The 57,671-nt window shown below is 60.5% G+C and carries 46 protein-coding genes (1 of these 46 running past the window's edge); 28 read left to right on the top strand and 18 right to left on the bottom strand.

From position 1 onward, the window contains the following. Nucleotides 1-416, bottom strand: the start of a protein-coding gene (locus VGG64_12050; GenBank protein HEY1600330.1) for a tetratricopeptide repeat protein. Its footprint begins 430 nt before the window's first position; only the first 416 of its 846 coding nucleotides appear in the window; it begins with the start codon at nt 414-416; the stop codon falls past the left edge of the window. 278 nt (nt 417-694) lie between these two features. On the opposite strand from VGG64_12050, the gene VGG64_12045 reads away from it, so the two are divergent. After that, complete coding sequence (locus VGG64_12045; GenBank protein ID HEY1600329.1) at nt 695-1,708, top strand: Gfo/Idh/MocA family oxidoreductase; 1,014 nt, start codon at nt 695-697, stop codon at nt 1,706-1,708. Between the two features lie 53 nt (nt 1,709-1,761). Here VGG64_12045 and VGG64_12040 read toward each other — a convergent pair whose 3' ends face one another. Beyond that, on the bottom strand, nt 1,762-2,187 hold the full coding sequence (locus VGG64_12040) for an NUDIX hydrolase (protein HEY1600328.1): 426 nt from the start codon (nt 2,185-2,187) through the stop codon (nt 1,762-1,764). A gap of 424 nt (nt 2,188-2,611) precedes the next feature. On the opposite strand from VGG64_12040, the gene VGG64_12035 reads away from it, so the two are divergent. Then, on the top strand, nt 2,612-2,851 hold the full coding sequence (locus VGG64_12035) for a carbon storage regulator (GenBank protein ID HEY1600327.1): 240 nt from the start codon (nt 2,612-2,614) through the stop codon (nt 2,849-2,851). Nucleotides 2,852-2,882: 31 nt separating this feature from the next. Here the strand turns inward: VGG64_12035 and surE are convergent, their stop codons facing one another. The 3 genes from surE to VGG64_12020 form a co-directional block, all read right to left on the bottom strand. Then, complete coding sequence (gene surE / locus VGG64_12030; protein ID HEY1600326.1) at nt 2,883-3,581, bottom strand: 5'/3'-nucleotidase SurE; 699 nt, start codon at nt 3,579-3,581, stop codon at nt 2,883-2,885. A gap of 38 nt (nt 3,582-3,619) precedes the next feature. Continuing rightward, nucleotides 3,620-4,168 carry a GNAT family protein gene (locus VGG64_12025; protein HEY1600325.1) on the bottom strand — a complete coding sequence of 183 codons (549 nt, stop codon included), beginning with the start codon at nt 4,166-4,168 and terminating at the stop codon, nt 3,620-3,622. A 109-nt stretch (nt 4,169-4,277) separates the two neighbouring features. Then, nucleotides 4,278-4,484 (bottom strand): hypothetical protein, encoded by a 207-nt coding sequence (locus tag VGG64_12020; GenBank protein ID HEY1600324.1) that lies wholly within the window; start codon nt 4,482-4,484, stop codon nt 4,278-4,280. Between the two features lie 633 nt (nt 4,485-5,117). Here VGG64_12020 and proC point away from each other — a divergent pair. From proC to VGG64_11970, 10 genes are all read left to right on the top strand, one after another. Next, nucleotides 5,118-5,948 (top strand): pyrroline-5-carboxylate reductase, encoded by an 831-nt coding sequence (gene proC / locus VGG64_12015; GenBank protein HEY1600323.1) that lies wholly within the window; start codon nt 5,118-5,120, stop codon nt 5,946-5,948. Between the two features lie 120 nt (nt 5,949-6,068). Continuing rightward, the gene (locus VGG64_12010) at nt 6,069-6,302 is read left to right on the top strand and encodes a hypothetical protein (GenBank protein ID HEY1600322.1); all 234 of its coding nucleotides are present in this window, start codon (nt 6,069-6,071) and stop codon (nt 6,300-6,302) included. A gap of 113 nt (nt 6,303-6,415) precedes the next feature. Further along, the gene (locus VGG64_12005) at nt 6,416-6,898 is read left to right on the top strand and encodes a hypothetical protein (protein ID HEY1600321.1); all 483 of its coding nucleotides are present in this window, start codon (nt 6,416-6,418) and stop codon (nt 6,896-6,898) included. 183 nt (nt 6,899-7,081) lie between these two features. Beyond that, nucleotides 7,082-7,930: a hydrogen peroxide-dependent heme synthase gene (hemQ, locus tag VGG64_12000; protein ID HEY1600320.1), complete on the top strand. Its 849-nt coding sequence runs from the start codon at nt 7,082-7,084 to the stop codon at nt 7,928-7,930. 149 nt (nt 7,931-8,079) lie between these two features. Then, on the top strand, nt 8,080-9,378 hold the full coding sequence (locus tag VGG64_11995; protein ID HEY1600319.1) for a Gfo/Idh/MocA family oxidoreductase: 1,299 nt from the start codon (nt 8,080-8,082) through the stop codon (nt 9,376-9,378). A gap of 254 nt (nt 9,379-9,632) precedes the next feature. Further along, nucleotides 9,633-10,499: a hypothetical protein gene (locus VGG64_11990; protein ID HEY1600318.1), complete on the top strand. Its 867-nt coding sequence runs from the start codon at nt 9,633-9,635 to the stop codon at nt 10,497-10,499. 168 nt (nt 10,500-10,667) lie between these two features. Then, entirely contained in the window at nt 10,668-13,721 is a 3,054-nt protein-coding gene (locus VGG64_11985; protein HEY1600317.1) for a PVC-type heme-binding CxxCH protein, read from the top strand. Between the two features lie 53 nt (nt 13,722-13,774). Further along, nucleotides 13,775-14,908, top strand: coding sequence for an isochorismatase family protein (locus tag VGG64_11980; protein ID HEY1600316.1), 1,134 nt, complete (start codon nt 13,775-13,777; stop codon nt 14,906-14,908). Between the two features lie 69 nt (nt 14,909-14,977). Continuing rightward, nucleotides 14,978-16,051: a polysaccharide deacetylase family protein gene (locus tag VGG64_11975; GenBank protein ID HEY1600315.1), complete on the top strand. Its 1,074-nt coding sequence runs from the start codon at nt 14,978-14,980 to the stop codon at nt 16,049-16,051. Nucleotides 16,052-16,123: 72 nt separating this feature from the next. After that, nucleotides 16,124-17,563, top strand: a complete 1,440-nt coding sequence (locus VGG64_11970; protein ID HEY1600314.1) for a selenium-binding family protein — start codon at nt 16,124-16,126, stop codon at nt 17,561-17,563. Between the two features lie 195 nt (nt 17,564-17,758). On the opposite strand, the gene VGG64_11965 is transcribed toward VGG64_11970, so the two are convergent. From VGG64_11965 to VGG64_11955, 3 genes are all read right to left on the bottom strand, one after another. After that, nucleotides 17,759-18,991 (bottom strand): amidohydrolase family protein, encoded by a 1,233-nt coding sequence (locus tag VGG64_11965; protein HEY1600313.1) that lies wholly within the window; start codon nt 18,989-18,991, stop codon nt 17,759-17,761. 231 nt (nt 18,992-19,222) lie between these two features. Then, a complete protein-coding gene (locus VGG64_11960; protein ID HEY1600312.1) occupies nt 19,223-20,491 on the bottom strand; it encodes a DUF1559 domain-containing protein in 1,269 nt (422 codons plus the stop codon). A gap of 368 nt (nt 20,492-20,859) precedes the next feature. Further along, entirely contained in the window at nt 20,860-23,169 is a 2,310-nt protein-coding gene (locus tag VGG64_11955; protein HEY1600311.1) for a thioredoxin-like domain-containing protein, read from the bottom strand. A gap of 581 nt (nt 23,170-23,750) precedes the next feature. Between VGG64_11955 and VGG64_11950 the strand changes: the two genes are divergently transcribed. Further along, nucleotides 23,751-24,791 (top strand): DUF1573 domain-containing protein, encoded by a 1,041-nt coding sequence (locus VGG64_11950; protein ID HEY1600310.1) that lies wholly within the window; start codon nt 23,751-23,753, stop codon nt 24,789-24,791. 119 nt (nt 24,792-24,910) lie between these two features. On the opposite strand, the gene VGG64_11945 is transcribed toward VGG64_11950, so the two are convergent. The 5 genes from VGG64_11945 to VGG64_11925 all read right to left on the bottom strand — a co-directional run bounded on the left by VGG64_11945 (nt 24,911) and on the right by VGG64_11925 (nt 30,347). Then, a complete protein-coding gene (locus tag VGG64_11945; protein HEY1600309.1) occupies nt 24,911-25,123 on the bottom strand; it encodes a FeoB-associated Cys-rich membrane protein in 213 nt (70 codons plus the stop codon). Nucleotides 25,124-25,160: 37 nt separating this feature from the next. Then, complete coding sequence (gene feoB, locus VGG64_11940; protein HEY1600308.1) at nt 25,161-27,413, bottom strand: ferrous iron transport protein B; 2,253 nt, start codon at nt 27,411-27,413, stop codon at nt 25,161-25,163. 119 nt (nt 27,414-27,532) lie between these two features. Beyond that, nucleotides 27,533-27,760: a ferrous iron transport protein A gene (locus VGG64_11935; GenBank protein ID HEY1600307.1), complete on the bottom strand. Its 228-nt coding sequence runs from the start codon at nt 27,758-27,760 to the stop codon at nt 27,533-27,535. Further along, nucleotides 27,757-27,993, bottom strand: a complete 237-nt coding sequence (locus VGG64_11930; GenBank protein ID HEY1600306.1) for a FeoA domain-containing protein — start codon at nt 27,991-27,993, stop codon at nt 27,757-27,759. The genes VGG64_11935 and VGG64_11930 overlap by 4 nt, the downstream gene beginning before the upstream one ends. Nucleotides 27,994-28,346: 353 nt before the next feature. Continuing rightward, nucleotides 28,347-30,347 carry an ABC transporter permease gene (locus tag VGG64_11925; GenBank protein ID HEY1600305.1) on the bottom strand — a complete coding sequence of 667 codons (2,001 nt, stop codon included), beginning with the start codon at nt 30,345-30,347 and terminating at the stop codon, nt 28,347-28,349. A 295-nt stretch (nt 30,348-30,642) separates the two neighbouring features. Here VGG64_11925 and VGG64_11920 point away from each other — a divergent pair, with 295 nt between their 5' ends. From VGG64_11920 to VGG64_11895, 6 genes are all read left to right on the top strand, one after another. Then, nucleotides 30,643-31,920, top strand: a complete 1,278-nt coding sequence (locus VGG64_11920) for a DUF2130 domain-containing protein (GenBank protein ID HEY1600304.1) — start codon at nt 30,643-30,645, stop codon at nt 31,918-31,920. A 44-nt stretch (nt 31,921-31,964) separates the two neighbouring features. After that, nucleotides 31,965-34,010, top strand: a complete 2,046-nt coding sequence (locus tag VGG64_11915; protein HEY1600303.1) for a VCBS repeat-containing protein — start codon at nt 31,965-31,967, stop codon at nt 34,008-34,010. A gap of 169 nt (nt 34,011-34,179) precedes the next feature. Beyond that, complete coding sequence (locus tag VGG64_11910) at nt 34,180-34,530, top strand: cupin domain-containing protein (GenBank protein HEY1600302.1); 351 nt, start codon at nt 34,180-34,182, stop codon at nt 34,528-34,530. A gap of 384 nt (nt 34,531-34,914) precedes the next feature. Beyond that, nucleotides 34,915-35,124: a hypothetical protein gene (locus VGG64_11905; GenBank protein HEY1600301.1), complete on the top strand. Its 210-nt coding sequence runs from the start codon at nt 34,915-34,917 to the stop codon at nt 35,122-35,124. Between the two features lie 370 nt (nt 35,125-35,494). Continuing rightward, nucleotides 35,495-36,943: a hypothetical protein gene (locus VGG64_11900; protein ID HEY1600300.1), complete on the top strand. Its 1,449-nt coding sequence runs from the start codon at nt 35,495-35,497 to the stop codon at nt 36,941-36,943. A gap of 110 nt (nt 36,944-37,053) precedes the next feature. After that, nucleotides 37,054-38,202: a glycoside hydrolase family 88 protein gene (locus VGG64_11895; protein HEY1600299.1), complete on the top strand. Its 1,149-nt coding sequence runs from the start codon at nt 37,054-37,056 to the stop codon at nt 38,200-38,202. Nucleotides 38,203-38,271: 69 nt separating this feature from the next. On the opposite strand, the gene VGG64_11890 is transcribed toward VGG64_11895, so the two are convergent. After that, complete coding sequence (locus VGG64_11890; protein HEY1600298.1) at nt 38,272-39,732, bottom strand: NADH:flavin oxidoreductase; 1,461 nt, start codon at nt 39,730-39,732, stop codon at nt 38,272-38,274. Nucleotides 39,733-40,158: 426 nt separating this feature from the next. Between VGG64_11890 and VGG64_11885 the strand changes: the two genes are divergently transcribed. Together VGG64_11885 and VGG64_11880 are read left to right on the top strand one after the other, a co-directional pair. Further along, nucleotides 40,159-41,559 carry an aspartyl protease family protein gene (locus tag VGG64_11885; protein ID HEY1600297.1) on the top strand — a complete coding sequence of 467 codons (1,401 nt, stop codon included), beginning with the start codon at nt 40,159-40,161 and terminating at the stop codon, nt 41,557-41,559. Nucleotides 41,560-41,721: 162 nt separating this feature from the next. Further along, entirely contained in the window at nt 41,722-42,906 is a 1,185-nt protein-coding gene (locus tag VGG64_11880) for a diguanylate cyclase (protein HEY1600296.1), read from the top strand. 51 nt (nt 42,907-42,957) lie between these two features. Here the strand turns inward: VGG64_11880 and VGG64_11875 are convergent, their stop codons facing one another. Beyond that, nucleotides 42,958-44,559 carry an arylsulfatase gene (locus VGG64_11875; GenBank protein HEY1600295.1) on the bottom strand — a complete coding sequence of 534 codons (1,602 nt, stop codon included), beginning with the start codon at nt 44,557-44,559 and terminating at the stop codon, nt 42,958-42,960. A 107-nt stretch (nt 44,560-44,666) separates the two neighbouring features. Between VGG64_11875 and VGG64_11870 the strand changes: the two genes are divergently transcribed. Together VGG64_11870 and VGG64_11865 are read left to right on the top strand one after the other, a co-directional pair. Beyond that, nucleotides 44,667-45,941 carry a tyrosine-type recombinase/integrase gene (locus tag VGG64_11870; protein HEY1600294.1) on the top strand — a complete coding sequence of 425 codons (1,275 nt, stop codon included), beginning with the start codon at nt 44,667-44,669 and terminating at the stop codon, nt 45,939-45,941. 52 nt (nt 45,942-45,993) lie between these two features. Then, on the top strand, nt 45,994-47,202 hold the full coding sequence (locus VGG64_11865) for a tyrosine-type recombinase/integrase (protein HEY1600293.1): 1,209 nt from the start codon (nt 45,994-45,996) through the stop codon (nt 47,200-47,202). Nucleotides 47,203-47,308: 106 nt separating this feature from the next. Here the strand turns inward: VGG64_11865 and VGG64_11860 are convergent, their stop codons facing one another. The 3 genes from VGG64_11860 to VGG64_11850 all read right to left on the bottom strand — a co-directional run bounded on the left by VGG64_11860 (nt 47,309) and on the right by VGG64_11850 (nt 50,243). Then, on the bottom strand, nt 47,309-47,614 hold the full coding sequence (locus VGG64_11860) for a DNA-binding protein (protein HEY1600292.1): 306 nt from the start codon (nt 47,612-47,614) through the stop codon (nt 47,309-47,311). Between the two features lie 652 nt (nt 47,615-48,266). Next, nucleotides 48,267-48,500 (bottom strand): hypothetical protein, encoded by a 234-nt coding sequence (locus VGG64_11855; protein HEY1600291.1) that lies wholly within the window; start codon nt 48,498-48,500, stop codon nt 48,267-48,269. Between the two features lie 273 nt (nt 48,501-48,773). Beyond that, entirely contained in the window at nt 48,774-50,243 is a 1,470-nt protein-coding gene (locus VGG64_11850; protein HEY1600290.1) for a hypothetical protein, read from the bottom strand. 202 nt (nt 50,244-50,445) lie between these two features. On the opposite strand from VGG64_11850, the gene VGG64_11845 reads away from it, so the two are divergent. The 5 genes from VGG64_11845 (at nt 50,446) to VGG64_11825 (ending at nt 57,411) form a co-directional block, all read left to right on the top strand. Beyond that, nucleotides 50,446-50,661, top strand: a complete 216-nt coding sequence (locus tag VGG64_11845) for a hypothetical protein (protein HEY1600289.1) — start codon at nt 50,446-50,448, stop codon at nt 50,659-50,661. A gap of 67 nt (nt 50,662-50,728) precedes the next feature. Continuing rightward, entirely contained in the window at nt 50,729-53,074 is a 2,346-nt protein-coding gene (locus VGG64_11840; GenBank protein ID HEY1600288.1) for a recombinase family protein, read from the top strand. 501 nt (nt 53,075-53,575) lie between these two features. Then, nucleotides 53,576-54,079, top strand: coding sequence for a hypothetical protein (locus VGG64_11835; protein HEY1600287.1), 504 nt, complete (start codon nt 53,576-53,578; stop codon nt 54,077-54,079). An 80-nt stretch (nt 54,080-54,159) separates the two neighbouring features. Next, nucleotides 54,160-54,375: a hypothetical protein gene (locus tag VGG64_11830; GenBank protein ID HEY1600286.1), complete on the top strand. Its 216-nt coding sequence runs from the start codon at nt 54,160-54,162 to the stop codon at nt 54,373-54,375. Nucleotides 54,376-56,859: 2,484 nt separating this feature from the next. Next, complete coding sequence (locus VGG64_11825; protein HEY1600285.1) at nt 56,860-57,411, top strand: hypothetical protein; 552 nt, start codon at nt 56,860-56,862, stop codon at nt 57,409-57,411. Nucleotides 57,412-57,671: the final 260 nt, after the last annotated feature.

Genomic DNA, 57,671 nt, shown 5'->3' with positions numbered 1-57,671 from the left:
TAGTACAGCGATATACCGCGCTTCCAGTGAAACGGCGCTTGATCGGGCCGCTGGGCAATAAAGCGGTCGAAGTCCGCAATCGATTCGTCGATCCGCGCCAGCTTGAACTGCTCGCTGCCGCGACGGTCGAAAAGCTCGGCCTGTTGCGGGGCTCGTTCGATCGCCTGACCGTAGTCGGCCACGGCCTCGGTATGCCGCCCCAGCGCCGCTTGCATGTCACCGCGCAACACGTAGCCGCGCGCGTCATCGGGCGCCGCTTCGATTGCCTGCCCAGCAAGCTCAATCGCCTTTTCCGGATCGCGCGCTTGGAAGGCGGCACGGGACTTCTTGAGCAACTCGTCGGTCGAATCATTCGCCGCGGCGTGCGGCCCCAAAACAACCCAGGGTATAACTGCAAGCAGGTAATGCCACGACATCAACGAACCCCTCGAAAAGTTGCCATAGCCGCAGAAACGTCCGACCAGGGTCAAATGGGCCGCCGCGAGCAACTCTAGCCCAGGCGACTAGCGGGTAAAAGGCGCCAATACACCAAACGACGTCGCGGGTCGGCGGCGCTCCAGCTGAATCGCCGTGGAAGTCATCCCGGCAACGTCTGACAACTGGTGTCACTCCGTCCCTCGGCACCATAGAATAGCCGGCAACTCGTCGTGGTCGACTTTCCGCTCCCCTAGGTTCGCCGCCGGAGACCTACTCTGTGATCAACTTTCGCTTTGCTTACATTCTACTCGCCACAGGAGCAATGACCGCGATGGTTCACCGCGTCGCCAAAGCTGACGAACCGGTCAAGCAGATCAAAGTGGGAATCATTGGGCTGGATACGTCGCACGTGGTTGCCTTTACGCAAGCGATGAACGACAAGAACGCCACCGGCGATCTGGCCGCGGTCAAGATTGTTGCCGCCTTTCCGGGCGGAAGCCCCGACATTCCTTCGAGCCGCGATCGCCTCGAAGGTTACACCAAGCAATTGCGCAACATGGGGGTCGTCATTGTCGGTTCGATCGACGAGTTGCTGCCAAAGGTGGACGCCGTTTTGCTAGAGAGCGTCGATGGCCGTCCGCATTTGCAACAGGCCACGCCCGTTATCAAGGCGGGCAAGCCGCTGTTTGTCGACAAGCCGGTCGCCGGCACGCTGGCCGACGCCGTGGCGATTTATAAATTAGCCAACGAGCATCACGTCCCCTGCTTTTCCAGCTCCTCGCTCCGCTTCAGCCCGGCTATTCTTGGCATGCGAAACGACGAGCGTGTGGGAGACGTGTTAGGTTGCGACGCTTACGGCCCCTGCGCGCTCGAAGAGCATCATCCGGACCTGTTCTGGTATGGCATTCACGGCGTCGAGATCCTGTTCACGATCATGGGCCCCGGCTGTGAGTCGGTGTCGCGCACGCAAACTGCCGATGGAGAATTGGTCGTGGGCGTTTGGAAAGGGGGCCGCATCGGCACCTTTCGTGGCATCCGGGCCGGCAAGTCGGACTACGGAGCCATGGTGTTCGGGTCCAAGGCGATCGTGCCCAGTGGATCGTACGCGGGCTATCAGCCGCTAGTCGCCGAGATCGCCAAATTCTTTAAGTCGGGTAAGCCTCCCGTCAGCGCGGCGGAAACGCTGGAAATCTATGCCTTCATGGAAGCGGCAGACGAAAGCAAGCGGCAGGGCGGTTCGCCTGTCACGATCGCCAACGTGCTCGCAAAGGCGAACGCCGCGCCCAAGTGAGAACTGCGGGTACTCCCTCCAGGCACACCGCGTGAGCCACTAGCGCCGGCCGCCTAGCCGGCGCCCCTCAGCCGCTTCATCGCCTGATTCAGCAGCCGTGCCAGGTAATGGCGGTCGAGCATGCCGGCCGCTTGTGGGGCGGTGACCCATAGCCGTTGACGACGATCGGCTTCCAGCCAGGTCGTGTCGCAGTGGGTGACTTCCATCAGAAAAACGGTGACCGACAGGGTCGTGCCCCATTTGGCGTACTGGTAGTCGCCTACCGGCTCGCCCACGATCTGGCCATGCAGGCCGGCCTCCTCCAAGGCCTCTTTGAGAGCCGTCTCGGTAGGCGTCTCGCCAGGATCGATCAACCCCTTGGGAAATCCCCACCGGCCGCTCGATAACGACGTGATCAGGCAGAACTCGGGCCCCGCCTCGGACATCCGATACGGAACGGCCGAGGCCTGGGACAGGGGCGCGGGAATGTCGGGCTGCATCGATCGGAGTCCTGTGACGTGCCGCCCTGTTTTATCGACCGACCCGTGAGCCGACCAGAGCCGCAGAGAGCTGGATCTGGCCGAGCCGTTTATCAAGGCCCTGCTGCTAGCAGATTCTGCCCCTGCGGTCGGGCCGCCGATGCGTCGCAACGGCGGTGTCTCGGCTTTTGATCTCAATCTGACTCCAGCATCTCATTTAGAGACGCACTTGGTGCTTGCGAACCTGTCCTACGGGCCGGGACCATAAGGGGAATCACAAGAAAATCGCGTTTTCCCCGCACTTTTCTTCAAGCCGGATGAAAACCGAGCCGGCAAATCAACGTTGGCATCGACTTTGCTTTGTACTGTCATCCGTCAGGAGTGAGGATCGTCCAGCAATTATAGACCCAGTGTGATTGAGCCAGTTTTGGAAGGAGAGACAAGGATGCTAGTACTAAGCCGCAAAGCAGGGGAAAGAATCCGCATCGGCGACAACATCACGATCGTCGTCAATCGGGTTGTGGGAAGCCGCGTGAGTGTGGGAATCGAGGCTCCGCCCAACGTGCGTATCGTGCGGGGCGAATTGGAGTTCTTCGCCGATGACGCGCATTTAACCGCACATCGCCCGCAGGCTACTCCCTGCCCGATCCCATTGGCCGCGGATCATATCGAGGTGCTGCCGTAGCCCCGCGATACGGCAACTCGGCTTCGAATTGTCACCCCGCAAAGCGTGGCAAGGCGAGCTGGGTAACGGCAATGGCCCCGGAGAAGCAAACTTCGACGTCATGCCTTGGATGCCGGGGGCGGTCGTGATAGTTGGTCGCGTAACGGTACTGCCCCTCCACTAGCCGATAGCCAATGGGAAAGGGGTGCGGATCCATCGGACAGAACACGATGGCGGGTTCGGTCGCGGGCATAACGGGATCGGGCAGATTTACGTTCCAAAAGATGCCGGTTTCGGCTGGTTTCGCCAGGAGCAGCCGAACCACATCCGCCGTCCAGCGCGCAGCGCGGCCCCAATCGGCCGCGCTGTCGCGCCGGCGGTATTGTGAAATGGCGATCCCAGGCTTGCCCAACAGGGCACCCTCGCGCACGGCGGCCACTGTGCCCGACCGGTAGATGTCGGCCCCCAAGTTCCCGCCGGCGTTGATGCCCGAGACGATCCAGTCGACATCAGGGGCCACATGCCCCAGCCCAATGCGCACGCAATCCACCGGAGTGCCATCGAGCGCGTGACGACCGTCCGGTCCGCGGACCAAAGTCAGGCCACGATCGGTCGTCGTCTGATGGGCGCAACCCGATAGGTGACGATCCGGCGCCACGATCGCCAGTTCGCCAAACTCGGCCATGGCCAGCGCGAGCGCCGCCAGACCCGGGGCATCGATACCATCATCGTTGGTAAGCAAGAACTTCATTCCTGCAATCGTAGCCGAAGCGATCAACGATGAAGAGGCTACAGGCCGAAATCTGCGGGTATCAGCGAGAAGCCGACGGCGTCGACAGGGCCACCGTGCAATCGCAAGCCGTTTCGTCGGATCCCTTCGCGGACGGCGCCGACTTTGACGGCCACCCGTTGGCTGGCAACGTTCGTTGCCGCTGCCAGGATCTCGATACGTGTCAGCTCGAGCTCCTGGAAGCCGAACTTGATTAGCAACCGAGCCGCGGCAGTGGCAATGCCCTGACGGGCAACGTCGCTACGAACCCAATATCCAAGACTGGCGCTGCCAAGCAAATGATCTAAGTGGTACAGGCCACAGCCACCCAGCAAGCGCGTTCGGGGGGAATCGAAGACATAAAAATCGTAGGCGGTGTCGTCAAAACGATCCGCCTCGACTTTGCGCAAAAACAGCTCGACATCCGCGCGCGAATACTCGATGTGGCACCACGTCGTCCAAGCAGTGAGTTCGGCCAATGAGGCGCGCACTGCCGTGACGGCGGCATCGATATCGGTGGAGCACGGCGCGCGAAGGCAGATTGTGCCGTCCGAGAGTTCGCAAGCCATGGCCGCATCCCCCAAAGCGCGCTTACAGACCTCGACGGCACCAGTCTACATGGCAAACTGCCGATGCCCAACTCGTCGAGATACAGACTCGCAGGCAAAAACGCGAAGCCTACGACTCGGGCCGCTCTTGCGACAGCCACTCCGAGAGAGTGCGCGGCGTCTTAGGCTCGGGGAATAGCCACGCCATGAGGGGTGATCGCGGCTGCTGCGCTTTGCGTCGTTTGACCGCGGCCTCTTGTTGTTGCTTTTGGCGCTTCTTCAGCTCGGCGTCTTGCTGTTTTTGCTTTTGATAAGCCGGATCAAAGGGCTTACTCACGGTGTCCGTTACTTGCCGTGTTGTGCTGGCAAGTCGGCCCTGGAATGTATCGTCGTCATGCGCAGCGGCAGCCTGGCTGGCAAGCGGCGACGACTGCGAACCTGCCGGCGTCAGCGGCTGACAGCCACAGAGCAGTGGCGCCAGAAGGCATACGGCAAACCATGGACGCATTACGTTCACGGCCGGGAAGCTCCACAGCGACTTCAAAGGATTTCCAACCCGAGATTACGCAGGGCCGGCACTTGATGGGGCGCGGAGTGTCGCAAAAACCAGCGGCCGAGTCCAGGCGGATTTGAAGCGACACGCCGGTGGCCACTGCGGCATCCTCGCCAGGGAAAAGCTGTTTTGGCTGGCCACGCCCGTATCGCAACCGAAATGCGCCAATTGAATCGAATTCTCTCATTAAGTACCTAATGCAACTAATCTTACGCTGCTAACACACACAACGCGTACTGGCCAGCACCGATGGATTGTCTGTCATCCCCCTTTTGCGTAGCATGATGCGCAGATTCACGGCTCCTGCGCGGTAAAGTTAGGGAACACGCGGCGTAGCCGTTGCAGGGTATGCGGCGGCCCCACTTCGTGCAGCACGAGAAAACGTTCCGATAGCATCGTTTTGGCGGCGAGCGGTTCATGGCAAATCCCACCTTCGGATTCATTGGCGCAGGCCGCATGGCCACGGCGCTAGCCAAGGGTTTGCTGGCTGCCAACCTGGCCTCGGCCGATCGAGTGTTGGCCAGCGACCCCCTGCCCGAATCCGCCGAACAGTTCGCCCGCGAGACCGGCGGCCGGTTAGCCGCCACGAATCGCGAGGTGTTGGCCGGCGCCGATGTCGTGTTCTTGGCCGTAAAGCCGCAGAACATGGGGGAAGTTCTAGGCGAACTGCGCGGGCATGCCACCCGCGACCATCTGGTGATTTCGATCGCTGCCGGCATCCCGCTATCGACCCTGGCGGCCGGTCTGGGCGAAGGCCCGAGGTTAGTGCGCGTCATGCCCAATACCCCATGCCTGGTCGGTACAGGTGCCAGTGGCTACTGCCTTGGACCGGGCGCTCTGCCCAGCGACGCAGTATTGGTGGCTGAGCTACTGGGCGCGGTCGGAACCGCCCACCAGGTGAGCGAGACGCTGCTCGATGCCGTGACAGGTTTGTCAGGCTCAGGCCCGGCGCTCGTTTATGTCATCATCGAGGCGCTGAGTGACGGCGGCGTTAAGGTGGGCCTGCCGCGCGACGTGGCCACGGCCCTGGCCGCCCAAACGGTGCGAGGTGCGGCCGAAATGGTGCTCAAAACCGGGCAACACCCGGCCCAGTTGAAAGACGCGGTCGCTAGCCCTGGCGGCACGACGATCGCCGGACTAGCCGCTCTCGAAGCGGGTGGCGTGCGGTCCGCGCTGATCGCTGCCGTGGAAGCAGCAACGCGACGATCCGCCGAGCTAGGTGCCCTGTCGAAATCCAAGAGTTCGTGACACAATGCGGTTACGCAGCCGGCTCCCGTCCTGCTCGCGTCAGTCGTCGAACCGCCGCCGCGGGACGTGACGGAACAAGAATTGATCGCGCTTCGGAGGTTGGCTGCAGGCCAGATATAAATGTCCGTCTTTTGCCTGATCGACGATAAACACGTTCCCCTCTACCGCGTCATCTGGGTGGCCGCGACCCCACATTTCTGCGGTGAAGATGATTGCCAGTGCGAGGGGGACTACGAAGTGCGCCTCGAACAGGGTGAGGTCGTGTGGGCCAACATGGAAGAACGTGACGCGCTGCTAAAAGCTCTTGAAGAATGGGCCGGCGGGCCAGCCGGGCCCGGCGACAATTGGGAATGACCAGAGCGGACGTGCCAATCGGCAATCCGCCTGGCCCAGAACGGAATGCTCGACGTTCGGCAGCGTGTCGTATCCGTCCCTGACGGCCACGAGAGCACGCAGAGGAAATCGCCATGACGATGTTCGAAACGGAAAGCTTTCAATGGCGCGAGACGTATTTCGTGCTGTTTCGATCGTCGCAGCGTCCTACCTTGACCAAGGTCGAAGCAACGCTCAAGGCGTTGGGAAGCCATTATCAACTGGCGGACTTACAAGCCGACGAAAACGGCCTGTTTGAATCCCTGACGTTGCTCTCGCCCGACGATTTCTCCGCGCTCGATATCAGCTTTCTGGCCGGCGAAGACGTCCAGGAGCAAGTGGCGACACTGGTGGACGAAATGCCTCCGGGCGAGACAACCGATGCGACAAAGCTGTCGCAACTCTCCAAGAGCGACGCGCGATTCGACATCATGCACTTTGAGCAGATGGTCGAAAACTCGGAGGGTGACGAGGGAGACGACATGCTCGACCCCAGCACACTGTTAATCGTGCTCGACGCGCTGACGGAACTCACTGGCGGCGTCGGCATCGATCCGCAGTCCGGCTCCTTGATGTAATTGCTGCAGGCGGCCGAGCATCGATTCAATCCGACGCCCGAGATGATTGGTCGATCCGGGCTTCTTCACAGCGTTTCATCGTACGCCATGGCCCCGTCCCAGCCCCGGTTGACCGTCGGCATCGAATATGCGCTCATAGACCTACAAAACAACATTGGATCGCCGAACCTAGGATCACCGACCATGAGTCACGCCCCCGCGGCTGAAGCACCTGAAATCTCGCTCTCGCCCGTCGAAGGCTGGCACTGTAGCCATCTTTATTATCGTTTCGATCGCGGCGTGCTCGCCGGAATGCACGCCGACGATCTCCGCGCGGGACGCCAAGAACTGGTCGCGCTGCTGGATCCGTCCGCCGCTGCTGCTCCGCAACGATTGCAAACGTCGATCGTTGCCGGTCATAAGGCCGATTTCGGACTGATGTTGCTCGATCCGTCGCCATTGGTGCTCGACAGCGTGCATCAGCGCGTGCTAGCCAGCCGGCTTGGCCCAGCGATCGAGCCAACGTATTCGTTTGTCTCGCTTACCGAGGTATCGGAGTATGTTCCCACCGTCGAGCAGTACGGCCAGCGTCTGGTCGAAGAGGGGGAAGTGGCCGATAGCCCCACCTACAAGGCCAAGCTCAAGGCGTACGAAAGTCGCGAAGTCATGATGCGCCGGCAACGGCTTACTCCCGATATGCCTCCCTGGCCGAACACCTGCTTTTACCCGATGAACAAAAAGCGCAAAGTGGGAGAAAACTGGTTCCTGCTCGACTTTGCCGAGCGCAGCCGTTTGATGGCCGAGCACGGTCGTAGCGGCATGAAATTCGGCGGACGGGTGACACAGCTGATTACGGCCTCGGTAGGGCTAGACGATTGGGAATGGGGCGTCACGCTGTGGGCCCGCAATCCGGCGTTCCTCAAAGAGATCGTCTATACGATGCGCTTCGACGAGGCGAGTGCCCGCTACGCGGAGTTCGGTCCGTTCTATACGAGCTATGTGACCACGCCGGGCGAGATGCTCGATCACTGCCACATAGCAGCCGGCAAGTAAGACTTCCAGATCGGCGCCGAAATGGCGGCGGATCGCGTGGGCTGACCATGAAGGTACAGCCGACCGACAATGCCGTCGGACTCGCCGCCCAGCGGCATGTCATAACCGAATGATCGCCAACTGTTCCACGTAGATCAGGAGGGATCGCAATGAATCAACTCGATCGCCGTCATTTCTTGCATACCGGTTCGGCTGCGATGGCTACGCTTGCCGCTTCGGCACTTTCCCCAAACGTCCTGCGGGCTGCCCGCAGCGCGAACGAACGCATCACGCTAGGGATAATGGGGCTCAACGGCCGCGGCAAAGCTTTGGCCGGCGTGCTTGCGGCGCAACCGGATGTGTCGATCGCGTATCTTTGCGACGTGGACGAGCGGGTGATCGGCCCCGCCCTGGAATCGATCTCGTCAGGTCAGAATCGAGCGCCGCAGGCGATTGGCGATTTCCGACGTATGTTAGACGACCAGAGCGTCGACGGAGTCGTGATCGCCACGCCCGACCATTGGCACGCCTTGGCCACGATTCATGCCTGCATGGCCGGCAAGCACGTGCTGGTCGAAAAACCCTGTTCGCACAACGTGGTCGAGGGGCAACGGATGGTGGCTGCGGCGCGAAAGTACAACCGTTTGGTGCAGGTCGACACCCAGCGTCGCTCGAGCAAGTCGATGCAAGCCCTGGTCGAGTTCCTCAAGTCCGGCGGCGTTGGCAAATTGCACTTCGCCCGCAGCTGGATCACATCACGCCGCGAGGATATCGGCCGCGCCGCTGACGCGCCCATTCCCGCCGGGGTGAACTACGACATGTGGTTGGGCGCCGCTCCTAGCCGGCCGTTCAACCCGAATCACTTTCACTACCGCTGGCACTGGTTCTGGGAATACGGCACCGGCGAGTTGGGCAACAATGGCGTACACGGTCTCGATTTGGCCCGTTGGGGTCTGGGGGTCGGATTGCCGACCAGTATCGTCTCGAGCGGCGCCAAACAATTCTTCGACGACGATCAGGTAACACCCGACACGCAAGTGGTGTGCTACGAGTATCCCGGGCTGACGCTGGTGTGGGAGCATCGCACATGGTCGCCGTTCGGGATGAATGACTCCACGTTCGGCGTGGAATTCCACGGCGCCAGTGGCGTCGTCACCACCGACGGACGCAACTGGTGGATCCATCGGCCGAAAGAGCCAAAGAAGGCGGGCTATGAAGGAGATGTTTCGTACGAACCGCAACATCAGCGCAACTGGCTGGACGCGATCCGCGGCACGGCGCAACTGACAGCCGACATCGACGTGGGACATGTCAGCACATCACTCTGTCACCTCGGCAATATCTCGCAACGCGTGGGACGCAAACTCGCCTGGGATTCTGATGCGTGGCGTTTCCCAGCGGCCGACCCCGATGCCAATTCCTTGCTCGGACGCGAATACCGGGCACCGTGGACGCTGCCGCAAGTCTGAGCACGTCGTCTGCTGTCGATGTCACGCCAGGGGTCAACGCTTGGGTTTCCAAGCACAGCGCGCCTCGGGGCAGGTTCTCGAATTCTGTGAGTTTTTATGCTGGAAATCCGTCCTTGCCTCCGTACATTAACAAATCGTGATGTAACGAGGCGGCCTATAAACAGCCTATATGGGTTCGCGGGCCGGGTGATCCGCGTCGCAGGTCGGGCGGAGATCTTTCATCGAGAATCAGCATCCCTTTGGAGAACTAGGGCATGACGCAGTTCATCTCGCAGAGCAACAACCACGATGCGCCGCAGATAACGCGCCCGCGTGGCAACGATCGCGCGGCCGCCTTTGTGGCACTCCGTGTCCTGATCTTCGCGTCGATCTTTGCCGCGATCTACGTTGCCCCCTGCTCGCTTCGCTGCGCGCACGCAGAGTTCGTCATCGACGACTTCACGCAGGGAACACCGGTTGACGTCACGTATACCGAGGGGCATGGGTATGCGATTTCTCAAACGGGACTCGACGCACAACATGTCCTGGGGGGTGCGCGGATCGCCTTCTTCGACGCGGTTTCTGGTCCACCCAATAGCACAGCCCGGGCCGCACTCGATACCACGGCCGGCACGCTCGCGCTCGATTCCATTCAAGGGCAGAACCTGGGCGGCGGCGGCCTCGAAATCCGCTACGGCAATTACTCAGATGCCGAACCAAACCTGAACTTTGATCTCACCCAATTCGCGGGAGAGAGGCTGGAGATCGAAATTCAGTATCTTGTGGCCGGGGACTCGAAGGGAATCAACACGGCCATCTCTTGGAACACGAATTTGCACTCCATCGATCCGCAACTCAGCAACGGACAGATCGAGCTGATCAATAATTTTACGAACGTTACGCGAACGATCCCGAATACTGCAACGCCCATGACCGTTTCGTTGCCGATTGCCGATCTCCTGGGCGGATCGGCCAACGCTGCCGATCTCGCGGGAGTTGCATTCAGATTCGATCCGCTGGGCGGCGGAGGCGGTCTCGTGATCGGCAAGATCTCGATTGTGCCCGAACCCTCGGCGTATCTACTCGCGGCGCTGGCGATGCTTTCTCTGCTGGGACGACGCTGGTGGCAGAAAAGCCGCTAATCGAAGTCATCTCCGGCTGAAGAGACGTTAACGATCAGGGGCACCAGTCCCGTTTCCTTGCTCCGCCGCTGCCGCCGGCCTATCATCGACCGGCATATGCCTCGTTTTCTCGCCAGTCAATCGCACCGCGACGCTCGACCGAGGTGCCATGCTCACGTCCGCGTGAGCATGCCTCCGCGCATCTCTAAATACGCGTGTCGCGCCGCGCTGCTCGCGGTCCTCTTTGCCACGTCGATCTGCGGCATGGTCGCGCGCTCGTTGGCCCAAGGTTATTCCCCGGACGAAGCCGTGCGGCGGATGACGGTCGCCGAGGGATTCGACGTGCAACTCGTCGCGGCCGAGCCCTTGGTACGGCAACCGGTGGCCATCGAGTTCGACGATCGCGGGCGGCTGTGGGTCGTCCAGTATTTACAGTATCCAAATCCTGCGGGTCTGAAGCGGGTAAAAGTCGATCGTTATTCGCGCACCGTTTACGATCGTCTACCCGATCCGCCCCCTGGCGGCACGCCCGGCAACGATCGAGTGACGATCCTCACTGATACCGACGGCGATGGGCGTGCCGATTCAGCCAAGGATTTCGTCGCCGGCTTGAACCTGGCGAGCGGACTGGCCTTCGGCTACGACGGCGTCTTCGTTCTCAACGCCCCCTATTTGCTCTTTTATCCCGATCGCAATCGGGACGACGTGCCCGACGCCGACCCCGACGTACTGCTGACCGGCTTTGGCCTGGAAGATGCGCACAGCGTGGCCAACTCGCTCGCCTGGGGGCCGGACGGTTGGCTGTACGGCACACAAGGGAGCACGGTCACGGCCCACGTGCGCGGCATCGAGTTCCAGCAAGGCGTGTGGCGGTATCACCCTGTCAGCCATCGGTTCGAACTGTTTTGCGAAGGCGGGGGCAATTCCTGGGGCCTCGACTTCGATGCCCACGGCGAGCTGCTGTACAGCACGAACTTTGGTCCCTATGTGATGCTGCACGGCGTGCAAGGCGCGTATTACTGGAAGAACTTCGGCAAGCACGGGGCGCTGCACAATCCTTACACATTTGGCTACTTCGACCATGTGCCGCATACCAACTTTACCGGGGGGCATGTGACCGATGGCGGCATTGTCTACCAGGGGGACCTTTTTCCGCCACAATTTCGCGGCCGCTACATTGCGGCCGACTTATTGGGACATGCCGTGTATTGGCATACGCTCGCGCCGCGCGGATCGACTTTCAGTTCTGCGCACGGCGGAACGTTGCTGGCAGCAAATGACACCTGGTTCGCTCCCAGCGATGTAACAGTTGGGCCCGACGGCGCGGTGTATGTCGCCGATTGGCACGATGCCCGCACCGCGCACCCGGACCCTGATGCCGAGTGGGATCGCTCGAACGGTCGGATCTATCGCATTCAACCGCGGAGTGCGGTCCGGCCCCCGACGCGCGACCTACGCGACGCGAGCGACAGCGAACTGATCCACGAGCTGGCCTCGACCAACGAATGGTACGCCCGTCACGCGCGGCGGCATTTGGCCGAACGCGCTGCCAAGCGGCCGAATCCTCAGACCGTGGCCCGGCTCGCCGGTTTTGTCCTGCGCGATGCCAAGGCCGGTACCGTGAATTCTCGAACGAGCAAGCCACGTGCGACCGACGTGCCCTCACTACAGGCATTGTGGGCACTACACTGCGTCGGCGGACTCGACGAACCGGTATCGCTGCAGCTGCTGGATCATCATAGCGCTGACGTGCGCGCTTGGACTGTGCGACTAATGGGTGACGAACCGCAAGTCGCGGACACGATTGCGCAGAAATTCGCCCTGCTGGCGGCCCACGATCCGAGCGTCCTCGTGCGGAGGCAACTCGCCTGCACCGCCAAACGGCTGCCACCCGCGGCAAGCTTGCCGATCATCGCGGCCCTCGCACGGCATGCCGAGGATGCGGACGACCCGTACGTTCCCCTTTTGATCTGGTGGGCGCTGGAACAAAATGCCCTGCCGGCTCGCGCGGCCGTAGTCGGGCAATGGACCATGCCGTGGGTGTGGCAGACGCCACTGGCACGCGATTTCTTGCTGCCGCGATTGGTGCGGCGTTATGCGGCCGAGACCGACGCGGCTGGTGGCGAGTCGTGCCTGATGATTCTCACAGCCGCACCGAGCGCCAAGGCGCGCCAGCCGCTGCTGGCGGCGCTCGACGAAGGATGGCGTGGTCGTGCGCGGGAAGCCGAAACGCCGCAAGCCCTCGTCGCTCTGGTCAATGCCGCCTGGCAAAGCGATCGAGACGATGCGGTGCTCGCGCGCTTGGCCGCGAGGCTTGGCAATACAGACGTGGCAGATTATTTGCTCGCCCGCGCGCTCGACAATCGCCTTGACGACAAGGCGCGGCTAGCGGCGATCGACGTTTTGGCCGATGTTTGCCCGCCGGCGTTGCTGGTGCGATTGACGCCACTTATCAGCAAGGGAGCAGGCGAACCGTTGCAATCCGCGGCGCTGCGGGCGCTTGCGCGGGGTAACGATACGAACCTGGCCGCGACGATACTCGCCGCCTACGGCGGCATGCCCGCGGCCTTGCGCAGCCAAGCGCGGGACGTGCTGCTGGCGAAACGTCCCTGGGCCGGACTTTTGCTCGAGCGTGTGGCCCGCGGCGAACTTGATCCGCAGGAGATTCCGGTCGAGCAGCTGCGCGTAGTGGCCTCGCATGGCGATGCCGATCTGGACGCGTTGGTGCGAAAATATTGGGGGGCGATCCAGCCAGCCACTACCGAGGAGCGGTTGGCCGTGGCGCGCCGCTTGAACAATGACCTGCGCGCGGCCGATGGCCACGCACAGCCGGGGCGCGAACTGTTCGGCAAGCACTGCGGCACGTGCCACACGCTGTTTGGCGAAGGGGAAAAGATCGGCCCCGACCTGACGCATGCCAACCGCCGCGACCGCGCCTTCCTACTCAATAGCATCGTCGACCCCAACGCCGTGGTGCGCAAAGAGTATACGAACTACACCGTGCAGACGGGCGACGGCCGCGTGCTGTCGGGCTTGATCGTGGATCAAGATGCGGGCAACCTGACCCTGTTGACGGCCAAGAACGAACGGCTGCGTCTGCCGCGCAGTCAAATCGAGTCACTGGCCGAATCGCCCAACTCGTTGATGCCCGACAACATTGCGGAACAATTGACTCCGCAGAATCTACGCGATCTGTTTGCCTGGCTCGAGCAAATCGCGCCGCCGGCAGGGAGCGCGAAGTGAGTCCTGTCTAGCTGTGAAGAATCATCGGGGCTGCAATTGCCTGGAGATCGAAAATGTACTGCCGACGAATACGCGAGCGAGACAAGCGATGCACATCGGGGCACCGCACGAACATCCTCGCCACGATCATAGCTGGTGCGGCGCTTGTCACCACCTGTGTCAATGGTATGAATGCTCAGGCCCCAGCGGCGCCGCGTTCGTACGACAATCGCTTGTCGCCCGTGGCAAACCCACAGCCATTATTGGCCGACTATCCAGAATTCGTCGAACCGGTGCGCGAGACGCGGCGTTTCGAGGCACCCACGCTCGTACAGGATTCGGCCGCCGACCTGGCCGTGCGGGCTTGGCGATTTTCGTACAACGCGCGCGGCATCGTCGAGCTCCCCAATCTGCTGCGCGGCCGTGACACGGCGATCATCGTCGTGCATCCCTGGGGAATTGATGATGGTCAAGGCTGGCGATCGCCGCAGCCGGCCGGCGCGGCCTTTCAATGCACGCCTGAGAAGAATCTCATTCTCAACCGGCACATTGCCGAAGTCATCAATCCCTTTTTGAAATCGCTGAGACCGCGCGTGGGGCTGGTTCTCTATAGTCTGCCGGGCAAAGAAGACCCGACGCGGAAAAAAATGTATCGCTCCTTCCGCGGCGAGCCGTCGGACGGCGACCGATCCCAAGGAGCGGCGCAATTGGCGGAAAAACTCGCCAGCTTCGACTATCGTGGCGGAACACTGCCAACCGAGTTGAAGCTGGCGGCCGATTTACCGGTGCCGGATTACTTCCGCCAGTTCCGCGGCTTGGACGCGACGGCGGCCTTCAACCACGAGGGCTTTTGGGATTTGCCTGTCCCGGTGTCGAAGCATATCGACGTCGCACCACGCGACGTCGTGATTTACGACGGCGAGGGGTACGACCCGCTGCGTGCATTTCTCAAGGCGCAAGGTATCCGGCATGTCTTGTTGACTGGCTATAACACCGACATGTGCTTCTGCAAAACGACGGCCGGCTACGATAACCTGTCGCCTGATTTCAACGTATTCCTGGTCGGCGACGCCACGGTGGCCACGTTCCCAGCCAACCCCGATCCGCGATTTGCCACCAATGCGGCGATTTCGTTTGCCTCGTTGGACCATCTGGTGACACAGGTTTCGTGGATTCGGCCTCTGCCCGCCGGTCAGGCGCAACAATAATTGATGCCCCTGCTTGCATCGAAAACTTGGCACTGGCCGCTCGCGGCTTTAAACCAGCAAGGAAAACCGATGCTTGAATCGACAGAGCACGACGGGTATCCGCGGCCGGGCATCGATCGTCGCGACTTTCTGCGCGCCAGTCTAATCGCTGGTGCCGGCGCCCTGGCCGGAACGCGTGCTCAAGCGGTCCTTGCGGCCGAGTCCGCACCGCGCACCGATCGCGCGCATGTCGCTATCACGCTCGACCTGGAAATGAGCCGCAACTTTCCCAACTGGGAAGATACGCATTGGGACTATGAAAAGGGGAATCTCAATGCCGAGACAAAGGCCTACACGGTCGAGGCCTGTCGCCGAGTCAAAGCGGTCGGCGGCGTCGTGCATCTGTTTGCCGTCGGACGCGTGTGCGAGCAAGAAAACGTCGACTGGTTGCGCGATCTCGTCGCGGCCGGCCATCGTGTGGGTAATCACACCTACGATCACGTGAACGTACGGGCAACCAAGCCCGACGACGTGCAGTTTCGCTTCCAACGCGCCCCCTGGCTTCTGGAGGGGAGAAGCCCTGAGCAGGCGATCGTCGAAAACATCCGCCTGGCGACCGTGGCGCTCGCCGAGCGGGCCGGCATTCGCGTGGATGGATTTCGCACGCCCGGCGGTTTTCAAATGGGATTGGCCGATCGCCCCGATGTGCAGAAGCTGATCTCGGCGCAAGGCTTCGATTGGGTCAGCAGCAAGTATCCCGCGCATCCGAATACCGACCCCGGCCAAGAGCCCAGCGAAGCCATCTACGCCGGCATCGTGCAAGCACAGGCCGCGGCGCAACCGTTTCTGTACGAGAGCGGTTTATGCGAAGTGCCGATGAGCCCTATCAGCGATATCGGGGCCTTTCGCCACGGTCGCTGGCAGCTCGAGTGGTTTCTCGAATCGATCCGGCGGGGGTTGGGTTGGGCCATTGAAAACCACTCGGTGTATGATTTCCTGGGGCATCCTTCCTGCCTGTACGTCACCGATCCGCAGTTCCGCGCGGTCGATTTGATGTGCCAGATGGTGGCCAAGGCTGGCGACCACGCGTCGCTAGTCGACCTGGGCACGATCGCGCAGCGCGCCCGGGCGCAGGCTGCTGCCAAAGCCATTAAGCCAAGTTAGCAGGCCCGCGGTTTTACCTTCACGGTATAATCGAGACGTTTGCACAGACCACGCTTGTCACGGAGGTCATCCATGCATCGTCGAGATTTTCTGCTCGCTACGGCCGCCGCCGGAATTGCTCCTCGGTTGCTGGCTGCGGAAACGCCTCCGCAATCCTCTGCCTCGCCGCCCAACTGCTGCGGGCCAGGCTATGCCTCGCCGCAAGAGGCCGCCAAAGCTCCGCCTGAAAAGTTGCTGTATACCATCGGGCTGTACGTGGGGACCGACATCAAGAAGCCCGACTTCCTGGCCACGGTCGACGTCGACCCCGCATCGCCGACGTACTCGCAAGTGATCCACCGCCTGGCGATGCCCAACGTGGGTGACGAGTTGCACCATTTCGGATGGAACGCTTGCAGCTCATGCCATGGCGATGGAACGAAGGCGCGGCGATATCTGATCCTGCCCGGCCATCGCTCAAGCCGGATACATATCGTCGACACGGCCGACCCACGGGCTCCCGCGCTCAGCAAGGTGATCGCGCCGGAAACGGTCAAGGCCAAGACGAATCTCACGGCGCCGCATACCGTACACTGTGCGCCCGACGGGCGGATCATTATTTCGATGCTCGGCGATCGCGACGGCAGCGCCCCCGGCGGTTTCTTGCAACTGGATGAGAATTTCGACGTCGTGGGCCGTTGGGAGCAAAACGCGGCGGGCATGCGTTTCAATTACGACTTCTGGTATCAGCCGCGCCATAACGTGATGGTCTCCAGCGAATGGTCCGCGCCGAAAACCTACTTCGAGGGCTTCCAGCTTGAGGACGTCTCGGCCGGCAAGTATGGCACGCACCTCCACTTTTGGGATTGGCAGCAGCGCAACATCGTGAAAACGGTCGACCTGGGCGATCAGGGACGCATTCCGCTGGAGGTGCGCTTTTTGCACAATCCCGACAGCACGCACGGCTTCGTCGGCGCCGCGCTCTCGAGCACCGTGTGGCACTGGCACAAGACCGCGGACGACTGGCAGGTCGACAAGGTGATGGCCGTCGAGCCGATTGAGGTCAAAGGCTGGCCGTTCCCCGTGCCCGGGCTGATCACCGATCAGTTGGTCTCGATGGACGATCGCTATCTGTACTTTTCCAACTGGCTGCACGGCGACATTCGGCAATACGACATCTCGAATCCCGCGCAGCCGCGCCTAACCGGCCAGGTGTGGTGCGGCGGCGTGACGGGCAAGGAGGTCACCGTCGCCAATCGCAAGCTGACGGGCGGTCCGCAAATGTTGCAATTGAGTCTCGATGGCCGGCGACTGTACGTCACGAGCTCGCTCTTCAGCAGTTGGGACAACCAATTTTATCCCGAGATGGCCAAGACCGGGTCGTATCTGTTGCAAATCGATTGTGATCCGGCCGGTGGTATGAAAATCAACGATCACTTCCTGGTCGACTTCGGTCGCGAACCAGGTGGCCCCGCGCGCGCCCACGAGATGCGCTACCCCGGCGGCGATTGCACGTCAGACATTTGGACGTAGCACGAGGCACGTCGGAAATCCATGGCACGTGACGCGGAATCACGCTATCCGTGTCGACGATTTGGAGAAAGATTTGACCCAAAATCGCGCAAATTGCACGAATGAAGAATCAGACGTGCAGTTGGCCGACTCAGTGACCGTGTTTTCCGTCTTGTGTCCTTCATTCGTGCCATTTGTGGTTCATTGCTGCAATCGCTACGGTAGCGCGGCGAACCGTTGGCCGCCCAGGAACACTTGTCGCACGTTGAGCGCGCGGTCCAATAACAGCAGATCGGCGCGCTTGCCCACGGCGATACTGCCAAGCTCGTGGTCCCAGCCCGCGATGCGGGCCGACGTGAGCGAGGCCATGCGGACGACCTCCCACAGCGGGCAGCCGGTGGCCTTGATGAACGTGCGCACCAGATGATCCATCCCCTGCACGCCCGAGGCCAGCGCCTGCCCGTCGGGCATCAACCCCACGTCGTCGCGCCGCAGGATCGGTTCGCCCCCGTCGCGCGGACCAAACATGTAGGGACCGTCCGGCATGTCGAGCGCGCGGTTGGCGTCAGTGACCAGGGCCAGTCGATCGGGCCCTTTGACCTTGTAGGCCAGCCGGAGCAGCTCGGGCGCCAGATGACGCCCGTCGGCGATGACTTCGGTCGTCAACTCGTCGAAATAGAGCGTCGCCTCGAGCAGGCCGCCGCGCATTGGAAAAGGTTGCGATTGCCGTAACCTGGCCCGGTCCGACATGGCGCAGAACAGATGGTCGACGTGCCGCACGCCCCAGCCGATGGCTTGCTCGGCCTGTTCGAACGTGGCGTGCGAATGCCCGGCGTTCATGCGAATGCCGCGGGCGACGCAGGCGCGGGCGAACGCTTCGGCCCCCGGCAGCTCGGGGGCGACCGAGGCCGTGGCGATTGCCGCCGCCAGCTCCAGGTATTTTTCATATTCCTGCACCACCGGCGGACGAACGCCGTCGCCGGGATGGCAGCCGCGCGCTTCGGCGCGAAAGTAGGGGCCGTACAGATGGGCACCCAGCACGCGGGCCCCGCGACCATCGTCGGCCAGTCGCTGCCGAGAACACTCGGTCAACATCGCCAGAATCTGCTCGGGCCGTGCCGCGGTTGAGGTGGGAAGCAAGCTCGTCGTGCCATGCCGCGCGTGCGCCGCGCGGATGGTGTAAAAGGCCTCGGCGGTGCCGTCCATGAAATCCGCGCCCGCGCCACCGTGGACGTGCAGGTCGACATAGCCAGGGACGATGTAATGATCGCGCGCATCGATCACGTGCGCACCGCCCACGCTGGGCGATTGCGCGTGATGCGCGGATGGATGGTCACCGTCCGGGCCAATGGCCACGATCCGCGCCCCGCCGATCAGCAGGTGGGTCGCAGACTGAACGCGATCCGAGAGGACCAGATCCCCGTTGACGAACAGCACATCCGTTGACATGCGTCAAATTATAGTGCCCGCGGACCGTGGCGGGTGACGCCACGCGGGCACTGGAAATGGAGAGCGCCCCAGAGATGATGACACGAGCGCAGGGGTTAAACGAAGCATGCTCACGTTTTGCGTGAGCATGGCACCCAAAGTCGGAATGTCGCAACTCGCGGGGCGAGAAGGTGCGGGTGAGCTGCGATCGTCGCCCGAAAAGCGACGATCGCAGCCGCCCCGTTAGACAAATCACGGAGGCGAAACAGGCTCGCCACCGGCCCGCGTGGAAAGTGCTTGATAGACGCCCACGGTGGGGAGCGCACCGTTCGAACTGGGCCAGGTGACATTAAAGGTAAAGTTCGGATATGAGCCCGATGTGAGCAGAATTTGCTGTGCACCACTGACACCCGAGGGGAGGTACCCGACGGGCCCATTGGCTGTGCCGGTTCCAACTGAATCGACCGTGGCGGGAACGAATCGTACGCTGCCGTCGGCCATCAAGAAGTTGCCGCCCCCCGGATGGGAGGAACGAAAGCCAGACATGAAGTGCAGCCCAGGGTTCTGGCTAACGCTACTACCGCATGCACTTGTACTGAGACTCATTTGTAAAGTTTGTGCGGCCATCGTATGCGTCACCGGATTCATGTTCAGTGGGAAAATGGTCGTACCGAGTGGCCCGCCAGCGTACATTGGCGGGCTTCCGGAGAGGGTAACGAACGGCGAGTAGTTCGGCTCACCGGATATCCAGGCCCAGATCGGAACATACTGATAAGGTTTCAAAGGATTCGAATAGGCGGTTAAGCTGTTCGTATTGGTACGCAATCCCCACTTCACCGACGCCGCGGCTTCCCCCATCATAAATGTATTGCTGAGCCCATCACTTACGCCCTGTGCGGTATTGAGCATGTCGTATGCGAACATACCCCGTTCCCAATTCGGCGCGGTGGTTGGTTGGTCGCAGAACGCGTCATTGATGCCTGCGGAAAGTGCATAATCCAAGGAGCCGAAGAGACCATTGAACGTCGTCATGCCGGTGCCAAGTGAGCCGGTTATGGAACCCGTGGGCGAAGGAACGGGAAAAAGGGCAGAGACGGTAGTAGTTCCGCAATCCAGCCAGGGGAAATAGATGGGATTGTCCTTGTCGTCCGACGGGCAGACACAACTAGGAATAACCAAGTTGGCAACTACCTGCGGCTGAGTCGTCCATGCTTGGGAATAATTATACATCGATGCCGCTCCGGCCTGCTCAAAGTAGGGGAGCAGCATTGCTGTTGCACTAGCGTAAGCGGTACCTTTGACGGGGTCGACAAGGCCACCAGGAACGAACACGCCCATCGCGCTCAAATAATTTTGATGAGCCAGACCGAATTGCTTGAGATTGTTCTGACACTGCGATTTGCGTGCAGCCTCGCGTGCGGCTTGCACGGCGGGCAGCAACAAGCCAATCAAGATTCCAATAATGGCGATGACAACCAGCAACTCAACCAGTGTGAATCCCGTTCTCCGCGATAAGCGCATAACAGTCTCCCTTTCTCGTAGCACAGTGGCCTCTTGCTCCGAATAAAAAATGTAAGAATCGGGGGCCGATCACCCGAATTAGCCCGCGACCCCCGTGACCTGAGTTTAGAGGATCAAGTAAAAAGATGGAATGTGGTGGTCGAAATTTTTTCCAACTTTTCGCTCGACTCCATTGCATACTAACTAATTTTGTCGAAACCCACCGCGGCTTGGCCCCCTTCTCGGGTGCCCCCCGCCCAACGGTAATACTTGGCAGCAGCGCGCCGAAAACGTTCTAGAGCGGCTCAGCCGCCAGAAAAGACGCATTTGTTGGGTGCGTCACTTTTCGTGCAGCATTAAATCCGCTTACTGTAGATCGCCTTGGGCTATTATTCGACTTCCAGCCGCAACGGCAACGTGGCACGGCTTGCCGATCCGCCTATCGAAAGTGGCCCGCCTATCAAAAGCGGCCCGCCTATCAAAAGCGGCACTGTCCAAGTCACGCGGCCAGCCTTGCAAACGCCCCCCTCTCCCTCCTGACAGTAGTAATAGTCAGCCTCCACGGCAATTGTTTCATCTCCGGCTTCCTTTGCCACAGGAAGCTCGATTTGGAACTCGGTTGCCGGCGGATCGACCTTGTTGCTACGTCCCAGGTACGCACGATCGAGCGGCCCGGATTCATTCACGGCCGTGACCTTATATCGCATTGGCCCTTGCGGGTTGATCTTGTAACCGGCCGGCAGCGCCAGTTTCATAGCCAGCCACACCAGTCCGTCTTGCGGCTGAAGAGATGTTTTATCGATGCGAATTTCCTGGCCGTGGCTTTGGTCGTTGCGCGGATTCTGCCCTGGCGCGGCCGCCAGCTTGGGCGGCGTCAGATCGCGGACCTGGAACGTCGATACGCGGTTCCCGCCGGCCAAGTCGATGACACGGATGAGATGGTTGTTGGTATCGGCGACGTAGAGTTTGCCAGCCGCGCCCGACAACCCGGCCGGCTCGTCGAACGCCGCCGGCACATCGGCGTGCCCCGGCTTGCCTGTGCCGGCGATCGTATGCACGGTTTTCTTCAGGGGATCGATAGCCTTGATCTTGTTGTTGTAGGTGTCCGCCACGTAGAGCAGGTCATCGACCAGCGCTACTCCCAGCGGATGCTGCAAGCGCACGGCGCGGCCCACGCCATCGTGGTCGCCGAAGACAAACAGCCGTCCCGCCGGAAGATCGGCCGTCCCAACGACGGTGCGTACCGGCTTGCTGGGATCGAACGGCACGGCGCGAATCGAGCTTCCCTCGCTATCGGCCACGTACAGCGTGTCGTCGTCGGCCGCCAGACCGCTGGGCTGCGCGAAGGACGCGTAACCCGCTTCGTACGGTTGTGAGGGGAGCAAGGGACCGTCGACAATATCCTCGCGACTGTTGCCCGCATAGGGACCGATCTCGGACTCGTCGAGCGGCATTTTCCAGATCTGGTGGGGACCGGCCATGGCGATGAACAGATCTTGGCCGTGAATCTGCAAATCCCAAGGACTGTTCAACTGTGTCTCGCGTGGCTTGCCAACGAAACGCTCGGGCATCTTCCCGGCACCCGCCGCGAAATCATCCATATCGATTCCCGGCCAGCCGGCCGCCTGCCGACCGTCTCCGGCGATCGTGCTGACGCGCTTGCCGGCCAGATCGATCTTGCGGAGCATGTGATTCTCGGTGTCGGCCACGTATAGCGTGTCGCCGCTCAGTGCCATGCCTTGAGGATGGTTGAACGTCGCGCTCTGGTAGTCGCCGTCGTCCGCGCCGATCGCACCGGTGCCGATGACGCCGACGAGCGTTCCGTCCAGCCCGGCAATGACGATCCGATTATGGTTGCTGTCGGCGATGAACAGGCGACCACCCGTTTCGTCGGCCAACACTTTGCCCGGAAAGCGCAGCGGTGTGTCAACCGCACGCTCGGATGCCAGCGCGAAGCGCAAGGGCTTCTCGTCGAGCGTCCCTTTTTTGCGATAGTAGGGAATGCCCTTGTTGAGGAGTTCCGCGAATTCGGCTGCTTTGAACTCACCGTTGCGGCCGTAAATAACCTTTCCTTCGGGATCGATCAAATAGGCCGTTGGCCAACTGCGAACGCTAAAGCGGTCCCAGATCTTATGCCGCGCGTCATTCACCACCGGATGCTTGATCTCGTAGCGGAGCACGGCTTCGGTAATGTTCTTCGAATCCTCTTCGTTTTCGAACTTGGCTGAATGAACCCCGATCACGACCAGTTCATTAGGAAAGTCGGCTTCTAGCTTCTTCAGCTCGGGCAAGATGTGCATGCAGTTGATGCAGCAATAAGTCCAGAAGTCGAGCAACACGAACTTGCCACGCAGGCCCTTAATTTCGAGCGGGCCATCGGTATTGATCCAGTCGACACCGCCGGACAGCTCGGGGGCTGCGATCCGGCGCGGAAAGGGATTCTCGCCGGCCGCCTTGTCCGCCGCTTCTTCGGGTGCCGCGGCACCGATCAGGGCCGCGGAAAGCATGACGGCGGCAGGAGAGCCAATGACCGACAGGGCGGTCGTCGCTGGCGCAGCTGCCGAGACGGTGGCCGTCAGGCACCAGGCGAGCATGCACACCGCCAAGATTCCGCCGATCGCTGACGACGCGCTCACCCGGCCGGCATGCCCTGAATCTGGCCTGGGCAGCCGATCACTCCGTTCATCATGCACGCTCATCCGACGCTCTCCTTCCTGGAATATACAGAGACTACGACCCCTAGGGCACAATCGTACGCGACCGGCCGGGCGCGGCCTAGCAACGCCTGCGGTTCTGGGTTGGATGGCGCGCGAGAGTAAGGGCATGCATGAACCGCTCACCTCGCCCGCGGAAGGACCGGTTTGCTGGCACCCCAACGGAGTGGAGTGGAAAGTGGGAATCGACGGTCTCCAGGGGCTTGGTCGCGGTTTCAGTCTCCTGACTCATCGCCCATCCGGCCGGAGTCCTCGGCATTTCCGGAGCGCCGTAGGCGCCACATTGTCCGCATCTTAGGCACCGACGGATACTCGTCGAATGTGTCTACAGCCAGACAGGGCAGATGGCCGAAGATGAATTAATTGCGGCCGGCCAGGGGTGCGTTTCGATCGTATCTCATTTCACAGAAACAAGTTGACACGATCCTAACAGGGTCGTAGAGTTCCCACGACGTTCGATTAAGTGCTGCCGGGAACCGCGCCAACGCGCAATAATATGAGCGGCCGAATCAATTGGGATTCGCCGCGCCGACTTCCGGCCGCAGACACTTCCAGCGGGGGAATGTATGTCCTGCGTTCGAGTTCACTTCTGTGGATTGTTGTGGGTATTGGCCTGTACCGGCGCGGCGCATGGTCAGGACTGGGCGCGCAAGATGTTCGAGACCTCGAACCACGACTTCGGCAACGTTGCGCGTGGCGCCAAGGTCGAGTACTTCTTCAAGCTGCAGAATCCCTACAAAGAAGACGCACACATTTCCGACGTGCGCTCGAGCTGCGGCTGCACTACGCCGCGCATTCTGAAGGACACGCTGAAGACCTACGAAGAGGGCGCCATCGTCGCGGCCTTCAACACGCGTAGCTTTCTCGGTCAACGCAGCGCGACGGTGACGGTCGTCTTCGACAAGCCCTACTATGCCGAAGTGCAACTGCAGGTGGCCGGCTACATTCGTCGCGACATCGTGATCCACCCAGGCGAGGTCGATCTGGGAACTGTCGATCAGGGCACACCCGTCGAGAAGCAACTTTCGATCAGCTACGCAGGGCGCGAAGACTGGCAGATTTTGGATGTGAAGTCTGGCAGCCCGTATCTGGATACACAATTAGTTGAATCGCGCCGCGGCGGCGGTCAGGTGGCCTACGACCTGAAGGTGTTCCTCAAGCCCGATGCACCTAGCGGAGCCATCAACGAACAACTCGTGCTGATGACCAACGATCAACGCTCGCCCGAAGTGCCGCTGGACGTCGCAGGGCGCGTCGTGGCAGAACTAACCGTCAGCCCAGCGTCACTGTTAATGGGCGTGCTAGAGCCGGGTCAGAAGGCGACAAAGCAATTGGTCATCAAGGCCAAGAAGCCGTTCCGCATCACGGGCATCACCTGCGACGACGAGAGCTTCGAATTCAAAACCAGCGACTCGACCAAGCCCATGCACGTCGTGCCGATCACCTTCTTGGCCGGCGAGAAGACCGGCAAGGTCGCGCAGAAGATTCGCTTCACGACCGATCTTGGTGAAGACGTGGTAGCCGAGTTTTCGGCCTACGCTCAAGTCGTCTCGCCGGAAAAGACCAAGCCGGCCGAACGCACGACCTCGGGACGGCCGACGGAATAGTCCGGGTAGTCAGGCTTCCCTGCGACGTAGTTCCGCCGCAAGCGAGATCAGCTAGCCCGGCTTGTCGGCTCGCAATGTGCACCGGCTCGCCGGCAGTGGCACCCGCGGTGCAATTGAGGTTACCGCGCGGCCCTGGCGCCTGACTGCCTCAGCGACTCGACACTGATCACGGCGGGGCCAGGGTCGGCCCCCTGGCTCGGGCAGTTAGCGCAGGCTCCGCACCCTGATCCTGGCCGCTTGCCGCGGAGGGTGCTCCAGAGACGCGATCCCAGGTAGCCGACGGCCACGGCCACCAGGACAAGCACGATCAGATTGTCGAACGTTACGGTCATCGCTTTGCTCGTCGCGCCGCTTTCTAGAAAAAGACCGTCAAGAAAGAAGCATTCCCACCTGGTAAGTCACCAGAGCACCTACATAGGCGAGCGCCGTCATATATCCGAACGTGAACGCCGGCCAGCGCCAACTGTCGGTTTCACGCTTGATGATGACCAGTGTCGCGGCGCACTGTGCGCACAGCGCGAAAAAGACCATCAGCGACAAGGCGACCGGCACGTTGAACACTTTGCGGTCCGTTCCCTCCCACGTGGCCTCTTGCAAGGCATTGTTCAGGCCCGATGCGTCGGGATCGGCCACGTCGATGTCTCCTAAATTATAGATGATCCCCAACGTCGCGACGACTACTTCGCGGGCCGGGAACGAAGCGATCGCGGCACAGCCGATTCGCCAATCCCACCCCAGCGGCCGCACGGCCGGCTCGATAGCGTGGCCGATCCGGCCCAGGATGCTTTGCTCTTGATAGGCGCCGGCGATCTTGTGATCGACCTGAGCTAATTGCTCCTCGACCGAATCGCGCCGCGGATCGTCATACGGCAGGTTATCTAGCTGCGCAGTGAGCTGCGCCCGACTGTCGACAAAGGGAGCTTCGACCGACGGATCGTGCGGATAGTACAAGCTGGCCCAAACCACGACGGCCACCGCCACGATCAAAGTTCCGGCCCGTCGCACGAACGACCAGCCTCGTTCCAGCACTCGATGCGCGACCACCGTTGGGTCTGGCAGCTTGTAGCTGGGCAACTCCATCACAAACGGCGGCGTCGGCCCGCGCAGCAATGTCTTCTTCAACACCAGCGCCACAATCGTGGCGGCCACGATACCAATCAGATACATCGCGGTCAGGGTCAATCCCTGCAAGCTCAGCAGGCCGCCCAAAAAACTCCGCTCGGGGATAAACGCGGCGATCAATAGTGCATAGACGGGCAACCGCGCGCTGCAGCTCATCAGCGGCGCGATCAGGATCGTGGTCAAGCGATCGCGACGATTCTCGATCGTGCGTGTGGCCATCACGCCGGGAATGGCGCAAGCGAACGAAGACAATAGCGGAATGAACGACTTGCCGCTCAGACCCACGCGGACCATCAGCTTGTCCATCAGGTACGCGGCCCGGGCCATGTAACCGCAATCTTCCAACAGCGCGATGAAGAAAAACAGGATGAAGATCTGCGGTAAGAAGGCAAGCACGCCGCCGACACCGCCGATGACGCCATCAACCAACAAGCTGCGCAGCGCCCCTTCCTCGAGATGCCCCTCGATCACAGTTGCGACCCGCGCGACGCCCGCATCGATAAAGTCCTGCGCAGGCGCGGCCCAGGAAAACACCGACTGAAATACCACCACCATCATCAACAAGAAAATGAGCGAACCCCAAACGCGATGCGTCAGTACTCGGTCCAGCCGATCACCGAAGGTCACGGCGCGCGATGCAGGTCGCGTGACGACGTCTTGCAACGTTTCATTTACCCATCCGTAACGGGCCACGGCCTCGATGGCGGGCACCTGGCAACCGGCGGTCGCCAGGCGGGTCCGGGCGTCGCGAATCGCATCGCGCAAGCCCGGACCATCGTGACGCAACATCTCGTCTTCCAAGTAACCCGTTGTGTCCAAGAGCAAGCGTTCGACCAGATAACGCGGCATGGACGCCTTGCCATCACCGGCTGCGGCATTGGTACCGGGAACTGCATGTTTATCCAGGCGCTCGCACAAAGCTGCCACTTCCTGGCGAAAAGGCTCAGGGAATGGACTCAAGCGCTGCTCGCTCCCCTGCCCGGCCGCAGCAACCAGCGCGTCTTTTAATTGGTTCACGCCGCGCCGCCGATTGGCCTGCAATTCGACGACCGGAATGCCCAGGTTCCGCGACAGCCGGCCGACGTCGACCGACATACCGCGCTGCCGCGCCACGTCGACCATGTTCAGCGCCAGTACCGTGGGCAAACCCAGATCCAGCACCTGGCTGACCACGTACAAATTCCGCTGCAGATTGCTGGCGTCGACAATGCACAGCACGACTTCGGGCGTGGGGGCGTCGTCGCGGCGTCCCAGCAGCACGTCGACTGCCACCATTTCATCGGGCGATCGCGGCGCCAAACTGTACGTGCCGGGTAGATCGATCAGCGTGAACGTACGGCCGCCGTGCGTTAGGTGGCCGATCTTCTTCTCGACGGTCACGCCCGGGTAGTTGCCCACGCGCTGCCGCACGCCGGCCAGCGCATTGAAGAGGGTCGACTTGCCGGTGTTGGGATTTCCGACCAGTGCGACACAGACCGACGTTGGGGCAGTGGAAGTCATGAGGGAAGTGGGGCGTAACGTATTCTCAAATGCCGTCGGTGCGACAATCGCCGTTCTTGGTCGATCGCGGCCTTCGGGCGGCGGCATCGGCCGGCCACGAGGACTCGCACGGACATGGCTTAAAGAGACTCGATCTCGACGCGGTGGGCTTCGCTCTTGCGGATACTCAAATGATAGCCTCGCACCTCGAACTCGAGCGGATCCCCCAACGGCGCCGTGCCGAGCAGTTCGATGTCTACCCCTGGCGTCACCCCCATCTCCAAGAGTCGCAAGGCGATCTCATCGTCCCCGATGATGCGGACCACGCGCCCACGGTAGCCAATCTTGAGCTCTGCCAGGCGATTCACGCCAGCACTCCGGGTCGCACCAGGACGCGCAGCAACTCGTCGGCGCGCAAGCACAATCGCTGGCCGTTAACGCGCACGATGCACGGACTTCCGGATTGCACCATCTCGACTTCGCTCCCTTGGCGCAATCCGATTTCGTCGAGTCGATGCACGGTATCTTGATGGCCGACGATCGCCGTTACGGCGCCGCCGCGTCCTACCTCGAGACACTGCAAGGGAATGCAATCATCCACAGTTGGCTACCGCCTAGCTGACGTTTAGGGCTAGTGCATGCGCACTTACATTTAATGAGACTCATTCTCAAGTATCGACCTATTTTAGGGGAGCCTGTTGTCTCAATCAAGCTGGGCGAGGGAATAATTTGACACCAGCGGAGAGGCGTCGTTTTCCACCGCGTGTTCGTGGCCTGCGAGCGGGAAACAGGCGATCGTTCAGGCGTATGCTCGGCGCGATAGCCCGCAAGACGAGGGGGCCAGTAAATAGCCGAGCAACTGGCACGCCTTCCGCCAAACGATAAGGCCGCCCTGGCACGCGGCAAGCAAACGTCGCTCGCTCGGCGCAGGGCATGCTTGATCAGTGCGATCGCTTAGGCGACCGTTTGCATGGCCTCTGCCGGCCGCCGGCGCTCGTGACGTGGCGGCGTCATGCGGCCAGCCGTATTGTGCAGCCCGACCCGGCCGGTCAGGCGGTCGAAATTTGCCAGCGTCCAATACCGCGACCACAAAATAGTATCCACCATGGCCAGCCAATAGGCGAGCACGTACCAGGTGGTATCCAGGGGCGGTGCCCCATTACGACGCCAACAAAACAGGTTGCCAAGGTCATGCTTTTCGCCCAGCACGCCGATCACCATCGGCGCTGGATTGCACAAGCCCAGTGGTAGCGCCTCATTGCGCCCATCAAAGGCCGGTGCGGTAGCCACGAACACCAGCGCCAGATGCACGGCGATGAAAGTTGCGCCGATCGCCCCAGGAGACAGGTTACGCCGCCGCCAGGCAATCGTCCCCAGGAGGAGGGCCGCCGCGAGAGTCCATGCTATCGGTCCTGACCATTGACGGCAGAACCCGACCATCAAACCCGTTCCAACTGTCGTCACCATCGTGAGCAAGAATGTCGGTACGAGCGACTGCGGCAGCCGCGTGGCGGCAAGCGAAGTCATCACACCGCAACTAATGATCGTGGCACAAAACAGAGTCCCTGTGACTAGCGATACCAGCGCCATGCGCGGCACGATACTGCCGGTGACCGTGAACAAACCGGTAAATATCACCGCCAGCCACCAGGTACTGCGTACATGTTGCCAAACGGCCAGCCACGTGCCATCGACGATCTCGCGTGGCTCCAGCGTGGTGACCAGCACCAGGTCGAAGAAGCCGCGACGGCGATCATTCACAAGCGAACTGGCGGCAAAGATCGTCGTCAGTAATCCGAGCGCGAACCAGGTGGGAATCAACATTCCAAAGGCCGGGTCGTCGCGATGCAATTCGCGCGGGTTTAACAGTGCCAACAGAACGACAAAGGCGACCGCCACCGCCCAACCCATCCATTGAATGCGGCCGATGTAGCCCTCACGATCGTAGACGCGTGCCAGCCGCGCGCGGAGCCAAACAGGATTGGCAATCGTAGTCAGACCTAGCCACCGCTCGGCGCGGGTGGCACGCGATGTAACGCGACGTGCCCGCCGGCGCACTACGCCCGGGGCATACCGGTGCAAAAGCCAGCTTCCCAGCCGCGATAGGAGAAGTTTGCAAGGGTCAACGCGCAGTCGCGCGATCGCCCGCCAAACTAATGCTACACTCAGCAGCGTAGGAATGATGTACATCGGCGCGTAGTACCACTCTCCGAGATAACCGCGCAATTGCCGGGCGAATAAAGGATTTAGCGTTACGGTCAAGGTTGCCAGCGGATTGAAAAATACCTGGCCGACAACGAGGACCAAAAAACGACTGTTTCGTAAAACCCCCAGCAGGTCTAGCAACCCTCCCGTACAGATAGGCAATCCGATCAACAAAACGGCCAGCCACCAGTACGTCCGCACGAGCGCCCCCACAGGGCTGCGACTGGTCGAGGAAAAATAGATCGAAAACGCGCCGGCATAAAGCATGGCGAGCAGCATGGACATGAGCGTTTGCCCTATGCTGCTGGCTTCGATGCCGCCGAACATTCCCACCAGGCACACCACGGGCAATGTCGACAGCAAAATCTGCACGACGATCGCCAGCCGGCTGCAGAGTTTGCCAATTACGATCTCGCGGTCGCTCAATTGCGACGTCAACAACAGGTCGAGCGTTTGCGCCTCGCGCTCGGCGGCGATCAGCCCGCACACAAAAACGGGGACAAAAAACCAGATGGCCCCGTATTCGACAATGCTCACGGCCAGGAAGACCTCGTGGGCGAACTGCGCCATCTCGCGAATCGTGGTGCCACCGTGCCACAGGTAGCTGGCGTTCACCCAGACCAGGGACACCACGATCAACAGTGCCGACGCGTACAACATGCGATTGACGAAGTATCGCTTGCGGCGCGCCGTCTCGATCAACTCCTTGCCGAAGATCGGTCCGCCGATGGCCGTCAGCAGTTGTTGCATCGCGAAGTTCCGTTACTGCACCCTAAAACAGGAACCCGATGGGCACTCTTGGCAAGCGATCGCGGCGTGAATCCTAAGATACCCCCAGGCATCGCCCCGCCTCGCGGCGCCGCATTTCTGCCGTAATTGTCGAGGATGGATTGACCGCTGTCGACCCACAGGTACGGCTGGTCCGCATCGCCGCGATCAAGACCCCGAAAAGCAATTCGGCGTTGCGCCCGACTTATTGACATCCCTGGCCGGTAGTGATATCCGAAGGGTTGCCCCCAAATGACATCGTGCGGAAAACTGTTCCATGACCGAACCAACGATCACGTGTCCCAATTGCAAGACCGAGATCAAGCTCACCGAATCGCTGGCGGCGCCGCTGATCGAGTCGACGCGGCAACGTTACGAGCGCCAGTTGACGGCCAAAGACGCCGAGGTGGCCGTTCGCGAGGCCGCACTGCGCGAGCAACAAGCCGGCATCGAAAAGGCCCGCGCCACCATTGACGAACAGGTGGAAACCAAGCTCACGGCCGAGCGCCACAGAATCGTCGATGAAGAATCGAAGAAGGCCCGCCGCCTGCTGTCGGCCGATCTAGAAAAGCAAGCTACCGAGTTGACCGCCCTGCAAGAGGTGCTGGCCGATCGCGACGTCAAGCTCGCCGCGGCGCAGAAGGACCAGGCCGAGTTATTGCGCAAACAACGCGAACTGGACGATGCCCGCCGCGAGATGGATCTGACCATCGAGAAAAAAGTGCAAGAATCGCTCCTTGCCGTGCGCGACAAGGCCCGGCTCGAGGCTGAAGAAGGTCTCAAGCTCAAAGTCGCGGAAAAAGACGAATTGATCGCCGCCATGCAACGGCAGGTCGAGGAGCTCAAGCGACGCGCCGAACAGGGATCGCAACAATTGCAGGGCGAGGTCCAGGAACTCGAGCTCGAAACCCTGTTGCGTTCCACGTTCCCTCTGGATTCGATCGAGCCGGTCGCCAAGGGAGAGCACGGTGGCGACGTCATTCACCGCGTGGTCAGTCCTGCAGGGCAGCCGTGCGGCACCATCCTGTGGGAATCGAAACGGACGAAGAACTGGAGCGACGGCTGGCTGGCCAAATTGCGAGAAGACCAACGCGCTGCGAAGGCCGAGATCGCGCTGATCGTCACCCAAGCGCTCCCCAAAGAAATCGAGACGTTCAACATCGTCGACGGTGTGTGGGTCGCCGCGCACCGCTTCGCCGTGCCGGTGGCGATCGCGCTGCGCTATTCGCTGATCGAATTGGCCGCGGCCCGGCAGGCGGGCGAAGGACAACAATCCAAGATGGAGCTCGTCTATCAGTATCTGACAGGTCCGCGGTTCCGCCATCGCATCGAGGCAATCGCAGAAAAGTTCACCGACATGAATGCGGATCTAGAGAAAGAGCGCACGATGATGACGCGTCTCTGGGCAAAACGAGCAAACCAAATCCGCGCTGTTCTGGACGCCACCGCCGGAATGTATGGCGATCTGCAAGGCATCGCCGGCCGCTCGCTGCAAGAGATCGACGGACTCGATGTAAAATTGATCGAAGCCGAGGTCAACGGCGATCATCCCTAGTGCGATGCGATTGCGCAAGATATCCAGCGGTGGAGACGATTGGATTGAAAATTCACGCCAATGCTTTCCGTCGCGCGCGTCGATTGCAATTGCTCTTCGCACTGGGCGTCGCCTGCGCTCTGACCGTCTTCGTTGCACGGTTATTGGCCGATGAAGCCACTGTGCCCGGTGCCGCGGCCGGAAACCTGACGCGCCTCAAATACAACAACCCAGGTTTAGTTGTCGATTTAGGCGTAGGGCTGTGGGCCTGGCCGGTGCCATGCGATGCAGATGGTGATGGCGATTTCGATTTGATCGTTTCTTGCCCAGACAAGCCATCCAACGGCATCTGGTTGTTCGAGAACACGACGGGCGACACGGTGCGCGAGAAGTTCCCCGTGTTTCAACCGGCGCGGCGATTGAGCAAGGCGGTGCATTACGTGATGCCCAGCTTTGTTGACGGCCGGCTGCGCGTGCTGACACCGGGGAACGAGTATCCGGACTTTTTGCGAACCGGACTGGAAAAGCCGGTGGCGCTGAATGTGCCTCTGCCGATTCACACCCCGCGCGGCACGGCGCCGCAAGCTCGCGGCAGCAAGATCCGCCACAACCAGTGGCGATATACGGACTACGATGGCGACGGCGCGGTAGACCTGGTCGTGGGCATAGAAGACTGGAGCGACTACGGCTGGGACGACGCGTGGGACGCCAAAGGAAAATGGCAAAACGGCCCGCTGCACGGTTTCGTCTACCGGCTGCGTAACACGGGCACAACGGCCGCGCCGAACTATGCTGCGCCGGCAATGGTGTTGTCCGATGGCAAACCGGTCGACGCTTTCGGCTGTCCGACGCCGAACTTCGAAGACTTCGACGGGGACGGCGACCTCGATCTGTTGTGCGGAGAGTTTCTGGACGGCTTCACTTATTTCGAGAACGTCGGCACTCGCAGCGCGCCGCGCTATGCCGCGGGCCGACGCTTGGTAACGCGCGACGGAACGGCCCTGACGATGGATTTGCAAATGATCGTGCCGGTGGCTTTTGATTGGGACCGAGATGGTGATATCGACTTAGTCGTAGGAGACGAAGACGGCCGCGTGGCATTGGTCGAGAATTCCGGTGGCCGCACCGCCGACGGCACGCCGATTTTTCTGCCGCCGCGCTATTTCCAGCAGGTCGCCGACGAGTTGAAATGTGGCGCGCTGGCCACGCCGGTAGGGTTCGACTGGGATGGAGACGGCGACACAGATATCGTTTCCGGTAACACGGCCGGCTACCTGGAATGGTTCGCGAATCTCAGCGGCCCGCGCGCGGCTGCCCCGCGTTGGAGCGCGCCGCGACGGCTCAAGGTAGAAGGCAAGCCCTACCGCGTCATGGCGGGTCCCAACGGCAGCATTCAAGGACCGGCGGAAGCGAAATGGGGTTACACAACGCTTTCGGTTGCCGATTGGGACATGGACGATCGGCCGGATATCGTCCTCAATTCGATCTGGGGCCGGGTCGAATGGCTGCGCAACGAGGGAGCGATTGGTACACCGAATTTGAAAGCCGCTCAAAGTGTGGCCGTCGCGTGGCCCGGCCTGCCGCCCAAACCGGCTTGGACCTGGTGGACACCGCGCAGCGACGAGTTGGTAACGCAATGGCGCACCACGCCGGTAGTCTTCGATTTCGACGGTGACGGTCTAACCGATTTGGCCATGCTCGACAGCGAAGGGTATTTGGCGCTGTTTCGTCGCGCGCGGCGCGATGGCAAGCCAATCCTCCTGCCACCGGAACGTGTCTTCGTCGACGAACAAGATCGTCCGTTGCGACTCAACGATCGTCGCGCAGGCGGCAGTGGCCGGCGCAAACTGTGCGTGACCGATTGGAACGGCGATGGCCGCTTCGATTTCCTGATTAACTCGACCAGCGCCGACGTGCTGCTACAACTGGAATCGCCGCTGGGAAGATTCCGCTTTCGCAATAGTGGATCTCTCGTGGCAGAAAATATCGAAGGGCACGACGTCAGCCCCACAGTCGTCGATTTCGACGGCGATGATGTACCGGATTTCCTGGGGGGCGCGGAAGACGGCCATTTCTATTACTTGAAGAACCCCCGGTCGATCGAGAAATAAAGCACGTCCGACCGGTGCGGCAGTAGCTGCGCCACGTCGGAAGCACGCACCCCTCGGTTATGGTCATTTAAATTGCTCGGCGCTGCCCAGGGCTATATAACGATCTTGGCGGCACGTTTGCCGGCTGGTAGACAGCTCTTTAACTTCCTTTTTGCCGCGCGAGGCCTTGATGAGCACGCACACCTCTTTCTTGCGACGCGATCCGGCCGAGGTAAAGCCGTGGGCCGAGACATGCGGTCAGATCCACTGCCTCGTGGAAGAGAGCGATGGGGCCGCCGCCGAAGTGCATCACGTCGAGATTCACGACGCCAAGCTGCACTATCACGCCCGCACCGATGAGTTTTATTACATCATCGACGGCGAAGGGACGATGATCCTCGACGACGAAGTAATCGAGTTGCACAAAGGGGTCGTCGTGTACGTCCCGCGCGGCGTCAAGCACAAGGCCGTCGGCAGATTGACCGTGCTCACGGTCTGCATTCCTCGCGGCGTCCTTTCGGACATCCACGAGCTGGAGTGATGCGGCCCGGTTGCCGCGTTCCTCGACAACGTGCTTTGCGACGAGCGCCACTCTGAGAGGTGCCGGTTGCGCCGACTGCTCATCTGCGGCGGCAGGGTCTCCTGCCTGATCGTCTGAGTGCTACACCCCTGGCACTCCGGCCGCATCGGGACCCGGCCAGCTTGGCAGGGGTATTTCATCGCACCGGCCCGCTTTGGCGGCGAGAAAAAGACCTCTCAGCGAAAACAGCGAAATCCAGTGTTCGGTGGCTCACGTATATCCTTACGCTACGGCAAGAGTTCAGGGCGAATGCCCCGCGCGGTTATCCGCGACCGCCGCCAGCCGACCCCGTTCGTGCCGACTGTCGCGGCGGCATCTAACCACGATCGAGCAGAGCGCAACGTCATGGCGAAACGTTTCAACTTCTATCCGCCGGCCAACCGTGATGAACGCATGGAGCGGGCCCGCGACACGTTGGGGTTCTGCGAAGCGATCTACCAGATCCACGCCCAGACGGGGGATCCGTGGGGGACCGATCTGTTGGTGCTGAAGGCCATGCAACGCGCGGCGCTGGCCGTCTTTCAAGAAGACTACGACCGCTGGGACTGGCAGTAATCTTGGCCCGTTATTAGTCCGGGTCGCCAAGGCGTATCGTGCAGACTGCGGTGCGCAACATCGTTGTTCGCATGCCCGCCTCACAGTCAGCGCCGAAATGACGTTGGCCGCCGTCTGACCTTTTTTGCCAGCCTATTGGCCCGCACGGGTGACGCCGCGAAACTCCCCCGGCGCAAGGTCCCCTGGCCGCATTATTGACCGTCAGCACAGACAGCAGGGCCAAAAACCGCGGGTTTTCCAACGGTCTGCAACGTCGGCTTGCAGGAATGTAATTCCTGTGGGGATGCGTAGCATAGGCTCGGCCGCGTAGAAAGGATAATAGTGGCTGCGATGATCGTGGTCACAGTCCCCGCCAGAAAGGTCGTGGAGCATGTCCCCTCTCAGAGCACTCCGGTCTGTCGCGATCGCACTGGCGATCGCCATGTTTAGCATTCCCAGCCCCGTCTTTGCGCACGGCGGCGGTGGCGGTGGCCACGGTGGTGGTGGCGGGCACGGCGGTGGTGGACACGGCGGCGGTCATGGCGGCGGTGGGCATCACGGCGGCGGAGGATTTCATGGAGGGGGCGGCTATCGCGGTGGCGGCGCGCACATGAGCGGCGGCTATCGAGGCGGCGGAGGAGCAGCCTACCGCGGCGGCGCTGGCATGAGCCGTGGTGGAATGTACGCCGGAGGAAATCGGGGCGCGGCAGGCGGCGCACGAAGTAGCGCCGGCATGTCGCGCGGCGCCATGGCTGGCGGCTCACGTGGAGCAGCCGGCAGTGCCGGACGATCGCAGAGTTCGTTTCTGGCGCGGCACTCGGGGGCTGGCGCGGGCGCAGGCAGCCACTTTGCAGCGGGCTCGGCCGGACGTGGCATGAATGGGATGGGTGGCAACTCGTTCCTGGCGCGCCATAGCGGCGGCATGGGGGGCATGAACCATACAGCGAACTTCAACCGCACGAACGGGGTCAACAATCGTTTCGCCGGCGGCGGCTTCAATCGCGGCCTCGGTTACGGGGGCTACGGTGGTTACGGCCGCGGATTTGGATACGGCCGCTACGGATTGGGCTACGGTTTTGGACGAGGCTTTGGCTTTGGCTTCGGCTATCCCTTCGGCTTCTTCCCCTTCCTGGGATATGGGCTGGGCTACGGTCTCGGCTATGGGGGCTACGGCGGGTATGGAGGCTATGGCGGATACGGCGGTTATGGCGGGTATGGAGGCTACGGTTACGGCAATGGATATGGTTACGGCAACAACTACTACGGCGGCTATGCGTCGTACGCGCCGGTCGCGGATCAAGGTCTGACCACTGCCGTGGCGACCAACCCAGCCCAAGCACAGAACTATGCCGATCTCGGCGAAGTGGCTTTCAAGGCCGGCAACTATGCGGAAGCGGTGTACGATTGGCGGCACGCTCTGCTTGATGATTCGCAAAATGGCACGTTGGGTATGATGCTGGCACAGGCGATGTTCGCCACGGGCAGCTATGAGGAAGCCGCCGGCGCTACGCAAATGGCCATGTCGCTAATGTCTCCGGATCAATGGGGAGTTGTGGTGAAGAACTACACCGACCTCTATCCCAACGTGCAGAATTTCACTGATCAGTTGCGGGCGCTGGAAAAAGCTCGCAATGACAAGCCGACCGACCCGGCCCTGCGATTCTTGCTGGGTTTCCAATACAACTACCTGGGTTTTCCGACCCAGGCGGTGCGCGAGTTGGAAAAGACTGTCGAACTAGCGCCGCAGGACGAAATGGCAAAGCAATTGCTTTCTACGATCAAGGGAATAGCACCCCCGGCCAAGCCGGCGGCTCTCCCCGCGCCCGCAGCGGGAGGTTAAACGGCAGTCCTGAAAATCTTACAGAGCCTCTCCCCGACGCCGTGGGGGAGAGGTTAGGGTGAGGGGGCTTGCACTCGTGCATCGTCCCCTTACCCACGAGATTTCCAGCCGTGAGTTCTTCCCTTTCTTCTCTTTCATCGGCCGATCGCGCCCGTTTTGAAGGCGCCTTGGATTTCGCCGAGCGACAAGTGGCGGCCACGATCGCGCGCACCCCGGATTATTTCCCCATATATACCGAGCAGGGCCGCTGGCACCACGCTGGCGAACTGTGGACCGATTGGACCGGCGGGTTCTTTGCCGGCATGATGTGGAAGTTCTACCAGCGCCGCAACGATTCCGTGTGGCGCGAGCGGGCGGAGCACTACTCCAAATTGCTCGAACATCGACAGCATGATCGCCAGGTGCACGACCTGGGCTTCATCTTTCTCAATACCTACCGAACTTGGTTCGAGCTGACTGGCGATCAATGCTTGCAGGACGTGCTCATTCAGGCTGGCCGCACGCTGGCTCTGCGCTTTATGCAACGCGGACAGTACCTACGCTCGTTTGTGGCGCCAGAGTCGTTGTTCATCGACATCATGATGAACGTCCCATTGATCTTTTACGCTGCCAACATCACCGACGACGACGCCCTGCGACAGGTCGCCATTGCGCACTGCCGAACGACGCGCGACAAGATCGTCCGCGCCGATGGCTCGACCGCGCATGAAGGCATTTTCGATCTGGAAACCGGACAGTTCGTGCGCGAGTCGACTCACCAAGGCTACCGGCCCGACAGTGCTTGGGCCCGCGGTCTGGCCTGGAGTCTGTACGGCTATAGCCAGGTCTATGCATTGTCGGGCATGGATGAGTTTCTCGACGTGGCCGAGCGCAACGCGGCGTTCTGGTTGGCGAACTTGCCAGAGGACGGTGTGCCCTGGTGGGACTTCCGTACGGATCTATCGCAGCTGCTGCCGTGGGGCCCGCAAAAAGACAGTTCGGCGGCGGCGATTGCCGCGAGCGGCTTGCTCGACCTCGCACTACAAACCAAATCGGTAGAACGCGCGGCAAAGTACCGAGAGACGGCACTGCGGATGCTCGAACAACTGGCTGGACCCGGCTATCTAGCCGATGTAACGCCAGGTTGGGAAGGGATCCTGAAACATGGCGTGTATCACACTGCCAAGAACCTGGGCGTCGACGAATCCGTCATGTGGGGTGAATTCTTTTTCGTGGAAGCGTTGACGAAGCTCCTGTGGGCGCGCGGCGCGATCAGTTGAAAACGTGCGGGACGTTTTGCCGACACACTACATCGCGGCACGTTGGCAACCCTACGAAAACAATTATTTTCAATCCGGCGGAGAGTCCTGCGCGGCTTTGATTTCTCGCAATATGGCCGCCTCAGGCAAGTCCTTGTAAAACGGATCGAGTGGGAAGCAGCCCGAGACGATCGCATTACGCGGTGCCGTGGTGCAATCGCTGAAGGTGCGGCAGATCCGCTTGCGCGCCAATTGTCCTCGCGACAATACGTCGCTTGGCAGTTCAGGATACGAGAGCACCATCCGCCCCAGCCCCACCAGGTCGGCCCAGCCCTGTCGCACGACACCCTGCGCCACGTGCGGCAGGAAGTCTTGTAGGTAGGAATATCCGGTGCCGACGATCGTTAGCTCTGGCACAGCTTCTTTGATACGTCGCGCCGCATCGATCTGCCGGGCAACGCCCACCAGCGGATCTTCGGGGGGCTGATAACCGTCGCTGGGAGGAAAGGCGGCGGGCCGCTGCAGGTGTGGATTGTAGTAGGGGCTACCGCACGAAACGTTCACCGCCACCACGCCCAGCGAAGCGAGCAGCTGCACCAGGCGAATCGTCTCGGTCAGGTCGGCCCGCAACGGGTTGGTCGGATCGAGCCCGAAGCCGTATTGATAAGGGAGTGTGCCGTCGTATGCCATCGGCTGCCCCATGCCGTCGGGCGCAGGCTCGTAAGGCACACTGTCGAACGCGCTGAGACGTACCACGATCAACAGGTCGGGATACGCTGCGCGGACACGGTCGATTATTTCGCAAAGCAGCCGCGTGCGGCCCTCAAAGTCTCCGCCATAGCGTCCTGGTCGCGCGTGCGCGCCTAAAAACTCGTGCAACAGATAACCGTGGCATGCTTTGACGTCGACGAAGCGAAAGCCCGCCTGGCGCGCCATGCCGGCCGCGCGGACGAAATTCTCGACCAGGCCGACAAGCTCGTCGTCGCTCCAAACCATCGAATCGTCTTGCGGATCAATGCCGAACTTGCGGTCGAGCAATGGATGATGATAGGCAATGCGCGGTTCCAACTTTTTCGAGTGCGGCCGGCAAAATCGACCGGAGTGTGTCAATTGCAAGCCCACCAGCATATCGTCGGTCGTGCCGAAACGTTCGCGGTGGGTCGCCGTGAGCGTGTCGAGCAACTTCGTCAATCCCGCGCGATTGTCGGGCGTAGCCAACGTCTGACGTGGATTTGCGCGACCGGCGGGCTCGACCGCGGCCGCTTCTCCACCCCAGATCAGCTTGGCACCGCTGGCGCCGAAGTTTCGCCAGCGCCGCAACGTCAATTCCGTCGGGGATCCGTCCGAGTTGGCGTCCCAGCCCTCCATCGGATGAATGCACCAGCGATTGCCGACCTGTACGCCTCCGATCTTGATCGGCTCTGCGAGCGGCGAGCCGTCCGCCGCGGTAAGAATGCCGTCATCAACCGGAAGCTCAATGCCCAACGCCGTGAGTCGCGCTCTTAACGCGGCAGCCGTTTTCAGTTGGGCAATTTTTGGGAACGTGGTCACAGGTCTCTCTGAGGCAAGAAAAACAATCTGGTGGCAAGCAACTGTATCATATGCGGCGCCAGAGTACCGAGGCGTGCTCGTTGGCCAGGATATGCACGCAAAGCCCCACGCGCGCTTGACCCATTCACGGATAACTTCTACAACGGACGGGTGCTCTGAAGCCAGTCACGCAGAGCATGGGCGAACTCGATTTTGCACTTCCGCGTTCTCGACCTTGTCATGCTATCAGCATGATAGGCGCCGCGAGTGGCTGTCGGGTGAGCGCCCGCCGTTTCTACGGGGGCGCGGTACCGACTTCAGATCCTTGCCGGCTTTACATCTCCCGTGCTGCGCGGCCGTGCGCTAATGCGCAAACTTCCGTCCCTGAGAGCGACCGCGTCAGCGCCGCGCGATGTGAACCGCCGATAAGGATTCGACGGTGAAACTATGCCTTTGCGAACGTGCCTGGTTTTGTACCGGGCGACCTGTTGTGCGATCTTTGTCTCGGGCGCGCTGAGTGCAAGCGACGCCTGTGCGACTCCTTATCTTACACTCGGCCCTTCGGATGGCATCGCGGTAGATCAACCGCGCGCCACGGTGGCCATCGTCGATCCGGCGACGCAGCAGGTCCTCGGTCCGGAATTTTCCAATACTTTTCTGCTCGACACTGGTGCGAACGATATTCTTGTCGGTGGTGATGCTTATAGCGAACTGCAAGATGCCGGGTATCAAACCGTTGCTCAGTACGACGATTTCGGCATCGGCGGGACCGCCACGATGGACGTCTCAAAGGCCTATGAATTCGACTTTGCAGGAGACAACGGCGTGCCGATCGCGCTACCGAATACGCGCGTGCTGTCGAATGCCAGCGCCGACCTGGGATTCGACGGCGTGTTAGGCATGCCGGCCATGGTCGGTCGCACGGTGAACGTGGACATGACGCCTTGGTCTGGGGGCAACTTCGACACGCTGAAAACAAGTTTCACCAGCACGGCCCCGCCGGTGGTCGCGAATCAATATCACGTACCATTGTCGCTGGTCGATTTCCCGCCCACCGGTCAACACAACCCGGGAGACCCGTTGCCTACCTTTGCGCCGTTGTCGATGGCGCCGGTTGTGGTGCAAAATCAAACGCATCAGCTCAACGGCAACTTTATCGTCGATACGGGCGCCCAGATTTCCATTATCTCGACGGCCACTGCGCTTGCGCTGGGTATCGATCCCGTCAAAGACGCGGTCGACTCGCTCGATCTGAGCGGCATCGCCGGCACGGTGAACGTGCCGATCGTGAACGTCGATTCGCTTGGTCTGAAGACCAGCGAAGGCGTAAACCTGATGTGGACCGGTCTGCAGGTTGGCGTCTATGACATCGACCCTAATATCGCGGGCGTCTTCGGCATGGACTTTCTGACCAGCGGATGGCTTAACGCTTTGCTCGGCGGCGGACCGGACGGATACTTGAATGGCGTGCATTTTGATTTTCGCAACGCGCAGAATCACGCCGGCACGATGGTTTTGGACGTCAACCCCACGCTTAGCCATGTGCTTGTGCCGGGTGATACCACGCAGGATGGCATCGTCAACGGACTGGATGTCAACGCCATCGCCTCTCATTGGCTGCACATGGGTAGCGCGCTACCCGGCGACGCCAACGGCGACGGCATCGTTAATGGTTTGGACATTAACTTAGTTGCCAGTAACTGGCTGGCGCACGTCCCCGGCCACGGAACGGGCACCGCAGTTCCAGAGCCAGGCACCCGCACTCTGGCAGGGACGTGTTGCACCGTGCTGTGGGGCTTGCGTTGGCGCACGCGGCGTCATGGTCGGACGCTGACCAGCGGCCGGTAAGCGCTTTTCGGGCATTGCGCGTGAGGCACGTTCGTCCGAGCGCGCATGGGGCGGCACGACCGGTAAATGCAGGAAAATCGCTCCCACATCCCTCACGACGTGCAGCCGCAAGCTAGCTTTTCTTTGGTGTTGGGCAGTCATTTCTTCACCCTGCAACTTCGCATGGCACACACAGTCCGGCAACGACTGCGCGTGTTCTGGGAGCGGCTTGTCCCTCCTGACCAGTGGGGGGACGAGGAAACGCTGCGCCAGGCAGGCCGCGTCGTGGCCTTTAATCTGGCGATGTTGATGTGGGTGGTCGTCTTCACGCCCATTTATTACGCGCTGGGCGCCACCTCTTGCAGCATCGTGCTGGCGATTGTCGGCATCTTGTTGCCAGCGATCGTCGTCGTCCTGCGTTTCGGCTACTCGCCAACCACCTGCGGCAATCTGATGTGTTGCGCCGGCTGGTGTACCTACTTTTCTTTGGTCTATCTCACAGGCGGAATCGCTGCGCCTTCGCCTGTGATCACTTGGTACGCATCGATGCCGATTTGCGCCGTGTATATGTGCGGCCTTCGTTCGGGGCTGATTTGGACAGCCGTGACGATCATGACCATCGCGGGATTCGCGGTGGCCAACAACTTGGGCATACCGTGCCCGAACGTGTTGACTCCATTTGCGATGCAGCTATTGCAATTCCTTTCGCTCATTGGATTGGTCATGTGCGTTTTCGTGCTCGTGCTCGTGTTGACACGGTTCGAGCACAACGCTCGCCAAATCCTGCACGAAGCCAATTGCCGCTTGGAAGCCCAGTCGTCGCTCGACGGACTGACAGGCATCGCCAACCGACGCAGCTTCGATTGGTCGCTTGAGCGCGAGTGGAAGCGGCATATGCGGGCGCAGATCCCGCTTTCTTTAGCTCTGATCGACGTCGATTGGTTCAAGCAATACAACGACACCTATGGCCACCTGGCCGGCGACGACGTGCTGCGATCGATCGCCTTTGCAATTCAATCCGGCGTGCATCGGCCGGGCGATGTGTCGGCCCGTTTCGGTGGCGAGGAATTCGCCGTGATCCTGCCCGACACGAATGAGCACCAGTCGCGCTATGTGATGGCCATGATCCATCAGCGCGTCCGGGCGCTCGAGATCCCGTACCCGAACCCCGCCGTGGGACCGTTCGTTACGATCAGCATTGGGATCGCGACGGTGGTTCCGGTCTGGAACGAATCGCCACTGGACCTGGTACACGAAGCCGACGTGGCACTATACCGCGCCAAAGCCGAAGGGCGCGATCGTGCGATCCATGCGGCACGATTAGCCGTGGAGCGAACACCAGCCGAAGCCCCACACGCCCACAGCTAGGCCCATCGTGCAATTGGCCTAAGCTCAGGCTGAGTTGATAGCGGTGTCATGCTAAAAGGTGCTCTGCACGACAGGTACATCGTTCGCCTGCGCCTTGCCGGGCGTGCTGCGACCATCGCGAATGTACCGATCCAGAACGGCCCGCAACTCGCGCACGAGTTCAGGATGCTTTGCGTACTGGTTGTCGCGCTGCGGCACGTCGTGTCGCAGATCGTATAACGCCGGGCCTTTTTCCTGCGGTGCGTAGCCGCGCTCTCGCTCGAGCCACGCGGACTCGCCGCGGCGGTCGCCATTGTCATTTCCGCTAGGTGCCGCGACCAGCACCCAATCTCCTTTGCGGATGGCGAAGCGACCGGAACCACTGTGATGCACCGTGGCCTCGCGCAGTGGTTGCTCGCGTGCTTCGCCGCGAAACGCCGGTAACAGGCTGTAGCTGTCTTCTCCCGCATTGTCCGGAAGTGTGGCCTCCAAGATTGCGGATACCGTGGCCAAAACATCGACCTGGCAGATCGTTTCGTCGCTCGTGCTGGCGGGCTTGATCACTCCGGGCCAACGCGCGACAAACGGCACGCGGTGGCCGCCGTCCCACAAGTCACGCTTTGCACCGCGCAGCGGCCCCATGCTGTAATGGCCAAACTGTTCCGCGCGATCATACACGCCAGGCCGCACTTCGCCCGTAACCTCTGGGCCGTTGTCGCTGGTAAAGATCACGAGCGTGCTATCCGCCACGCCGGCACGCGCGAGCGCGGCCATGACCTCGCCGACGGTATCGTCTACCTGCACTACAAAATCACCGTAGTCGCCCGCCTGGCTACGCCCCTGGTATTTGGCCGCCGGCACGACCGGATAGTGCGGCGCTGTTAGCGGCATATAGAGAAAGAACGGCTGCCGCGGGGTAACGGCGGCCGATTGTTCAATGAACCGCGTGGCCCGCGCCGTTAGTTGCGGCATGATGTCCACCCACTGCCAGCCCGGCAGCATAGGGCCTGGCCGGTTGAACTCCGGCCGATTCGGTTCGCTAGGAATGCCCACCGTATGGTCTTTTTCAAGAAAACAATACGGCGGGTAATTGGGAACGTCTGTGCCAAAGTAGTCGTCGAAGCCGCGCGTCGTCGGGCCACCCGTGATCGCTTTGCTGAAGTCGACATTGCTCAGTCGGTTTTCTCCGCTCGTCGGCGGCCGGCCGTCGACAGTAGGCCACTCCCAGCCTAAATGCCATTTACCTACGCAGGCGGTGGCATAGCCATGTCGTTTGAGCAGCGTGGCAATCGTCAGCCGATCGGGGGCAATCAGGGGCGGGTCCCAAGGAACGAGTACTCCGCTCTTCAAACGCGTGCGCCACGCATACCGGCCTGTAAGCAACGCATAGCGCGTTGGCGAGCAAACCGAGGCCGGCGCGTGCGCATCGGTGAACCGCATTCCTTCCTTCGCCAGCTGATCAAGATGCGGAGTCGAGATCTTCGAGTCCGGGTTGTAACAGCCAAGGTCACCGTAACCGAGATCGTCGGCAAGTATGAGTATGATATTCGGACTACACTGCAAGTTTGTACTATTGTCGGCTTTTGAAAGGGTATTGCCACCCAAGACTGTAGCTGCAACAATGATGAGTGTAGTTATTCTGTGTAGTAATTGCGCGGCTAATTCGTGTCGCATGGCCACAGACTCACAGGGTTAAGGCGTGCCGGAACAGCGGACGTCGCACATCAGTCTCGGTCCTTTGGAGCCGACGATCAAGCTTTATCAGAGAAACAGGGACGTTTATGGCAAGACCTAGAAAACAACGTCGACAGGGACATGGCTCTGCTTGGCTTTGGAAGCAGACGGGCTGTTGGTACTACACGTTGCTTGGCACCAAGAAACGGACTCCACTTTTCGACGACGCCGGCGAACGGATCCGCGGCCAGGAGAATCGACAGGTCGCGGAAAAGGCGCTGGCTAAAGCCAGGTTGGCTGACGCGCGTCATGGCGAAAGCCAGACCATTGCGACCGAGGATTGGCTCGTGGCGAAGGTGTGCTCGGAATATATTCAGTATTGCGAGCGTGGCTTGGCCGCTGGATCCATCAGTAAGAACCACCGCGACGGAACTGTCGCGTTCTTGAATGATCTATGTGGCTTCTGCGGAGCCCTGCCGGCAGGCGAGCTAAAGAAGGGCCATGTTCAAGAGTGGCTCGAGGCTCATGCAGGCTGGCGCTCGCCAGCCACCCATCGCGCGGTCATGGCGATCGTGTTGGCCGCCTTCAATCGTGCCGAGCAAATGTTCGACGTCCCCAACCCCCTCAAGGGTTTCAAAAAGGCTGTCGCCCAACCGCGACTGATGTCCTTCACCGCCGAGGATGAGCAAGCTTTATTACTCGCGACCGAGGAACGCTTTGGTAACTTCCTGTTTGCTGCCATCCGTACCGGGCTGCGTCCCTTCTGCGAATTGGCGCGGCTCAAGGCGGAAGACGTCGAGCAGGTCGACCGAGGCATGATGTGGCGGGTCTACTCATCGAAGACCAAGAAGACGCGTAAGATCCCGATCCACGACGACGTCGCCGTGTTGACGCGTCGCCTGATGACGGAGGCACCTGCCGGCTCCGGCAAACCGCTCTTTCGGAATACCAGAGGCGCGCCTTGGAAGCCGATGACGGGTGTGGCACGCTTTCTGGCGCTCAAGCATAAATTGGGATGGAGCCACGACCCCATCAAAGGCCGATACTCGTGCTACACCTGCCGCCACACGTTTGCGCACCGTATGCTTTCCGGATTCTGGAATAAGGGTCTCGGCTGCACGATCGAGACTTTGGCCGAGTTGCTAGGCGACACGCCCAAGGTAGCGTTCGACCACTACGGCAAGGAATGGGGCCAAAATTACCAAGCGCCTTTGTGGGCGGCAATCGGCGTGGATCCCCACCGCGCGCAAGCCCAAAAATCCAAACCGACTCGAGCCGGGACGCAAGTCTCGAACAAGCCACATCGATCGGATGATCAACCTCCGAAGCGCTCGGCGGATCGGCAACGACCTTCAAGGCAGCGGAAACGGGTCGCCGGATGAGTTGCAAATCTGGCCCCCGACCTCTCCCGTACCATACCTGAAAGCGCTGAGCATGGTTAACACAGACAGAAGACGCCGAGGCCACCGCGGCGCCGCTTGGTACTGGAGCCAGACCGACTCTTGGTATTACACGCCAACTGGGACGAAGCGACGTGTGCCGCTGGTCGATGAGGACGGCAAAAAGATTCGCGGCGCAGGAAATCGTTCGTCGGCTATGCTGGCGGTGGCGCGCGCCAAATTGGCCACCGACTGGCGGCCCGAGCCCAAAGCCGCCCTAGAGCAAGCAAACAGTGCCACGCCATGGCTGGTTGCGGGCGTCTGCTCAGAATATATCGAATGGTCCAAGAGGCGGATGGCAGCGGGCGCGATCAACCTCGATTATGGGCAGTCCATCGCGCGGTATCTTAATGAATTCTGCGCTTATTGTGGCGCCCTTGCCGTCGCGGAGCTGAAAAGGGGCCATGCTCACTTGTGGGTCGAAAGTCACCCGCAATGGCGTCCCGTCACGCGCCGCAACGCGCTAACGATCGTGCTGGCCGCGTTCAACTATGCGCAGGGCGAGCACGGCGTTCGAAATCCGCTCAAAGGTTTGAAGAAGCCGGAGATACAACCTCGACTGCAGTCGTTCTCGGCTGCCGACGAGCAGGCGATGTACCAGGCCACGGACGAGTCCTTCCGTGATTTTCTGTTCGCGGCACTACATACGGGCCTGCGTCCGTTCTGTGAACTGGCGCGGTTGAAGGCCAGCGACGTCGAAGAGACACCGCTGGGCATGCTGTGGTGCGTCGACTCCTCCAAGACCAAGAAACGACGGAAGATTCCGGTCCGGCCCGATGTGGCAGTTCTTACACGGAGGCTGATATTCAGCACGCTGATAGGCTCGGATCGGCCGGTGTTCCGCAACCCCCGAGGAAATCCCTGGCAGAAAGTGACGGGAATCCGACGATTCCTGAAGATCAAACGAACTTTAGGTTGGGATCATGATCCAGCGAAGGCCCGTTTCTCGACTTATACGTGCCGGCACACCTTTGCCCATCGCATGCTGTCGGGCTACTGGAACAACGGTGCCGGCTGCTCAATTGAGGTACTGGCCGAGCTGATGGGCAATACTCCCAAGGTCGCGTTCGATCATTACGGTCGTGAGTGGGGGCAGCACTACCAGGATCCGCTGTGGTCGGCGATCGGGATGGCAACTAAGCCGTACGCCGACAAGACCGCGAAGAACTCCGGCTTCACCAAACAGCGGCCCAAGGGAAAATGACGCCCCCAGTGCCATAGGCGCCACGATCAGATGGACTTGTCGTCCGTTGCGTGCCTAACCGGCGCTCGTTAATCAGGTTGCCGTCCGGCCTTTGCCCGACAGAGCACTATCTGCCGGGCCGGCCGAGCGTGACGTTAATGCCGGGAAACGATTCGCGGCGCAATGGCGGGCGGCGCAGCCGTGCGTGCTGCGGAATCACGCGCATCGCGTCCCGGATGCGTCCGACCTCAACGATGTCGAGCATGATTCGCCCCTGCCCCTGGGGCCCTCCTTGCAGATAGTTGATCGTGAACGGCTGGCCACGGATGACAAGCAGGCCGTAATCCGACTGGCCTAGCCAGTCGTAGAGGGTCGTGACGGCGACTCCCAGCTGTCGGGCCGCTTGTTGCGCAGATAAGGACTCGCCGTCCATGTGCCGAAGATCTCGATCAACCAGGGAAAGTTCAGAGGGCTCCGACCTACCTGGGAAATCCGGCCAAACAAGGCGGCGACTGCTCAGCGGGAGCCAGGGGCTGGATCAGCGCTAGATCCGGGCGCCCTTTGAACACCGTTGCGACATCTATATAGGCATGTAGGGGTGCCAGCCGACGGCAATTGGCGCAAGCCATTACTAGCTAAATAATTAGAGAAAACGCGTCATAATAGAGGTGAGCGGATTAGCTCTTGCGGATGTCGATTTCAGGGCGGTAGGCGGAGAGCCAGCATGCACTTGACCGGATTTCCCAGGTAGGTGTGGATCACCAACATCCCTTGGGGAAACGGCCATGGAGCGAAGCGATACAAATAGTTGCGGGCCGCAAAGTTTATCTGAGATGCCGTCTCACAGCTGGGAATTAGACCGGTTGGCGGGGTACGCGCAACAGCAGCATGCCCATCTCATCGAAGAGGAGAAGGCGGTCGCGCCAAACTATTGGCGCTTGGGAATGGCGCTGACGCTCCTCCGTAAGAATTTTGGACGCGGCCAGTGGGGGATGTGCCTGGTGGCCCTAAAAATCGACAAGACGCGGGCGTCGAAAGCCCGCGCGATCTTCCGCACATTTTCGGCGGAGTCGGACATGGAAGGCCTATCGGTGGAGGAAGCCTACGACCGCCGGCACCGGCCGCGACGGCTTAGTAAGAAGAGATCGCGCCAGCGCAAACAGCGCGCTTCCGTAGAAGAATTCTTGAGACAGGTTGGGCAGGAACTCGGCGCGCGGATTGGCGATGCCGCCGGTTTGCAGCCCCATGATGCGCGTCTGCTTCTGCCGGCGCTCGGAGAGGTTGGGCGACAGTTTGAGCGTCTCGCGCAGCAATTGCACGCACGGTCACGCCTAAGGCAGGTAGACAAACGCCAACTTACGATCGCCACCGGTCGCGGCTCCGGGAAGTGATGCAGGCCCTGACTGAAGAACTGCTACCCGACACGCTCTGGTGGCCAGACCTCTGACGACACGATGTGCGCCGCTAGTCGCAATGTCACAATCCACCCACCTCGCGCGACCAGTTTAGCGGCGATCACTGTAACCGAATCCATGCGTGCGGGCATTTCGGGAGTGCCGGTGCAACCTTGAAGATTCATGTCGTACGCATCGTCACTCAGCATCCCGCACCTCTCGGGCGGCATGCACAAACTGGTCCCACAATATGTCGAGTTTATCGACTTGGCCGTGGACCTCGCACCTAGCGATGATTGTCAACGGCTCTCCTTGAACGGCATCGTCACTTAATTCCCCATGCAACGTGCCTGCACAAGCGGCGCAGGTGACATCGTGAAGTTCGAAGAGGTGTCGAAAAATGTTCTGGACAGCTGGATCCGAACTTGATTGCTGCGTCCCTTCCGGCACTGGCACCCGAACTTCGCGAATCGAACGCTTGGCGACTCGATCCGTTTCGCGGCGTCGCGACGCGATCACGTCGTGCCAGGCCAGTACCGTATGCAACGCTCCTACAAGTTCTTCGCTGGGCCCTTCGTCCCAAAGCTGCAGCACGATTGGTTTCAGGAGATCGCTGCGGTCCATCAATAACACCAGTGGTAAACCCCCGAAATGCTCTTGCTGGCAAAATATTGCTTCAAACTGTGCATGCTCTTGTGTACCGAGCGGATCCGGCAGCGCCTGGGCGAATGATTGGGCAAACGCTTCAACGCATTCGCCAACCACGTGATAGGCCTGCCAGCCCAGATCCAACAGCGCGCGTCGCACGACGGTCACGTCAAGCTCCTCGCCGCCAGCCTGATTGGCGAGGCTGCGGACCAAGTTACCGTGGCCGCCAACGAACCAGTCGTTGAAGGTTGTCCCCTCATTGGCGCGGTGGCTATGGACCGCTCGGGAAAACCGCTGCCAAACATCGTCGCGTTCTGCTTTCGATACGCTGGTGGCGCTCCGAGACAGGTCAAAAAGTGCCATGCGGATTAGCGGCGACACTTTATCCGTCGGCCGCTGGAGTGGCCTCTGGCGAGCTGCCGCCAGCAGTCCGTAGGCAATCGCTTCGGCTTCAGTGCAACTGCGTAACGTGTCTGTGCCAGCCGCCGCACGTCCCTCGGTTATTAACTGGTCGACTCCCCAGCGCTGCCCTTTGCCTTGCAAGTCGAGACCGATGTCGTCTGGGAGAACATCGTCAAAACCAACACCTGCGCGTTGGGTAGTACGGATTTGCAGGTCGCCCGCTGAGCGAAATCTGCGCTTTACGCGTTCTTGTACATGCTGCATGCGATCGAACAAAAGCTTGCTTAGGAGATATCGATTCCAACTGTCGCGATCAAACTCTAGGTCTCGCGCGAGCAAACTGTGGCCAGCCTGAAAGGCGCGGGCCAGGTATCCTGCGATCCCCTCCTCGGAACGCGGTAAAAATCGGCGGATCCCATTCGTACCCGTAAATGCGTCGAGTGTTATGCGGCCGCCATCAGGAGCTTCACCGAGCCGGAGATCCGTCGGCGGTGTCCACGTATATCGCTCGTGCCGCACAACGATCGATTCGTGTTGACCCCGTCGTGCCGGCCAAGTTTTGTCACCCACCTGTTCAATCGAAACCGTGCCCGGCGAAGGGGCTGAATCTGTCGCCATAAAAACCTCCTGTTGAAAAATGTCGCGCGTTCACCGTGGCAATCGCAACTCCTGCGAGCAGCGTGCGCGGCCCTCTCATTCATTCTAGCGCCCTCCGACCAATTGGCCTGCGTGCCCAACTGCCACAAAGGCGTCCTCGAAGCCAGAGCATTGCGGCCAAGGTTTTATAGCCGTCACTTTCTTCCGGCTCTGGAGACAAATCATGCCGATGCGACGTTCCTCGCCCCGTTTGATCCAAGGTCGTGCTACCGATCCAGCGACGCTCGATGGCCTGACGCAGGCGGAATTCCAGTTTGCGCAAGTGCTGGCCCGAGCGCTGGCAGAGCTGTGGGAAGTTCGCGACAGCTGTGAGTCAGCGAGCGACGGCCCACCACGGCCGCCGCAGGATGGCGTCGACCGGATTTCCCAAGGAGATTGAGCGGCCCAATTCTTCCGGCGCGGTGACGTCGGGTACGGGCCTGGACACTTTGATGAGGCCTAGTTCGATGATCAGTTCAATTGCAAAACTTAGTAAGCGTTTCCTGATAGGCGGGCAGGCACAGTTGGCCGGGGTTTTCACGCTTTTACTTGGCATTCTGGCTGCCAAGGCGCTGTTGGCGACCCCGGCATGCTCCAGTGGCGATGTCATGTTGGCGTTAACCGTAAGCGCCATTGGCCTGGCAAGTCGCGCTCGCCGACGCCAGCCCGCAGCGGCAGCCGCCAGCTACAGCCGATTCTCGTCGCAACTGCAAGACGAAGCCAGCATCGAAACGCAGCAGCAAAAATGTCGCGAGGCCGCGGCGCGGGACGGCAACGCCATTGGCCAGCACCTGGAATTCGCCGACCGGGCAGTCTCCGGCACGAAGCTCGATCGCGATGGCTTGAACGCGCTGATGGCAGCAGCCGAGGCCGGCGAGTTCAACACGCTTTACTTTTTCTCGTTGAGTCGGCTGGCGCGCGAGTCAGTCATCAGCATGCCAATCCTGAAGAGATTGGTACATGTTCAGCGAATACGGGTGATCAGCGTCTCCGAGGGCGTCGACTCGGCCCGCGAGGGCTGGGAGATGGTCGCGCAGATCCTCTCTATGCAACATGAACGCTATGTGAAGGAACTTAGCGCGAACGTGTTGCGCGGTCAGGAAGCGAATGTCAAAAACAAGCTGTCGGTCGGTGACTACTGTTTTGGCTATACGACGGTTCCCGTGCCTGGTAGCGAGCAAACGCGTCGTGGTCGCCACGCGCGACCACGCATGACGTACGTGATCGAGCCCGAGGAGGCACGCTGGGTGCAACAGATCTTCACCTGGTTCGTGGAAGAAAGGCGATCGTTGCGGTGGATAGTGCGCGAGCTGAATCGACAGGGTGCCCCTAAGGACCATCGAAGCACCACGACGAGCTGGCATCATCAGTACATACCAAGGCTACTGAGCAACAGCAAATACGTTGGCCGCTGGTCGTGGGGACTATTGCAGAATGTTCGTGACCCCTCGACCGGAACCGTGAGCCAGGACGTGCGGCCCGCCGAGCAGAGCGACCAATGGGAACGGCACTTCCCCGAGTTGCGGATCGTCGACGACGAGACGTTCGGCGCCGCGCAGCGACTGTTAACCGAAAACGCTGCTCGCCGTGCACATCGCCATCGGGACGACGGCACGTTTAGCCGTCAGCAACGGGGTGGGGCTGTGGATAGCCCCTCACATTTATTGTCGGGCCTGATCGTTTGCGGCGAATGTGGCCGGACATTTCATGTGGGCGGCGCACATGGCAAATACCTCTTTTGCCCAGGCTATCACCAGGGCGTATGCAGATGCCAGACCACACTTAATCGGCAACTAGCCGAATCGTTAGTCCTCGCTGAGATTAGTGCGCGAATCTTCGACAATCCTCTTTGGCTCGATTCCGTGGTCCGACTGTCGCTCGATGCTTGGGAACGGCGACAGCGCTGGTTGCCAGACGAGCTCCGTAGCACTGAAAACCGACTTGAGGAAGTGACTCGTAAAATCGGTCGTCTTATTGATACCCTCGAAAATCAAAAGATCCCCGACTCGGACGTGCAGGATCGAATCGCAGAACGTCGTGCAGAACGGCGCGAACTGATGCAGCGACTGACGATTCTGCGTGCTAGCGCCGATGAGCTACCGACGGCGCCGACCAGGTCCTGGATCCTGGAACAACTGCATAGGATTCACGAGGTGCTCGCCAATCGCACTCCGGCTGCAGCGTTCGCTCTGCGAGAACTTGTTGGCGGACGGATCACCGTCGAAGAAGTGCGGCGCGACAAAGCTAAGCGGTATTTCTTGACAGGCACGTTCGATCCGAACCTGAGTCGCGCGATGACATTACTGGCAATACCGGGCAGTGGAGACGGCGACGGCAAGGAGGGCACGAGCGCGGTGACAATTGAATTTGTGCGACCGGATTCGCTGGCCGCAGATGCCGATCAGGCCAAACGGTTGGTGGATGCGGGCTTGTCCAACAAAGAGATTGCCAAAAAGCTCGGCTGCTCGCAGGCCAACATCACGAAGCTGCTCAAGCATTGGTCGCAGATCAACGGCATCGAGCTTGGAAGCGGTCACAGCCGGCGGGCCCAACGCCGGCGGGATGAATTGGAGCCGGCACTGTACCGTGATATCGCCGATCGTGTAAAGCAACTCGTTGACGGTGGGTGCCAGCGTCAACAAATCGCGGCCATTCTTAACTGCGACATGGCCACGATCACTAAGGCCGTTCGGTACTGGTACGAGTCCCGGCATCTGCTTGTGCCCGACGGTCGTGTCCACCGACCTGACCTATCAGCAGGAGCCTCACGATCGGATGTCGACCGCAATCCGATCGACCGTTATGCGGGCTAGATCGATGCTCCATGGGTATTAATGTTTCTGCGGACGCTTGGCATGCACACTGCCCCTGGCCGTCACCACGGCCAGGGGTTGGGCTGGGTGAAAATTGGTCGCCGAACTGCTAATGGCCCACTCCAGGCGGTCTCAGGGCTAGCTCGGCTCCCCTCCGAGCTTGTTCCGCAATGCACCCCGCTTTAGCCGGGCGCGCTTAACAGAGCCACTTCCGGGCGGACCTTTCCGGAGGCGCGACCGCGGTTGCTAATGTTGCGAGCCGCAACTTTGTATGCCCAGGTCTCGTTGACGCCCTGTCAGACCCGAACGGCACTCTCGCATGACCTCTCAACATCATCTTCCCAGCGGATCCAGTCAATTGTCTCACCTGGCACCTACTTGCTTCGGCGGTGTCGCCTGGCTCGTCATTCGGCCCGACAACGGATCCGCGCTCATGCGGGCGCGACCGGATTTCCCAAGTAGATCAAGGGGCACGTCATTCAAATGAAGAGGAACATGTTCATGAGCAATCGCGCTAAACGCCGTCACAAGGCCCTCCGAGTTCGCGTCGGGGGGCAACAGGCCATGATCGATGAGCCGATCGCGCCCCTGATCCGTGAAATCTGGCGTGCCGGGATCGAGACGGTGATGTCGTGTCAAGAAGACGGGTGGGGACGAATTTGGATCGAGTTTGGTGATGTCCAGGCCGGCCAGCGGTTCTTAAACATGGTGGCGCAATACGAATCTGGAGTAGGAAACCTGTACCACCGCATGCACCCACGATGGTCGTCCGATGACGACTCTTGGTGGTACGAGGTACACGTCAACGATTTTGCATTGCAGGAGGATCCTTTTGATGAGAAGAGCGTCGGGTATGAAGGACCGTCAGATTTCTACTTCGCGTTTTGCGTCCGGTTCCCACCGGCCGACCTGCCTGAAGTGATTCGACGCCTGCAGGAGTACAACTACTCCCGCATGCTGAATCGCGCGGCCTCCGCCCGCCATAACATTGGACATGTATCCTAAACGCCTTTTGCGACAATGTTCCCACATCGGGGGCTCGGCTCATTGAATGATCTGTGCCGTGCTTGGGTACCTGCGTGGCAATGCGCATCGTGATTGACACGCAGGGTACGTCGCTCAAGGACCGACTAAATAATCCCGAAAAACGCGTCATAATACAAGAAAAACAAAAACCCTCATCCGTGGCCACTCAAGCCGACTGCGACAAGGTACTGCCGCCGCACGACCAGCAGATCTCACGCCGCATCGCGAGCTACTCTCTCTTCCGTGATCGATCCCGCAATATGCCAACCGGCTGAAGTCGTGTCGGCCCACGATCGCTGCATCTCAAGGCCCTGACCACTGACGGCGAGACCGCGAGGTTGGCTGCGAGGCGGTTCGGCGCCTCGCCGAGCCGTATCAATCAGCTGAGGCAGAAATTACTAGCCGCTTGGCTGCGGTTTCAGGGAGAGGCATTTTGACCCCAGGCGACAGTTTAGAGAACTCTTCATCGGCACTATGCCAGCAGCAGGTTGGGGCACCGAATTTGGCCCAGCCTGCCGCTTTTTAAAAATCGATTGATTCGTGCCAGATACTTGGGCAACTTGCCGGGTCATTGCGTTGCCAACGGTATGCCTAGGATCGAGGTTTTAGACATCCTGGATCAGTGACCCCCGCACCCGTGGTTGGCGCAAAACGAGCAACAGCACATACAGCAGCAGCATGTTGTTGCACAGCTGACGCAATCGTCTGAACCAACAGCGAGGCCGCCCCCTTGGCAAGGGACGCAGCAAACGGCGTTCAACACAACGCTCCGATCGCGTGGGTCACCCGTTTCGCCACACACGTCGGCTGCCGGTTGGAATTGCCATTTGCCAATCTTAGTAGCCTGCACGCGATCTCGAACTCCCGCCAATGCCTGTGCCGTCCGAGACTGTACTCCAAATGCATCGCTGCACCGACAGACGGCCACCTGCAACTGATCAATTGCAAATGCAATCGCTCGCTTTGCTTGATCCGCGTCTGAGACTGGATTGAAGCCGCCGGTTCGTTTGTCGGCCCTCCAATCCTTAGCGCAGTCGACGGCGATCATGGCCTTCCCGATATGCCCTCCGACCGATCGCAGTGTCGATGCGACAGAGGTCATCCCGGGAATCTGTCCCAAAAGCCCAAACACGTAGAAGAACGCGTCGGCGGTTGGTTCGGCGTACAGCTCAAGGGAGTGGCAGGAGGATGATTCCAATTGGCGCTGCCGCAAAAGAATATCCGCAAGCGAATTTCGGAAACCCCGGTCGCGCTCTTGAAAATATTCCTCGGCCTTGCGGAACCGAGTACCGAACAAAAGTCGCTGCACCCGTGCCCTGAGCGACCCATGATCCGTGATGTCATCGTCGACCTTTATCGACGCTAGCAGCATGCTAAGCGAGGCCGTGAACGTCCCGATGGCTGCGTCGGCAGCCTGCAATGTGGAGCGGCTCATGCGCAAGTGGCAACATTGCCGCCGCGGAATGTTCGCCTCCGCCAGGACACCAGCATCCAGGGCGCATAGATATAGAAAGGTCGCTTCATAACTATGAAATGGTAACGTGGGGGCGCCATACAGCAGGTGTTGAAACTCGCAGCATCGCGCGTAGACGCTCCGGTACCTAATATCCTGTCGCCCTGGATTCAGAAAACCGAACATGAGTCCACCCCCTCCGCAGGCCCAAGATCTTCCATGACGTAGCGACTATCGACAGCCATGGGCAACGCGCCGTGCATCGGCAAGCATGTGGGCGCGGCTAAATAGTCAATTTAGGACTATTCTACATAGGACTTTAGCATCTGCAACGGCACCTCTTTACCTGGTCCGTTGGATGGAAAAGTCAACATTTACGCCGCAGCACAAGGTCTTCGTTGAGTTGCTGCGCGAAACACGTCAATCGGCGGGGATTACGCAGGCAGAGCTTGCGACGAAAGTCAGGACGTCCCAATCGATTGTCAGTAAATGGGAGCGGGGGGAACTCAGGCTTGACCTGGTTCAAATCCAGGCCGTCTGCTTGGCGCTGGGAACAAGCCTTTCGGCGTTTGCTCAGCAGTTTGAGAGGCGAACGCAATCCTTGCGGCGGGGGAGTCGAGGGGCCAATTAGTCTCAGCATAGTCCGCCGGCGGAGACCGCCGCGGACCTTCGGTCAGGCATCGTCGCAATATGCAGGCGTTTGCCACCTCTTGGGCTGCAGTATGGCCGGCAATGAATGATGGTCTTGTCGCTACTATCCAACGAGCTAGCGGGCGTCGGGAACCATTGAACCGTCGTGCTGTCCCGTTCCTGCAGGCAACCTGCTGCGGAATGTTGACCATCTCTGATGTCCTCGCGATCGACGTGGACGACTCCGTCTGCCGCGGGAATGCCGTTGTCGTACGGAACGCCGAACTCATCGGCAAATCACCTTTGTAAACAGAGGAACTCCAGCCTCTAAATAATCGCGAAAAACGTGTCATAATGAATTGCTACGGCTGCGTAGCTATTCGCGATCCGTACTCACGGCGCTGGCATACCGCGATATCACCTCGCTGATCAACGGCTCCTTCTGGCCGTTCGCCAACGTGTCCTTCCAAGGTGCAGTGGTGCGCGCCTATCGGACGCGCAATCGTTCGCCAGCACATCCAACAACTTTTCTGTGGAGGATCTCACCCGATGACCCCTGTACTACTAGCCAGCTCTGCCTTGGTGCTCGTGCTCTCTATCGCCCTAGTTCGCGAAGTGCGTTTGCGTCGCGCGTTACAGGCACTTTTACGTCAACTCCTACGACATTGGAGACAGAATGCCTCGGAAGACAGAACGCCTCGGCGTTAGCGTGGCGATGCTCGCATTTGGCCTGCTCGGCTGCAGCACAGATGAGCGTCTGATGAAGCAAGCAGAGAAGGCGAGTGATCGCCAGGCCGAACAGAACCACGAAATCGCCCGCCAAAACCAGGAGCTGGCAGAAGCCACAAATCAACTCGTAACGGCGGATGCCCAATCCCGCCAAGAGACCTTGGCTTTGCAACGTGAGCTGCAAAATGAGCAGGCGCGACTTGCTCAAAAACGAGACGACCTGGAGACCGAGCGCCGTCAAATCGCCAGCCAACGGCAACGTGACCCAATCGTGGGCGCCGTCTTGATCGAAATTGGCACGATTGTGGCCTGCATGTTGCCACTAGTTCTGTGCGGGTTTTTATTCCACGGCTTGCGGCACGAGCCAAGTGCTCAGGACCTCGCTGACCTGCTAACCACCGAACTCGTTTCCGAGTGCCCCGTGTTTTTGCCACCCTTGCCACCCCGAGCGCTGCCCACGCATACGCCTCCGCGGGCTGACGAAGGCGACAGGCCCTAAAGATCGTGCTGGGCGCGTGTTTGACAAAACCAGCGACGAAGTGGGTTGTCACCAGGCCCTGGTTGACCTGACGTCTGCGTCAGCGGCGCGGATCCCTATCCCACCACTATATATAAGGACAAAACCATTGAGCCATATAGTTGAGATTACAACCGAAATCCGAGACAAATCTGCGGTTGAAGCCGCCTGTCGCCGCTTACGGCTACCAGCACCCATTCAACAGACCGTTCACTTGTTCAGCGGCGAAGCCACCGGCTTGA

The organism is Pirellulales bacterium (assembly GCA_036490175.1).
Classification (GTDB): Bacteria; Planctomycetota; Planctomycetia; order Pirellulales; family JACPPG01; genus JACPPG01.
This window is presented reverse-complemented; position numbering and strand designations above follow the sequence as displayed.

Coding starts and splice junctions, on each gene's coding strand:
- VGG64_12040 (HEY1600328.1), bottom strand. CDS start 2,187: ATGCAGCCCGACATTCCCGCGCCCCTGTCCCAGGCCTCGGCCGTTCCG.
- VGG64_12035 (HEY1600327.1), top strand. CDS start 2,612: ATGCTAGTACTAAGCCGCAAAGCAGGGGAAAGAATCCGCATCGGCGAC.
- surE (HEY1600326.1), bottom strand. CDS start 3,581: ATGAAGTTCTTGCTTACCAACGATGATGGTATCGATGCCCCGGGTCTG.
- VGG64_12025 (HEY1600325.1), bottom strand. CDS start 4,168: ATGGCTTGCGAACTCTCGGACGGCACAATCTGCCTTCGCGCGCCGTGC.
- proC (HEY1600323.1), top strand. CDS start 5,118: ATGGCAAATCCCACCTTCGGATTCATTGGCGCAGGCCGCATGGCCACG.
- VGG64_12010 (HEY1600322.1), top strand. CDS start 6,069: ATGTCCGTCTTTTGCCTGATCGACGATAAACACGTTCCCCTCTACCGC.
- VGG64_12005 (HEY1600321.1), top strand. CDS start 6,416: ATGACGATGTTCGAAACGGAAAGCTTTCAATGGCGCGAGACGTATTTC.
- hemQ (HEY1600320.1), top strand. CDS start 7,082: ATGAGTCACGCCCCCGCGGCTGAAGCACCTGAAATCTCGCTCTCGCCC.
- VGG64_11995 (HEY1600319.1), top strand. CDS start 8,080: ATGAATCAACTCGATCGCCGTCATTTCTTGCATACCGGTTCGGCTGCG.
- VGG64_11990 (HEY1600318.1), top strand. CDS start 9,633: ATGACGCAGTTCATCTCGCAGAGCAACAACCACGATGCGCCGCAGATA.
- VGG64_11985 (HEY1600317.1), top strand. CDS start 10,668: ATGCCTCCGCGCATCTCTAAATACGCGTGTCGCGCCGCGCTGCTCGCG.
- VGG64_11980 (HEY1600316.1), top strand. CDS start 13,775: ATGTACTGCCGACGAATACGCGAGCGAGACAAGCGATGCACATCGGGG.
- VGG64_11975 (HEY1600315.1), top strand. CDS start 14,978: ATGCTTGAATCGACAGAGCACGACGGGTATCCGCGGCCGGGCATCGAT.
- VGG64_11970 (HEY1600314.1), top strand. CDS start 16,124: ATGCATCGTCGAGATTTTCTGCTCGCTACGGCCGCCGCCGGAATTGCT.
- VGG64_11965 (HEY1600313.1), bottom strand. CDS start 18,991: ATGTCAACGGATGTGCTGTTCGTCAACGGGGATCTGGTCCTCTCGGAT.
- VGG64_11960 (HEY1600312.1), bottom strand. CDS start 20,491: ATGCGCTTATCGCGGAGAACGGGATTCACACTGGTTGAGTTGCTGGTT.
- VGG64_11955 (HEY1600311.1), bottom strand. CDS start 23,169: ATGAGCGTGCATGATGAACGGAGTGATCGGCTGCCCAGGCCAGATTCA.
- VGG64_11950 (HEY1600310.1), top strand. CDS start 23,751: ATGTCCTGCGTTCGAGTTCACTTCTGTGGATTGTTGTGGGTATTGGCC.
- VGG64_11945 (HEY1600309.1), bottom strand. CDS start 25,123: ATGACCGTAACGTTCGACAATCTGATCGTGCTTGTCCTGGTGGCCGTG.
- feoB (HEY1600308.1), bottom strand. CDS start 27,413: ATGACTTCCACTGCCCCAACGTCGGTCTGTGTCGCACTGGTCGGAAAT.
- VGG64_11925 (HEY1600305.1), bottom strand. CDS start 30,347: ATGCAACAACTGCTGACGGCCATCGGCGGACCGATCTTCGGCAAGGAG.
- VGG64_11920 (HEY1600304.1), top strand. CDS start 30,643: ATGACCGAACCAACGATCACGTGTCCCAATTGCAAGACCGAGATCAAG.
- VGG64_11910 (HEY1600302.1), top strand. CDS start 34,180: ATGAGCACGCACACCTCTTTCTTGCGACGCGATCCGGCCGAGGTAAAG.
- VGG64_11905 (HEY1600301.1), top strand. CDS start 34,915: ATGGCGAAACGTTTCAACTTCTATCCGCCGGCCAACCGTGATGAACGC.
- VGG64_11900 (HEY1600300.1), top strand. CDS start 35,495: ATGTCCCCTCTCAGAGCACTCCGGTCTGTCGCGATCGCACTGGCGATC.
- VGG64_11885 (HEY1600297.1), top strand. CDS start 40,159: ATGCCTTTGCGAACGTGCCTGGTTTTGTACCGGGCGACCTGTTGTGCG.
- VGG64_11880 (HEY1600296.1), top strand. CDS start 41,722: ATGGCACACACAGTCCGGCAACGACTGCGCGTGTTCTGGGAGCGGCTT.
- VGG64_11875 (HEY1600295.1), bottom strand. CDS start 44,559: ATGCGACACGAATTAGCCGCGCAATTACTACACAGAATAACTACACTC.
- VGG64_11870 (HEY1600294.1), top strand. CDS start 44,667: ATGGCAAGACCTAGAAAACAACGTCGACAGGGACATGGCTCTGCTTGG.
- VGG64_11865 (HEY1600293.1), top strand. CDS start 45,994: ATGGTTAACACAGACAGAAGACGCCGAGGCCACCGCGGCGCCGCTTGG.
- VGG64_11860 (HEY1600292.1), bottom strand. CDS start 47,614: ATGGACGGCGAGTCCTTATCTGCGCAACAAGCGGCCCGACAGCTGGGA.
- VGG64_11850 (HEY1600290.1), bottom strand. CDS start 50,243: ATGGCGACAGATTCAGCCCCTTCGCCGGGCACGGTTTCGATTGAACAG.
- VGG64_11845 (HEY1600289.1), top strand. CDS start 50,446: ATGCCGATGCGACGTTCCTCGCCCCGTTTGATCCAAGGTCGTGCTACC.
- VGG64_11840 (HEY1600288.1), top strand. CDS start 50,729: ATGATCAGTTCAATTGCAAAACTTAGTAAGCGTTTCCTGATAGGCGGG.
- VGG64_11835 (HEY1600287.1), top strand. CDS start 53,576: ATGAGCAATCGCGCTAAACGCCGTCACAAGGCCCTCCGAGTTCGCGTC.
- VGG64_11830 (HEY1600286.1), top strand. CDS start 54,160: ATGCGCATCGTGATTGACACGCAGGGTACGTCGCTCAAGGACCGACTA.
- VGG64_11825 (HEY1600285.1), top strand. CDS start 56,860: ATGCCTCGGAAGACAGAACGCCTCGGCGTTAGCGTGGCGATGCTCGCA.